At 58.1% G+C, this 57,671-nt stretch carries 50 protein-coding genes, 2 pseudogenes and 2 riboswitches (2 of these 54 only partly in view); of the genes and pseudogenes, 11 read left to right on the top strand and 41 right to left on the bottom strand.

Annotated features, from left to right (window positions below):
- From GF1_RS12780 to GF1_RS12795, 4 genes are all read left to right on the top strand, one after another.
- Nucleotides 1-499, top strand: the 3' portion of a protein-coding gene (locus tag GF1_RS12780; protein WP_267926937.1) for a YkgJ family cysteine cluster protein. It extends 230 nt beyond the left edge of the window; the window shows 499 of its 729 coding nt (coding positions 231-729); the start codon falls outside the window, past its left edge; the stop codon is at nucleotides 497-499.
- Nucleotides 500-1,171: an HD domain-containing protein gene (locus GF1_RS12785; protein ID WP_267926938.1), complete on the top strand. Its 672-nt coding sequence runs from the start codon at nucleotides 500-502 to the stop codon at nucleotides 1,169-1,171.
- Nucleotides 1,172-1,248: 77 nt separating this feature from the next.
- Nucleotides 1,249-1,899, top strand: a complete 651-nt coding sequence (locus GF1_RS12790) for an HAD family hydrolase (RefSeq protein WP_267926939.1) — start codon at nucleotides 1,249-1,251, stop codon at nucleotides 1,897-1,899.
- 309 nt (nucleotides 1,900-2,208) lie between these two features.
- Entirely contained in the window at nucleotides 2,209-3,735 is a 1,527-nt protein-coding gene (locus tag GF1_RS12795; protein ID WP_267926940.1) for a sensor domain-containing diguanylate cyclase, read from the top strand.
- A 19-nt stretch (nucleotides 3,736-3,754) separates the two neighbouring features.
- Here the strand turns inward: GF1_RS12795 and GF1_RS12800 are convergent, their stop codons facing one another.
- Complete coding sequence (locus GF1_RS12800) at nucleotides 3,755-4,378, bottom strand: DUF4388 domain-containing protein (RefSeq protein WP_267926941.1); 624 nt, start codon at nucleotides 4,376-4,378, stop codon at nucleotides 3,755-3,757.
- Nucleotides 4,379-4,614: 236 nt separating this feature from the next.
- Between GF1_RS12800 and GF1_RS12805 the strand changes: the two genes are divergently transcribed.
- Entirely contained in the window at nucleotides 4,615-6,981 is a 2,367-nt protein-coding gene (locus GF1_RS12805; RefSeq protein WP_267926942.1) for a ubiquitin-conjugating enzyme E2, read from the top strand.
- Here the strand turns inward: GF1_RS12805 and GF1_RS12810 are convergent.
- The 14 genes from GF1_RS12810 to dnaG all read right to left on the bottom strand — a co-directional run bounded on the left by GF1_RS12810 (nucleotide 6,975) and on the right by dnaG (nucleotide 21,170).
- Entirely contained in the window at nucleotides 6,975-7,220 is a 246-nt protein-coding gene (locus GF1_RS12810) for a DUF8180 domain-containing protein (RefSeq protein ID WP_267926943.1), read from the bottom strand. The genes GF1_RS12805 and GF1_RS12810 overlap by 7 nt on opposite strands.
- Nucleotide 7,221: 1 nt before the next feature.
- Nucleotides 7,222-7,431, bottom strand: a complete 210-nt coding sequence (locus tag GF1_RS12815; RefSeq protein WP_267926944.1) for a CooT family nickel-binding protein — start codon at nucleotides 7,429-7,431, stop codon at nucleotides 7,222-7,224.
- Nucleotides 7,432-7,506: 75 nt separating this feature from the next.
- Nucleotides 7,507-8,478: a KpsF/GutQ family sugar-phosphate isomerase gene (locus tag GF1_RS12820; protein ID WP_267926945.1), complete on the bottom strand. Its 972-nt coding sequence runs from the start codon at nucleotides 8,476-8,478 to the stop codon at nucleotides 7,507-7,509.
- A gap of 232 nt (nucleotides 8,479-8,710) precedes the next feature.
- Complete coding sequence (locus GF1_RS12825) at nucleotides 8,711-9,715, bottom strand: YhdH/YhfP family quinone oxidoreductase (RefSeq protein WP_267926946.1); 1,005 nt, start codon at nucleotides 9,713-9,715, stop codon at nucleotides 8,711-8,713.
- A gap of 44 nt (nucleotides 9,716-9,759) precedes the next feature.
- Nucleotides 9,760-10,527, bottom strand: coding sequence for a biotin--[acetyl-CoA-carboxylase] ligase (locus GF1_RS12830; protein WP_267926947.1), 768 nt, complete (start codon nucleotides 10,525-10,527; stop codon nucleotides 9,760-9,762).
- Nucleotides 10,528-10,599: 72 nt separating this feature from the next.
- Nucleotides 10,600-10,845, bottom strand: a complete 246-nt coding sequence (locus GF1_RS12835; protein WP_267926948.1) for a dissimilatory sulfite reductase D family protein — start codon at nucleotides 10,843-10,845, stop codon at nucleotides 10,600-10,602.
- 76 nt (nucleotides 10,846-10,921) lie between these two features.
- Nucleotides 10,922-12,061 carry a dissimilatory-type sulfite reductase subunit beta gene (gene dsrB, locus GF1_RS12840; RefSeq protein WP_267926949.1) on the bottom strand — a complete coding sequence of 380 codons (1,140 nt, stop codon included), beginning with the start codon at nucleotides 12,059-12,061 and terminating at the stop codon, nucleotides 10,922-10,924.
- 61 nt (nucleotides 12,062-12,122) lie between these two features.
- On the bottom strand, nucleotides 12,123-13,403 hold the full coding sequence (dsrA, locus tag GF1_RS12845) for a dissimilatory-type sulfite reductase subunit alpha (protein ID WP_267926950.1): 1,281 nt from the start codon (nucleotides 13,401-13,403) through the stop codon (nucleotides 12,123-12,125).
- A 319-nt stretch (nucleotides 13,404-13,722) separates the two neighbouring features.
- Nucleotides 13,723-15,318 (bottom strand): glucose-6-phosphate isomerase, encoded by a 1,596-nt coding sequence (locus GF1_RS12850; RefSeq protein WP_267926951.1) that lies wholly within the window; start codon nucleotides 15,316-15,318, stop codon nucleotides 13,723-13,725.
- A gap of 11 nt (nucleotides 15,319-15,329) precedes the next feature.
- Nucleotides 15,330-15,992 (bottom strand): ribulose-phosphate 3-epimerase, encoded by a 663-nt coding sequence (gene rpe / locus GF1_RS12855; RefSeq protein ID WP_267926952.1) that lies wholly within the window; start codon nucleotides 15,990-15,992, stop codon nucleotides 15,330-15,332.
- Nucleotides 15,993-16,245: 253 nt separating this feature from the next.
- Nucleotides 16,246-17,397: a DNA-processing protein DprA gene (gene dprA / locus GF1_RS12860; protein WP_267926953.1), complete on the bottom strand. Its 1,152-nt coding sequence runs from the start codon at nucleotides 17,395-17,397 to the stop codon at nucleotides 16,246-16,248.
- 115 nt (nucleotides 17,398-17,512) lie between these two features.
- Nucleotides 17,513-19,033 carry a sigma-70 family RNA polymerase sigma factor gene (locus tag GF1_RS12865; protein WP_267926954.1) on the bottom strand — a complete coding sequence of 507 codons (1,521 nt, stop codon included), beginning with the start codon at nucleotides 19,031-19,033 and terminating at the stop codon, nucleotides 17,513-17,515.
- Nucleotides 19,034-19,035: 2 nt separating this feature from the next.
- The gene (locus tag GF1_RS12870; protein WP_267926955.1) at nucleotides 19,036-19,158 is read right to left on the bottom strand and encodes a hypothetical protein; all 123 of its coding nucleotides are present in this window, start codon (nucleotides 19,156-19,158) and stop codon (nucleotides 19,036-19,038) included.
- A gap of 206 nt (nucleotides 19,159-19,364) precedes the next feature.
- Complete coding sequence (gene dnaG / locus GF1_RS12875) at nucleotides 19,365-21,170, bottom strand: DNA primase (RefSeq protein ID WP_267926956.1); 1,806 nt, start codon at nucleotides 21,168-21,170, stop codon at nucleotides 19,365-19,367.
- Between the two features lie 98 nt (nucleotides 21,171-21,268).
- Between dnaG and GF1_RS12880 the strand changes: the two genes are divergently transcribed.
- From GF1_RS12880 to htpX, 4 genes are all read left to right on the top strand, one after another.
- Nucleotides 21,269-22,009 (top strand): hypothetical protein, encoded by a 741-nt coding sequence (locus tag GF1_RS12880; RefSeq protein WP_267926957.1) that lies wholly within the window; start codon nucleotides 21,269-21,271, stop codon nucleotides 22,007-22,009.
- A 328-nt stretch (nucleotides 22,010-22,337) separates the two neighbouring features.
- Nucleotides 22,338-22,985: a hypothetical protein gene (locus GF1_RS12885; RefSeq protein ID WP_267926958.1), complete on the top strand. Its 648-nt coding sequence runs from the start codon at nucleotides 22,338-22,340 to the stop codon at nucleotides 22,983-22,985.
- A 289-nt stretch (nucleotides 22,986-23,274) separates the two neighbouring features.
- The gene (locus GF1_RS12890) at nucleotides 23,275-24,246 is read left to right on the top strand and encodes a calcium/sodium antiporter (RefSeq protein ID WP_267926959.1); all 972 of its coding nucleotides are present in this window, start codon (nucleotides 23,275-23,277) and stop codon (nucleotides 24,244-24,246) included.
- An 89-nt stretch (nucleotides 24,247-24,335) separates the two neighbouring features.
- Nucleotides 24,336-25,172 (top strand): zinc metalloprotease HtpX, encoded by an 837-nt coding sequence (gene htpX, locus GF1_RS12895; protein WP_267926960.1) that lies wholly within the window; start codon nucleotides 24,336-24,338, stop codon nucleotides 25,170-25,172.
- Between the two features lie 76 nt (nucleotides 25,173-25,248).
- Here the strand turns inward: htpX and GF1_RS12900 are convergent.
- Both GF1_RS12900 and GF1_RS12905 read right to left on the bottom strand, forming a co-directional pair.
- Nucleotides 25,249-25,632, bottom strand: a pseudogene (locus tag GF1_RS12900) (triose-phosphate isomerase); the annotation flags it as partial.
- Nucleotides 25,633-26,006: 374 nt separating this feature from the next.
- Complete coding sequence (locus tag GF1_RS12905) at nucleotides 26,007-26,216, bottom strand: hypothetical protein (protein ID WP_267926961.1); 210 nt, start codon at nucleotides 26,214-26,216, stop codon at nucleotides 26,007-26,009.
- Nucleotides 26,217-26,784: 568 nt separating this feature from the next.
- Between GF1_RS12905 and GF1_RS12910 the strand changes: the two genes are divergently transcribed.
- A complete protein-coding gene (locus GF1_RS12910; protein ID WP_267926962.1) occupies nucleotides 26,785-29,403 on the top strand; it encodes an EAL domain-containing protein in 2,619 nt (872 codons plus the stop codon).
- Between the two features lie 524 nt (nucleotides 29,404-29,927).
- On the opposite strand, the gene GF1_RS12915 is transcribed toward GF1_RS12910, so the two are convergent.
- The 15 genes from GF1_RS12915 to GF1_RS12985 form a co-directional block, all read right to left on the bottom strand.
- Entirely contained in the window at nucleotides 29,928-30,620 is a 693-nt protein-coding gene (locus tag GF1_RS12915; RefSeq protein WP_267926963.1) for a triose-phosphate isomerase, read from the bottom strand.
- A gap of 152 nt (nucleotides 30,621-30,772) precedes the next feature.
- Complete coding sequence (locus GF1_RS12920) at nucleotides 30,773-31,729, bottom strand: PAS domain-containing protein (RefSeq protein ID WP_267926964.1); 957 nt, start codon at nucleotides 31,727-31,729, stop codon at nucleotides 30,773-30,775.
- Nucleotides 31,730-32,351: 622 nt separating this feature from the next.
- Nucleotides 32,352-33,341: a cobalt-precorrin 5A hydrolase gene (locus GF1_RS12925; RefSeq protein ID WP_267926965.1), complete on the bottom strand. Its 990-nt coding sequence runs from the start codon at nucleotides 33,339-33,341 to the stop codon at nucleotides 32,352-32,354.
- Nucleotides 33,341-34,105, bottom strand: coding sequence for a precorrin-4 C(11)-methyltransferase (gene cobM, locus GF1_RS12930; RefSeq protein ID WP_267926966.1), 765 nt, complete (start codon nucleotides 34,103-34,105; stop codon nucleotides 33,341-33,343). Before cobM ends, GF1_RS12925 begins: the two co-directional genes overlap by 1 nt.
- Complete coding sequence (gene cobI / locus GF1_RS12935; protein ID WP_267926967.1) at nucleotides 34,087-34,899, bottom strand: precorrin-2 C(20)-methyltransferase; 813 nt, start codon at nucleotides 34,897-34,899, stop codon at nucleotides 34,087-34,089. The genes cobM and cobI overlap by 19 nt, the downstream gene beginning before the upstream one ends.
- Nucleotides 34,896-36,194 (bottom strand): precorrin-6y C5,15-methyltransferase (decarboxylating) subunit CbiE, encoded by a 1,299-nt coding sequence (gene cbiE / locus GF1_RS12940; RefSeq protein WP_267926968.1) that lies wholly within the window; start codon nucleotides 36,192-36,194, stop codon nucleotides 34,896-34,898. The genes cobI and cbiE overlap by 4 nt, the downstream gene beginning before the upstream one ends.
- 16 nt (nucleotides 36,195-36,210) lie before the next feature.
- Nucleotides 36,211-37,365 (bottom strand): cobalt-precorrin-5B (C(1))-methyltransferase, encoded by a 1,155-nt coding sequence (locus tag GF1_RS12945; protein ID WP_267926969.1) that lies wholly within the window; start codon nucleotides 37,363-37,365, stop codon nucleotides 36,211-36,213.
- An 11-nt stretch (nucleotides 37,366-37,376) separates the two neighbouring features.
- On the bottom strand, nucleotides 37,377-38,033 hold the full coding sequence (locus GF1_RS12950; RefSeq protein ID WP_267926970.1) for a precorrin-8X methylmutase: 657 nt from the start codon (nucleotides 38,031-38,033) through the stop codon (nucleotides 37,377-37,379).
- An 18-nt stretch (nucleotides 38,034-38,051) separates the two neighbouring features.
- The gene (locus tag GF1_RS12955; protein ID WP_267926971.1) at nucleotides 38,052-39,230 is read right to left on the bottom strand and encodes a cobyrinic acid a,c-diamide synthase CobB; all 1,179 of its coding nucleotides are present in this window, start codon (nucleotides 39,228-39,230) and stop codon (nucleotides 38,052-38,054) included.
- Nucleotides 39,161-39,427 (bottom strand): nucleotide-binding protein, encoded by a 267-nt coding sequence (locus tag GF1_RS12960; protein WP_267926972.1) that lies wholly within the window; start codon nucleotides 39,425-39,427, stop codon nucleotides 39,161-39,163. The genes GF1_RS12955 and GF1_RS12960 overlap by 70 nt, the downstream gene beginning before the upstream one ends.
- Nucleotides 39,427-40,332, bottom strand: coding sequence for an ABC transporter substrate-binding protein (locus tag GF1_RS12965; RefSeq protein ID WP_267926973.1), 906 nt, complete (start codon nucleotides 40,330-40,332; stop codon nucleotides 39,427-39,429). The genes GF1_RS12960 and GF1_RS12965 overlap by 1 nt, the downstream gene beginning before the upstream one ends.
- Nucleotides 40,329-41,123: an ABC transporter ATP-binding protein gene (locus tag GF1_RS12970; RefSeq protein WP_267926974.1), complete on the bottom strand. Its 795-nt coding sequence runs from the start codon at nucleotides 41,121-41,123 to the stop codon at nucleotides 40,329-40,331. Before GF1_RS12970 ends, GF1_RS12965 begins: the two co-directional genes overlap by 4 nt.
- Nucleotides 41,123-42,151 carry a FecCD family ABC transporter permease gene (locus tag GF1_RS12975; RefSeq protein ID WP_267926975.1) on the bottom strand — a complete coding sequence of 343 codons (1,029 nt, stop codon included), beginning with the start codon at nucleotides 42,149-42,151 and terminating at the stop codon, nucleotides 41,123-41,125. Before GF1_RS12975 ends, GF1_RS12970 begins: the two co-directional genes overlap by 1 nt.
- Nucleotides 42,152-43,141: a sirohydrochlorin cobaltochelatase gene (locus GF1_RS12980; RefSeq protein WP_267926976.1), complete on the bottom strand. Its 990-nt coding sequence runs from the start codon at nucleotides 43,139-43,141 to the stop codon at nucleotides 42,152-42,154.
- A gap of 122 nt (nucleotides 43,142-43,263) precedes the next feature.
- Nucleotides 43,264-43,487, bottom strand: a riboswitch (cobalamin riboswitch).
- A 73-nt stretch (nucleotides 43,488-43,560) separates the two neighbouring features.
- Nucleotides 43,561-45,375, bottom strand: a complete 1,815-nt coding sequence (locus tag GF1_RS12985; protein ID WP_267926977.1) for a methyl-accepting chemotaxis protein — start codon at nucleotides 45,373-45,375, stop codon at nucleotides 43,561-43,563.
- A gap of 288 nt (nucleotides 45,376-45,663) precedes the next feature.
- Here GF1_RS12985 and GF1_RS12990 point away from each other — a divergent pair, with 288 nt between their 5' ends.
- Complete coding sequence (locus GF1_RS12990) at nucleotides 45,664-45,909, top strand: hypothetical protein (protein WP_267926978.1); 246 nt, start codon at nucleotides 45,664-45,666, stop codon at nucleotides 45,907-45,909.
- Nucleotides 45,910-46,035: 126 nt separating this feature from the next.
- Here GF1_RS12990 and GF1_RS12995 read toward each other — a convergent pair whose 3' ends face one another.
- The 9 genes and pseudogenes from GF1_RS12995 to GF1_RS13035 form a co-directional block, all read right to left on the bottom strand.
- Nucleotides 46,036-48,771: a PAS domain S-box protein gene (locus tag GF1_RS12995; protein WP_267926979.1), complete on the bottom strand. Its 2,736-nt coding sequence runs from the start codon at nucleotides 48,769-48,771 to the stop codon at nucleotides 46,036-46,038.
- Nucleotides 48,772-48,785: 14 nt separating this feature from the next.
- A complete protein-coding gene (locus GF1_RS13000; RefSeq protein WP_267926980.1) occupies nucleotides 48,786-49,778 on the bottom strand; it encodes an ABC transporter substrate-binding protein in 993 nt (330 codons plus the stop codon).
- A 174-nt stretch (nucleotides 49,779-49,952) separates the two neighbouring features.
- Nucleotides 49,953-50,933, bottom strand: a complete 981-nt coding sequence (locus tag GF1_RS13005) for an arsenic resistance protein (protein ID WP_267926981.1) — start codon at nucleotides 50,931-50,933, stop codon at nucleotides 49,953-49,955.
- A gap of 23 nt (nucleotides 50,934-50,956) precedes the next feature.
- Nucleotides 50,957-51,868 carry a radical SAM protein gene (locus GF1_RS13010; RefSeq protein ID WP_267926982.1) on the bottom strand — a complete coding sequence of 304 codons (912 nt, stop codon included), beginning with the start codon at nucleotides 51,866-51,868 and terminating at the stop codon, nucleotides 50,957-50,959.
- Nucleotides 51,869-51,999: 131 nt separating this feature from the next.
- On the bottom strand, nucleotides 52,000-53,655 hold the full coding sequence (locus GF1_RS13015) for a B12-binding domain-containing radical SAM protein (protein ID WP_267926983.1): 1,656 nt from the start codon (nucleotides 53,653-53,655) through the stop codon (nucleotides 52,000-52,002).
- 246 nt (nucleotides 53,656-53,901) lie between these two features.
- On the bottom strand, nucleotides 53,902-54,453 hold the full coding sequence (locus GF1_RS13020) for a PepSY-associated TM helix domain-containing protein (protein WP_267926984.1): 552 nt from the start codon (nucleotides 54,451-54,453) through the stop codon (nucleotides 53,902-53,904).
- Between the two features lie 33 nt (nucleotides 54,454-54,486).
- On the bottom strand, nucleotides 54,487-55,116 hold the full coding sequence (locus tag GF1_RS13025; RefSeq protein WP_326491556.1) for an anaerobic ribonucleoside-triphosphate reductase activating protein: 630 nt from the start codon (nucleotides 55,114-55,116) through the stop codon (nucleotides 54,487-54,489).
- A 50-nt stretch (nucleotides 55,117-55,166) separates the two neighbouring features.
- A pseudogene (locus GF1_RS13030) lies at nucleotides 55,167-57,266 on the bottom strand (ribonucleoside triphosphate reductase); the annotation flags it as partial.
- A gap of 27 nt (nucleotides 57,267-57,293) precedes the next feature.
- Nucleotides 57,294-57,531: riboswitch (cobalamin riboswitch) on the bottom strand.
- A gap of 71 nt (nucleotides 57,532-57,602) precedes the next feature.
- On the bottom strand, nucleotides 57,603-57,671 hold the end of the coding sequence (locus tag GF1_RS13035) for a M48 family metallopeptidase (protein WP_267926986.1). Its footprint extends 1,746 nt past the window's final position; only the last 69 of its 1,815 coding nucleotides appear in the window; its start codon lies off the right edge, out of view; the stop codon is at nucleotides 57,603-57,605.

The following is a 57,671-nucleotide window of genomic DNA, read 5'->3' on the forward strand; positions in this document are numbered from 1 at the left end:
GACCATGGTGGATGATGGGCGGGCCAGCTGTGTCTTTGTCACCAGAGAGGGCTGCTCGGTCTATCCCGACCGGCCCGGGGCCTGCCGGGCCTATCCGGTGGGACGCGGGGTCTCCCGCGGACAGGACGGCACCATCCGGGAGCAGTTTGTCCTGGTGCGCGAAGGCCATTGCCAGGGCTTTGCCGAAGACACGGAGCAGACCCCGTCGGAGTATTTCAAAGACCAGGGCCTCGAGCTCTACAACCTCTATAACGACGAGGTGGCCGGCCTGCTGCAGCACGAGCAGGTCCAGCTGGGATTCCGGCCGGACAGGGCCCAGCTCGATCTCTTTATCCTTGCCCTCTACAATCTGGACATGTTCCGCCAGGAACTGGCCGACGGACGGATCGCCATGAAAAGGCCCCTGTCTCCTGGTGAACTCCAGGGCCTGGCCGGTGACGACGAACAGTTGCTGCTTTTAGGTATCCGCTGGCTCAAACAGGAATTTTTCGGCGAATAGATGAGCTCGATCCTTGATGCCGACCGGCTGAAAATCCTTCGGGAAATAAGTGCCGGCTACTGCATGGAAGAAGGCGGCCCCCACGGCCCGGACCACAGCGAACGGGTCTATCGCATGGCCATGAACCTTGGGCGGGAACTCTCGGCCCGGCTGGATATTCTCGGGGCCGCTGCCCTGCTGCATGACATCGGCCGGCGCAGGGAATCAGAGAGCCGGGGAATCATCTGTCATGCGGAAATCGGCGCCGACATGGCGGTCCCGGTCCTCCAGGGACTGGATTTTCCCGAGGCCGATATCAAAGAAATCGTTCACTGCATCCGAGCCCATCGCTACCGGGGCCGCGAAAAACCCGCTTCGCTGGAAGCCGCCATTCTTTTTGACGCCGACAAGCTCGATTCCATCGGTGCCATCGGCATCGGTCGCGCCTTTCTCTTTGCCGGCCAGATTGGCGCCAGACTGCACAATCCCGAGCTGGCTCCTGAAGAAACAGAGTCCTATACCACCGAAGACACGGCCTACCGGGAGTTCCAGGTCAAAATGTCCCGGGTGCGCGACCAGATGCTTACTGAGCCGGGCCGCCGTCTTGCCCGCCGCCGGCACGAATTCATGGAGATATTCTTCGATGAACTGAACCGGGAAATCTATGGCAATGAAACCGATCCCGGCAAATAATCCATCTCGTTGCATCACGGCCCTCCGCACCCTCTCCGTGATCCGCAAAAACAATACCATACCGAGGCGACCAGTCCATGCTGAAACTGATTATCTTTGACTGTGACGGGGTTCTCTTTGAATCCCGGGAGGCCAACCGCCACTATTACAACCACCTGCTGGCCCATTTCGGCTGCCCGCCCATGAGCGAGGAGGAGGTGGATTATGTCCATATCCACAACGTGTTTGAATCGGTCGTCCATATCTTCCGCAACCATCCCCAGGTTGACATGAAGGAGGTTGACCGCTATCGGGCACAGCTGAGCTATGATCCCTTTTTGCAGTACATGATCATGGAACCGGACCTGATGGATTTTCTCCAGATCATCAAACCACGCTACCACACCGCCATCTCCACCAACCGGACCACCACCATGGATCTGATTCTCGATATCTTCAGACTCAGGCCCTGGTTCGACATGGTGGTCACGGCCCTGACTGCCGGTCGTCCCAAGCCGGCTCCGGACGGTTTGCACATGATCCTCGACCGGTTTGGCGTCCGGGTGGACGAGGCGATCTATATCGGTGACTCAACCGTGGACCGGGATCACTGCCAAAGTGTGGGCATGGAGCTGATCGCCTTCAAGAATCCCGACCTGGAGGCAAGCTATCATGTGGACCGGTTCATGGATATCCTCAGCCTGCCTCCCCTGCAGGCCGATCCTGACTCTGCGGCTGCAGGATCATAAGCTTCATGGATGGGGAAAAAATTATCTGCAAAAATCATGGTCTTTGTCAGATCAGACGCTATAATGACTGAAAGGACCACGTCGTAGCAGGACCGCAAATCCAGAATGAATGCCCGTTTGATCTGCAGCTGAGTAGTTTTGGCAGAATCACCATTTACAGGGGCAGCAGAACCTGCTATCCTGCAACAGGTTGTTTTGTAATTGTTATTGAAAAGGAGTCTGACAGACCAGGGTAACGAGATTTAAGAAATAACGCCTGCGCCTGCCGCTTCCCTGAACAGCAATCTTTTACCATCCTCCCTCTATGCCATGACAACCCTGCAGGATTTTTTTGCGCAGAAGATCAAGCTGCCCTCTCCTCCGGCCATTGCCCTGAAAATCCTGGAGGCTGTACGCAAGGATGAAAATTCCTTTGAAGAGCTGGCCCAGATCATCTCGGCCGATCCCGCCCTCACAGCCCGTATTCTCAAAATTGCCAACTCCGCTCTGTACGGCTTCCCGAGCCCGGTCAAATCCCTGAGCCAGGCCACAGCCCTGGTCGGCTTCAATACCCTGAAAAATATCGCTCTCTCCTTTATCATTGTCCAGGACATGCAGCGCGCCACCGTGGGAGGCTTTGATCTGAACCTGTTCTGGCGCCGGGCCATCACCGCGGCCGTGGCGGCGGAGACCCTGGCTGAAGAGATAGGCTACCAGGACCGGGACCTGTTCATCTCCGCCCTGCTCCAGGATATTGGTGTTCTCATTCTCTACCTGTCCGACCCGGTGACCTACGCCGCCATGCAGGATGAAAAACGGGTCAGCGGCCTGACCACCTGCGAGGCGGAACGGCGCCAGTTCGGCTTTGACCACACCGAGGTGGGCAGCCACCTGCTCTCGACCTGGAAACTGCCCGAATCGATCTGGCGACCGATCCGCTTCCATCACTCGGATATCAGGGAAGACAAGTACGGGGACTGCGCCCTGGTCCTCTACCTCTCGGACAAGGTTGCCGCCATCTACCATGGCCTGCACAGCAACCGCAAATCCATGGAGGTACACGAGCTGCTGGCCGAGGCATACCAGTTTTCCGATGAACAGAGCGCTGCGCTGATCGACAAGGTAGGAGAAAAGGCCCAGGAGGTCATGGAGATGTTTTCCATTGATCCAGGCAACATGAAACCCTTTTCCCTGATCATGCAGGAGGCCAACGAGGAACTCGGACGACTCAACCTCTCCTATGCCCAGCTGGTCCTTGAACTCAAGCAGGCCAAGCAGAACGCGGAGCAACTGGCCATGGAGCTGAAGCTTGCCAATGACAGCCTGCGCAAACTCGCCTTCAGGGACGGGTTGACCGGACTGTACAACCACCGATATTTTCAGGAAATTCTCGAAGCGGAACTGGAACGGTCCAGCCGCTACAACCACCCGCTCTCCATGATCCTGGCCGACATCGATCATTTCAAGAAGGTCAATGACCACTTCGGTCATCCGGCCGGAGACCATGTCCTCAAGATGGTGGCCGAGATGCTGGTATCACTGGTGCGCCGGTGCGACATCGTGTCCCGTTATGGCGGGGAGGAGTTCACCATTATCCTGCCGGAAACAGGAATCAACAGTGCCAGAATACTGGCCCAGCGAATCCGCCGGGGTATCGAACAGATGCATATCACCTACAATGACCAGAAAATCCCGGTGACCATCAGCTGCGGCATCGCCAGTACCGAGGTGGTTAATGGCAATATCACCCGGACCGAACTCATCGAACGCAGCGACCAGGCCCTGTACCGGGCCAAAAAGAGCGGCCGCAACCGGGTGGAGGTGGACGAGCTGGCCACCTGTGTCTGCAACGACTGACCCTGTCCCTGCCCCGGCCTCAGCCATCCTGACTCTTCTCGTCCAGTCGCTTCAATCCTTCCATGAGAATCATCATGAAATCCCCGATCTCCCGGGCCTGCATCAACGAGGACGGCAATCCTGGAATGAAGCGAAAACTGCCCTCACGCTCCTGGAGCAAGGCGTAAATAGCCTCCTGATTGTCCAACTCGCCAAAACGGGCCGCGATGAGAGCCCCTTCCCGAAAGGTTACTCTGGCAGCCCCGCCAGGGGTTTCCAGCAGCAGTTTGCCGGTTTTCTGGTGCATATGAAAAATCTGCAGCAACTCGGCCGGTGAGACCGCTTCGATCAATCCGCTCATGACCGAGCCGTCCTGCTCCACATCCTCAGCCCGGGTATCGGGCATCTCCACGAGCCGGTACTTGATCAGGCCGGTGCAGCCACCACAGGTAAAAAGGCTTTCCTTCTGCGCCGCAAAACCGTCGGCCGCATAGGGCAGAAGCTCAAAAAGCAGACCGGTGAGCTCACGGATCAAAATCATGCAGGCAGGTTTCCCCATGGGCAGGGAAACAGCCTTGTCGGTCAGGACAAGGTTCTCCCCCCGCCTATATATAGGGCAATTACGTTCTTCGACAATGGTAAAGGCGGCCGCAAAGGTCATCATAGAAAGTCCGGGCAGAAAAAAATTGTCTCGGTTCTTTTCATTGTACACATATTTCCTCCCCGGCTCAATTGGTTGTTGTCTTGGCGCCTATTCCACGTGGCTATCATTCCACCCACCTGGCGGTAAAGCTCCTTGTTTCTGTTTTCTGATTACCATACAATACGTTATACTGTCTAAAGGGTCAGCTGGTCCTGCCACTGATCATCATCGCAACCTAAACGAATCCAGGTCGACAAATGCCATCCGGTGCCTCGCAATTATCTTCTGATTTCGAACAGGTCCAGCAGACCCTGGAGCTGTATCCCAGCATCACCATTGTCAAGACCAGCGGTGAACCACCGGATCATTATGAAATCGAATACCGGGTTCGTGGCTATGTCACCTCTCCGGACGGGTCCGTGGCGGTGGGAGAGCACCACCTGATCCGTATCGACCTGCCCTTTGGCTACCCCCATTTTGCCCCCACGGTCAAACCCCTGACCCCGCTGTTCCATCCAGACATTGATCCGGATGCCATCCGGATAGCCGATTTCTGGGAAAAGAATCCCGCCCTGGCCGAGCTGATCATCCATATCGGGGAGATGATAACCGGCAGCTGCTACAACACCCGTGAGCCATTTAATCCGGAGGCAGCAAAATGGTACGCCAGCCATCGGGATGAACTGCCCCTGGACTCCCTGCAGATAGCCGACATCATCGATTCGGAAGAACCCGACGATCTGCTGCCCGAAGAGGATTCCTTTGCCGAACTTGGCCTGATGGACGAGGATCCCGAAGAAGAGGAAATCACGGTCGAAGACCTGATCGATCTGATCCGGTTCCGCTTTGAACAGGGTGAACTGGCCGGGGCGGCCGAAAAACTGGCCCAGCTTCCCGCCGGCACGGAATTTCCCGGACGCGAGGAAATTGAACAGGCCCTTGACGAGGCAATGCAGCGGGCCCAGGCTTTGTTCAACGAGAGCAAGGCCCTGGAGCAGCAGGGAAAACTTCAGGAAGCCCTGAACCTGCTTGGCAGGCTTGACGAGATCGTGGCCGATTATCCAGGGCTTGACGAGCTACGCCAGCGGATTCAGGAATCCCTGCGTCTGACCAGAGGGGTAGACCCGGAGCAGGAGAAATCGAAACCCCGGGCCGCTGAGGAATCCGCCACTCCGCCTCCTCCACCGAAAGGCCGCAAGGCTGGAAAAGGTCGCTCGGGTATCGGTCGCGCCGGGCTACGGATCGCGATCCTCGGACTTGTCATCTGCCTTGCCGGCGGAGCCGGGTACTTGTATTTCCAGGACAAATCGAACCTTGAAGAGGCAAGGACCTGCTGGCAGCAGGTCCGTAAGCTTGCCAAGGCTGGAGAGTATACAAAGGCAGAAAAAATCGCCAGGGAGTTGGAGAAAACCCTGGGGGCCATCCTGGTGCTGCGTTCGGACAAGGCTGCCCTGGAAGAAAAGCTGACCCGGCTGCGCAGTACCAGGGATTACAAGGAAGGGTTGCGGGGGCGGGTCCTCTACCAGGGAAAATATATCGACGCCGCCCTGGCAAAAATACTTTTGGAGTATGACAGGCTCGTGGCAGAGGCTCAGGGCCTGCGGGAGAAGGGCGAAATATCCGCGGCCATGGATGCGCTGAAAAAAGCGCAGAGCCTGGCCAGCAGTAAGGGGCTGAAAGACCAGGCCAGAGACGCCGGGCAGGAGCTGATACAGTTGCGACTTGCGGTGACCCTCAGGGAGGCGCGAGATAACGTCGCCGCAGGAGAATGGGAACACGCGGTAGAGAAGTATCAGCAGGTGCTGGAACTGGCCGGCGGGCTGGACTCCCCACCGCCACTTGAGCCTGTCCGGCAGGGGCTGGCCAGAGCCTCCTTCAAGCTGGCCCTGACCCGGGCCAGAAAGAGTTTTGGAGACAAACAGTGGACCGGGACCCTCGCAGCCCTGGGCCGGGCCAAGAGCCTGCTCCAGGCCGAACCAGCCATCGCCTCTCCCGAAGAGCAGCAGGAAATAGAACGGCTCGCTCTCGATGCCCGTCTCTATCAGATGCTTGGCATAGCCCGCCGGGCGTACGAAGAGGGCAACTGGGATCTGGCCATAGGCGAATACGAAAAGGTTCTGAACTTTCTCCGGGAAAAGAAACAGGCCAGCGACGAGCTGGACGATTCCGTTGCCAGGGTCGAACGTACCCTGCTCATGGTTCGGATCGCCCGGGAACAGCGGGAAGCGGCCCAGGCCACGGAAGCCGGAGATCTGGACCAGGCCCTGGCCCATTACCGGAAGATCCTTGAAACTATCAGCCAGAGCCCTTTTGCGGGGGAGCCATCTCTTGGCTCCATTGCCGCAAGCGTCCAGGAGCGGATCGCGGCCACCCGGGAGCAGCTTGATATCCAGGAAAAGACCGGTTGGCTCGAGGAACATTTCAGGGAAATATTCCAGGAACATTACCCTTCGTCCCGAACCTCGCAGCTGCTCAACCCCAAGGTCACGTTCCTCCGTCGCGAAGGGAACAAAATGGTATTCAAGCTGGCCTGTGCGGAAAAAAACCAGGGCCGTCTCTTTCGTCTGGAACTGGACTATCAGTACGACCCGGCCACTGGCTGGTCCATGTACTCCGGTCAGTGATGATGGTGGTGATGCCCGCCCGCCTGTCCTTCCATGGGCCCGCCCGCCTTGTCCAGGGCCTGTTCCAGGGCATGGTGGGCCTCATGGAGAGCCTTCACCGCCTCCCGCAGAAGCTCAGCGATCTCTTCTTCACCAGCCCCGGCCAGGGTATCGGCCCAGCGAAAGAATTCTTCCCCATGGCCCTTGTTATGCTCTATCCAGTGCGGCAGCATGATCCGCAATTTATCCAGGTCGTTCATCTCACTCTCCTTGGGCTTGTTCCCTTGGCACCAGGACCACAGCCCCGCCAAGAAAATCGATACGCGCAATGGTCACATCGGGAACCAGTTTCGGGTCCTCAAAGAAGGTGGTCAGGGAAACCCCTTCATCGGTGACCTCCAGTCCGGTCACGCCTTCCATAATTGTCTCCCGGCTGTCATCACGCTCAAGCACTGCACTTATCTGACACATATAAAAAAAACTCCTCGTTACATATTGGTATCGGCCACGCAGTCGTAAACAGCCTGCATCACACGGTCATTCAGGTTAGATCAAAAAGCGAAACTCTCCCTTGCCCAGCAGGTCATGCAGATGGAGAATGCCCTCCAGGACCAGATCCTCTCCCACCACCGGCAACACGGTAATCTCCCGGCTCTGCATGATACTCAGCGCATCCGCTGCCATCAGGTCCCTGGTGATGGTTACCGGTTCTTCGGTCATTACCTCACTGATCCGCGAATCCTCCAGGGAGCGATGTGCCAGGATAAGCCGACGGACATCCCCGTCGGTTATGATGCCCCGCAGCCGTTTCCTGTCATCCACCACCACCACGGCACCGAAATTTTTTTCATTAAGCTCGGCCACCGCATCGGTGAACCTGGCCTGGTCCGAGACCAGCGGTATCCGGGAGCCGGTGAGCATGACCTCGCGAACAGCAACCTTGAGCCGCTCACCCAGACTGCCGCCGGGATGATTGCGGCGAAAATCTTCGGCCCGAAACTGCTTGCGTTTCAATAGGGCCACGGCCAGGGCATCACCCAGGGCCAGGGTTGCGGTGGTGGAAGTGGTGGGAGCCAGTCCCAGCGGACAGGCCTCCCGGGGGACATGGACATTGAGGGTTACATCGGCGCAACCGGCCAGAGTCGAGTCAGGGTTACCGGTCATGGCGATGACCCGCACCGAGCGTTCCCGCAGGCTCCCGAGCAACCCATTGAGTTCCATTGTCTCACCGGAATAGGAGATGGCCAGGACCACGTCCGAGGACGAGACCATGCCCAGGTCACCGTGCATGGCCTCCACCGGGTGGAGGAAAAAGGAGGGTGTGCCGGTGGAGTTGAGGGTGGCAGAAATCTTCTGCCCGACAATACCCGACTTGCCGATACCGGTGATCACCAGCCGGGTCGGACACTCCATGATCAGATCCACCGCCCGGACAAATTCCTCCCCGAGATGGTCGCGGACAGCCAGGATCCCCTCGGCCTCGATGGTCAATACTTCTTTTGCCTGTTCTACACTCATTGTTCCTCCTAAATTGAGCGTTTCACCCATCTGCGATGGGTAAAAAGATAACTAACTAATTATAATTAGTATTCTTTTTAAAGTGTTGCAGATGGGTGAAACCCTCCGGGATTTCCATTTTACCCCAACCTGCTTCGCCTTGCTGTGTTCCATGTAGACGAACTACAATGAAACAGCGCAAGACTCGCATCTTAGGGCAAAATGAAAATCGCTCAATTTTGGTTCCTGTATCCTATTGTTCCAGCAGTGAAACAACAATTCGTCCCCTGGATCCTCCCTGAAGCATCAGATCGATGGCCTCCGGCAGCTGGTTAAGGGTAATAGTCTGACTCAGCTCACCAAGACAGTCAAGACGCCAGGGACCGGCCAGCAGCCCCCACAATTTTTCTCTCCGCTCCATAGCGCACTGGGCCGAGTCGACACCAATCAGCCGGACACCACGGAGTATAAAGGGGTAGACATTGATGGGCAGCTCCCCGGAGGCAGCATTGCCGCAGCAGGTGACCACGGCCCCATACTGGCACTGTTTGATGGTGGTGGCCAGGATATCACCGCCCACCGTATCGACCACCCCGGCCCAGCGCTCGCGAAGCAACATCCTCCTGGCCCCGCCGGATACCTTGCCACGGTCGACGACCGAATGGGCCCCAAGCCGCAGAAGAAATTCATGTTCACTGGCCTTTCCGGTGACCGCGGTCACCTGGAACCCCAGTTTTGCCAGCAGGGCCACAGCCACGCTGCCCACCCCGCCGGTGGCACCGGCGACGAGGATCGGTCCGCCGTCAACACGGCAACCGGAGTCGAGCAGCTCAAAAACGCAACCGGCAGCGGTGAACCCGGCCGTACCGAGTTCCATGGTTTCCTTCAGCTCCAGTCCCTGGGGGACCGCCATGACCCAGTCAGCCGGTACCCGGATATAACGGCCAAAGCCGCCCCAGGTATTCATGCCCAGATCATAGCCACAGCAGAGAACCCGGTCCCCTGGCGCGAACCTCTGGCTCCTGCTCTCGACCACCACCCCGGCCGCGTCAATACCCGGTACATGGGGATATCTCTTGGTCACCCCACGGTTGCCGCTGGCAGAAAGGGCATCCTTATAGTTCAGGGATGAATAATGGACCTGAATGAGCACGTCGCCTTCGGGCAGATCGTCAAACGATACCCGGGTCACCTGCAACACATGGGTCTTGTCATCAGCAGCACTGACAAGCAGCGCTGGAAAGGTTTCAGACAGCATAATACAACCAGTTGGAAACCTGCGCTCAAGACAGGCAGAAGTTATCAGTCTCGGTCAGTCCGGTTCAGCACCACCAGGTCACCACCCACCACCCGGATGGTGGTCCCATCGGTAAGACGTACCCGGTAACTTCCATCACTGGAAAGCCCGGCCCCGGTTCCCTGGACCACTGGTCCGGTGACGGGGTGGTACATGACCGTCCTGCCGGCAAGATAATCATGGGCGGCAAACTTTGCCAGTAAAGAATCCCACCTGGTCTCCAGCTTCTCAACCACCGCTGTCACTTCCAGGGCCACAGTTCGGGCCACCTGCTCCAGATCGAAACAGCGGCCGGTAATGTGAAAAAGGGAGGTCACTTGCGGACGCAGAGAGGCCGGAAAGGCAGTAAGCTCGGTGTTGATATTGATACCGATCCCAAGCACGACAAAAAAATCATCGGCGCCCGGAAAACCATGGGACTGGCTCAGGATCCCGGCCAGCTTACGCCCGCCAAGGTAAAGATCATTGGGCCACTTGATCCCGGGCCGGACAGAGGCCAGCCTTTCCAGGCTCTGGCAGCAGGCCAGGCCTGTGGCCAGCGTGATGCAGGGCAGACGGCCGGGAGAGAGGTTCGGCCTCAGGATGAGCGAACAGTAGAGTCCCCCTGCAGGGGAGCTGAACGACCTTCCCCGCTGTCCCTGGCCGCAACGCTGGCGCTCGGCCAGAATCACAGTCCGGTGGGGTGCGCCCCTGGCACCCATCTCCAGGGCCAGGACATTGGTGGAGTCCACGCATCCGAAGCGATGGAGATGAAGGGTATCGGCAGAATCCATGGTCAATGTAAAAAAAAAAGCAGAGACTCGAGGCCTCTGCTTCAATGGAACGGGTTGGGGAAAACTGTATGACTAGTTTACACCCTTATCTCCCTCTTCATCCTTGACCCGATCTTTTGCTGCGTACATGGTGGTGGACCCGGAGGACCAGAAGGCAAGCTTGCCCTCTTTAACCAGTTCGTTGGCAGCGTTCTTGACGGCCCGTGGTTTGGAATCAGGATCACACTTGTAGAAATCCTTGACATACAGCTGGGGCTTGGGAGCCTTCAGTGCTTTTTCAAGAATGGCAGCTTTCAGTTCTTCTTTGCTCAGAGCCATGTATCGGCCTCCTTTAAAATACCAAGAATGAAAAAATCAGGCTGGCACGAAAGGTGCCAGCCTGGACAACCGAAAATTACTTGGTGTAAGCGTCGGTAGCGCTGGTGTACTTGAACTGGGTCGTGGTCCGCCACGTATCGTAGGCCAGCCGGTAATCGTCGATGGATTTCTCGGTGAACGGAATCTCGCACAGCTCGAAGAATTTCTCCCAGCCGATCCGCTCAGCCCACTCGCCAAGACGCTCATACTTGTTGGCGTTCTCGGCATAGGTCACGAGGATCTTGCGAACCGCTTCGGTAACCTCGGGCCAACGGGGCGGATTGTTGGGCAGGAACGGGATAACAAGCTTGGAGAACTTGGGTGCCGACTTGGCGTTGGACACCTTACCGCCCACCAGGATGGCCATACCGTCACCTTCCGGATCAGCCAGCGGCATGGCCGGACACATGGTGTAGCAGTTACCGCAGAACATACAGCGATCGGCATTGACCTTGACCGACTTGATCTCCTCGCCGTTGACCTCGACCTTGGTGGGCTTTACAGCACCAAGCGGACAGGCGGAGATGGCCAGCGGCAGCTCGCACACACCGGTGATACGCTCGTGGTCGATCATCGGCGGCTTACGATGCACACCGAGAAGAGCGATATCGGAAGCATGTACGGCGCCACACATGTTCAGGCAGCAGGCCAGAGCGATCTTGACCTTGGCCGGCAGCTTCATGGAACCGAAGTACTCAAACAGGTCATCCATAACGGCCTTGACCGGTCCAGAGGCGTCCGTTGCCGGAGTGTGGCAGTGAACCCAGCCCTGGGTGTGAACGATGTTGGTCACACAGCAGCCGGTACCACCTACGGGGAACTTGTTGCCACGGCTCTTGAGATCATCGAGCAGCGGCTGAACCTTGTCCTTGGAATCAACCATGAACTCGATATTGTTCCGGGTGGTGAACCGGACATAGCCATCGCAGTGCTTGTCGGCGATGTCGCAGATCTCGCGGATGTACTCGATGGAAACCAGACGCGGGGAGCCGGCACGGACGGTGTAGACCTCAGCGCCGGTCTCGGAAACATGCATCAGGACACCCGGCTCAAGGATCTCATGATACAGCCATTTGCCCTTGTTTTCCTTGATAACAGGGGGCAGAAAATCTCCGTAGTAATGCGGACCGAGATCGGTAATCCGCCCTTCCATCGGATTATTCGGATCGTAACCCATGATATAATCTCCTTATCTATAATATTCAGTAGAATCGTTAAACAGTTACCGCAGGACGGAATTACATGGCATGACGCTTGCGGAATTCCTTGATGTCACGCTCGAAGCCGCCGGGAACTTCCTCTTCCTTCCAGAAAACATACGGGTTGGAACGCGGCTCTTTAACATGCTGCGGCATAGGCTCAACTTCCATTACAGACAGGAAGGTGGGCAGACCGATACGCTGCATGGTCTCACCGACACGCTCACGGTTTTTACCAACTTCCATCCACCAGTCCCAGATCTTCTCGATAACATCAATAACGTTCTCGAACTCGTTATCCTTGGTCACCTCGATGAAGGGGATTACCATGGTGGCAAACTGGGCACCGTCCAGGATCGGAGCCTTGGCGCCGATACAGATGGTTGCGCCTCTCTCTTTGCCGGGACGCAGGGCACGCGGCATGACGTTGATGCAGTGCATGCAGCGGGTACACTCGGCATTGTCGATCTTCAGCTCATCGCCTTCCATCCACATGCAGCCGGTGGGGCACAGGTCGATGACTTCTTTCTGAATGTCGAAGGCACCCCAGTCACGACCGGCATGGGATCCACCACCGGCGGGATAGTTGCCGGCAATGTATTCTTTCACTGCGGCCTGATCGATCTGGATGTCATCTTTCCAGTTACCGATAACGGCGAAGTCAGAACGCGCGATTGCGGCAACACAGTCGTTGGGGCAACCGGAGAACTTGAACTTGAATTTATAGGGGAATGCAGGACGATGAATCTCATCCTGGTAATGCATGGTCAGATGATGGCAGACCTCCTGAGTGTCGTAGCAGGCCCACTCGCAGCGGGACTGACCGAGGCAGCAGGAAGGAGTACGCAGGTTGGAACCGGAACCACCCAGGTCCTGCCCCAGATCATGCGTCAGATCCCAGAACAGCGGCTCCAGATTCTCGGTCCGGGTACCCAGCAGAATCATGTCACCGGTGGAACCATGCATATTGGTCATACCGGAACCGTACTTCTCCCACAGGTTCATGAGATCGCGGAGGTTCTTGGTGGTGTAATACAGACCGGACGGCTGGTTGATACGAACGGTATGGAAATGCTCTACGCCCGGAAACTGATCCGGAACGTCGGAATAACGACCAACGATACCACCACCGTAACCAAAAACACCTACGATACCGCCGTGTTTCCAGTGGGTGATTCTGTCTTTGTAGGACAGCTCAAGCTGACCGAGGATATCCCAGCACTCCGGCTTGGTCTCGGCCTGCCGCTTCATGTCGGTGACGAAACTCGGCCAGGGGCCTTTCTCCAGTTCGTCCAGCAAAGGCGTATCATGCTTTGGCATCAGTGTTCCTCCTCTCAATGATATTTGGTTTTGCCCATTACCTTCTATTCCAACAGGATGCCCGACCGCCCCACTCAGCACAAAACGGTTGCGCATTACTCCCATTGAATACTCATTCAGTCAGCGACCTTATACTTCTCGCCCATTTTTGTCAACAAAAATCCGCTGGACGCAGGCACAGCTCCTCTTTGCGCCGATTCACCCTCTCCTCATTTCAGACCGGTTCCAGCCCTGTTTTTGACCTGAAAACCAGCACTGATATCGTCTCGCCCCAGGGGACTTGATCAAGGACCTGGAGATTGGTCCTCGGCACTAGCCGTTACAGCAGACCGGCAGCCTTCAAGAGCCCTCTTTCCAGGGAATGCTCCGCCCCGGCGGGAGACTCGGACAGGCAGTCCAGCAGCCGTCCGGCCAGGACCTTGCCCAACTGCACCCCTTCCTGGTCAAACGAGTTGATATTCCAGCAAAAGCCCTGGAAGGCTATCCGGTTCTCGTACAGCGCCAGCAGTGCGCCCATGGCATAGGGAGTGAGTCTCTCGCCGATGAGTATGGTGCTTGGCCGGTTACCGGGAAAACGCTTATTCGGGTTGTCATGTTCCTGTCCGGTGGCCAGGGCCATGGCCTGGGCCAGCATATTGACCACCAGTTTCTGCTGAGAACTGGTCCCCTCCACCTTCAGATCGTGACCATACTGGGAGCGACGAAAACCGATGAATTCCACCGGGACGACCTCGGTCCCCTGGTGCAGAAGCTGGTAGAAAGCATGCTGACCGTTGGTACCTGGCTCACCCCAGACAATGGGCCCGGTCTTCCACCGGACCGACTTTCCCTGCCGGGTCACGGACTTGCCGTTGCTTTCCATGTCGCATTGCTGAAGATGGGCCGGAAACCGGTGCAGCATCTGGCTGTAGGGCAGGACCGCCAAGGTCGGCAAGCCGAGAAAGTTACGGTTCCAGATACCGATCATGGCCATGAGCAGGGGGAGATTGTCAAGCAGGCCGGGTTTCTCGGCCAACACGTCCATATCATTGGCGCCGCGCAGCAGTTCAATGAAGCCCTCATACCCGAGCATGAAACCGAGCACCACCCCGCCCACCATGGAGGTGACGGAAAACCTCCCTCCGATATAGTCGAACATGTGGAAGGTGCGCCGGTAGCGTTTCGGGTCGTCCATGGGGCTGCCGGCCCCGGTAACCGCGATCAGATGGTGAACAGGGTCAAGGCCGGACTCTTCGAGCGCGGCCCGGACCAGCGCCTCGTTGGTCCGGGTTTCCAGGGTGGTTCCGCTTTTGGAGACCACGTTGAAGAGAGTCCGGGACAGATCGAGCCCGGCCAGGACCGAAGCGGCATCATCTGGATCCACGTTGGCGATGAAACGGACCCGGCGCTCGGGCAGGGCATGGCCGGCGAGTGCCTGGCACAGGGCTCGCGGCCCGAGATCCGAACCGCCAATCCCCACCTGGACCATGGTGGTGAAGCGCTCGCCCCGATGGTTGCGCAACTTTCCCCGGTCCAGCTCTTCGAGAAATTTCCGCAACCGCTCCAGCTGCTCCCTGGCCTGGGCCGTGGCCTCCGGGGCCAGGGGCGTATCGGAGAAGATATCCCGGCAGGCAGTGTGCAGCACTTGGCGCTCCTCGCTCTCGTACCCCTCGATGCGGTTCATCACCGCACCCTGCTTCATGGCCATGAACTGCTCCACCAGGCCGGCCTCGTCGGCGAGATCCTGGAGCCCGTCCAGGACTCGGTCGTCCAACCGCTGGGTGGCAAAGAGCAGGTCAAAACCGCAACCACTTGCGCGAAAGCGGTTGACCCGCTCCTCGTCGAGCCCGCCCCGTACGTTCAGCTTCCAGGGTTTTCCGGCAAGTTCCGAGAGCCTGGTCACAGCCTGAAGATTGGAGAAATCCGTACCCTGCATAATCCTTCTCCTTAGAATCCGGCCAGCTCTTTGAGCCGAGCGATCACCGCCCGGTAATCACTGTGCCCGTAAATGGCCGAGCCGGCGACAAAAATATTGGCCCCGGCCTCGGCTATGCGGCCAATGGTCTGCGGGCTGACCCCGCCGTCGATTTCGATCCCGGCCTCCGGATTGACCGCATCCAGACGGCGGCGCAGTTCCCTGGTCTTTTCCAGCGACGACTCAATAAACGACTGGCCTCCAAAGCCGGGATTGACGCTCATGAGCATGACCAGATCCACCTCTTCCAGCACATAATCCAGAGTGGAAAGCGAGGTGGCCGGATTGAGCACCGCGCCGGCCTTTTTGCCGAGATCGCGGATACAGCGCAAGGTCCGATGCAGATGGGTACAGGCCTCTACATGGACGGTGATCCAGTCGGCACCGGCATCGGCGAACTCCTTGAGATACCGGTCCGGATCACTGATCATCAGATGGACGTCCACCGGCAGATCCGTCACCGCCCGGACCGCCTTGACCACCAGCGGACCTATGGTGATATTGGGAACGAAATGGCCGTCCATTACATCCACGTGGATAACCTCGGCACCGGCATCGGCCACACCACGGATCTCGTCCCCGAGGCGGGAAAAATCAGCAGAGAGAATGGAAGGGGCAATCATCATCGATTTCATAGCAACTACCTGAAAAGTAATGTTTGTCAATCGTTGGAACGGATAAGCAGCCAACAGTTCATGGCCCTATATACCGGGACCGGGACCATTGTGCACGGAGATTCAATAGGAAAACAAAACGACACGGCCAGGGGAAGCGGCCGGTCCAAACGACCCCGGGCCGGTGTGTCGCCGTATCCGGTGAAAATCAGAAAAAAGAAACCTGAAGAGAAGAGTCGCCGGGCCTGCCGACACCAAGCTCGACATCTACCTCTCAGCCGCCCTTGGTGATGCGCTCGTACTGCTGGCCGGGCAGCTGCCGGACCCGGCCCATGATCTCCAGCTGCAGAAGGATCCCGTGCAGTCGGGCCGGCTCCATCCCGACAGCACGGGCCAGGGAATCAATGTCCCGTGGATAGGTGTCGAGCCCGGCAAGCACCCGGCTCTCTTCCGGGTTCAAACCGTCCGTGTCGACCTCTTCCGTCTCAGGCTGCAGCCCGCCGGCCCCTGATCCCTTCCCGTCCTCCATGGGATCAGTCGTTACGAATCGCAACTCTTCGAGGATATCGTCCACCGAACTGACCAGGGTCGCCCCCTGGCGCAGGAGCTCATGGGTACCGCGAGACCTGAAGGAATCCACCCGTCCCGGGACGGCAAAGACCTCCCGCCCCTGCTCCAGGGCCATTCTGGCGGTTATCAGGGCTCCGGATCGGGACCCGGCCTCCACCACCACGACCCCCAGGCTCAAGCCGGAGACGATCCGGTTCCGGGCCGGAAAACGAAACCGGGCCGGACCTATGCCCGGACCATACTCGGACACCAGCAGTCCCCGGCGGCCAACCTCGGCAAACAGCGTTTCATGCTGGCGGGGATAGATCACATCGATACCGCAACCCAGCACCCCGGTGGTCAGGCCGCTGCTGTCGAGCGCTCCACGGTGGGCGGCCCCATCAATGCCAAGCGCCATGCCCGAAAGTACGACAATCCCATGATTGGCCAGTTCCCGGCCAAGCTCACGGCCCACCCGCTCTCCATAACCGGTGGCAGCCCTGGAGCCGACCACGGCCACCGCCGGCAGGCTCAGCAGTTCAAGCCGGCCCCGGCAAAACAGCAGCAGCGGGGGATCATGGATATGCAGCAGGCGGGTAGGAAATTCAGGATCCTGACAGGTCAGAACAGTGGTCCCGGACCGGGCCAGCCATGCAAGCTGGTCCTCGGCCTGGCCACGGATTTGCGAGAGAACCGCAGGGTCTCGCAGGCGGGCAATAGTTTTGGAGCCCAGACCGGGAATGGAGCGAAGAGAGGCAGGAGGGGCGTCGAAAATACGCCTGGGTGTCTGGAACCGGTCCAGCAGCCGACCGGCCAGTGCCGGCCCGAGACCGGGCACCAGGGCCAGGCTCAGCCAGTCGAGCAGATCAGGGAGCATGGTGCAGGATCTGCTTCACGGAGACAACCGGCCAGCACTGTACCCGGGCGGGCGGCAACAACGCAGGGAGGCCACAGGATCTGGTGCGCTTCCCCGTCATCGCCAACACAGGAATTCAATCCGTGATAAAGGATTCCAGGTCCTTGCTGCGGGTCGGATGGCGCAGCTTCTTGATGGCCTGGGCCTCAATCTGACGGATCCGCTCCCGGGTGACGGAAAAACATTTCCCCACCTCCTCCAGGGTGTGATCACAGCCCACCTCGATGCCGTAGCGCATGCGCAGGACCTTCTCCTCGCGCGGGGTCAGGGACGACATCACCCGGCACAGGCAGCGTTTCAAACTTTCCACCATGGAGGCTTCCTGGGGATCGGGATGGGCATGATCCTCGATGAAATCCGAGAGCAGCGAGTCTTCCTCGTCGCCCACCGGCGCATCGAGGGAGATGGCATCCTTGGCCGTCTTCAGGGCGATGTGGACCTTTTCCACCTCGGTGCCCATCTGTTCGGCCATCTCTTCCGGAGTGGGCTCCCGGCTCTCAAGCCGCTGAAACTCCTTGGAAAACCGCAACATGCGATTGATGGTCTCGATCATGTGAACCGGCAGACGGATGGTCCGACCCTGGTCGGCAATACCGCGGGTGATGGCCTGGCGGATCCACCAGGTCGCATAGGTGGAGAACTTGTAGCCCCGCTTGTAGTCATATTTCTCCACCGCCTTCATCAGACCGATGTTGCCCTCCTGGATCAGGTCGGGCAGCTGCAGGCCACGGTTGAGAAATTTTTTGGAGACCGAAATCACCAGCCGGAGATTGGCCCGGACCAGAGCCTCCCTGGCCTGCCTGGCCGACTCCCGGCCATACTCGATCTCGGTCAGAATTTCGTCAAATATACGGCAGGTGACCCCGATCGAGTCGCCGATCTCCAGGGCAATGCGCCGCTCGATCTCCCTGACGGACAACGCCTCGTCGCCGCTCTCCAGACTCTGCTTGCGCAGGGCCAGCTGCTCCCGCTGCCGCGCCTTGACCCGGACCTTCTTGAACTTTTCACTGAGTTCCTTGACCGCATCGGCCACCGAGTTGATCCCCTTGGTGCAGAGCCGGTAGGGCTCGAACAAACCGGCGATCTCAAGCCCGATATCGAGAATTTCCCGAACCAGCGGCTCTTCCTTTTCCGGAACACCGGCAACCTTTTTGAGCTCTGCATAGAGCTCCTTGCGGCGGGCATCGAGCTCGTTGGCCTTGTCTATCAGGGCAAGAAACTCGTCCTTGACCGCGGCCAGGGACCGGTCATCGTTCTCCGACAGCCCCTTGATCACAGTGTTGATCCGCATCCGCCCGCGGCAGAGCGCATCGGCCAGGTCGTTGAGGGCGGAGATACCCAGCGAAAGACGCAACACCGAACGCTGCACCCGCATCTCTCCTTCTTCTATCATACGCGCCAGCTCGATCTCTTCCTCGTGACTGAGCAGGGTCAGATTGCCCATCTCACGCAGGTAGATGTTCATTGGATCGATACTGGTCCCCTGCTCCCGTCGGTCACCTCCCCGCCTGCGATCCCGGCCGCTGCGCCGGTCAAAGGCGGATCGGCGATCAATTTCTATCGCTGGAAGCGGTTGTGACTGCAGTTCCTCTGGCATATTCACCGGATCTCCCCCTCTTCTTCTGCAAACAGCCAGGTGAGATCACCCGAATCTGCCTGGTCATCATGTTCCAGCCCGACATCCTCAAAAGCACTGCCTGGAAAATTTTCCTTCAAGGCCATCAGCACCTCCGGACCGTACCCAGAAAAATATCTCGGTTACTTCTGGATTGTCCCTGTTTACCCGCCCGACTCAGCCTCAAGCGGGCCTACACAACAAACCGGCTGTATCTCACTGTATTTGCTTGATTCAAACTACAACCTGCTGAAACAACTCAACTTATACAGCAATACCGCTCAAGTACATTTTTGTAATGTACCATATTGCATTATTCTTTCAACAATTTATAACTAAAAGTTAAATTTTTTTTACTCATCTCCTGTTTCTTTTCCAGGAGTATCATGAGCCGTTCCCGGTCACCGGAACGCTGGGCCTCATTGATCTCGGCCAGCAGTTTGGCCGCATTCTGCCTGTAGCGGAATGATTCCAGCCAGGCCAGCAGTTCATCGCAAAACCTCCTGGCCTCCTGCTCCCGCTCCTCATCGCTGGTCCCTACACCCCGAATCAGGACCTCGGCCACGTACCTCCGCTGCCGCTCATCGGTCACGGCAGAGAGAATCCTTTCCGGGGTGACCTCGCCCTGACCGGTGAGGGAGACAATGGTGTCAATAAAATGGCGGATTCCCGGATCCTGCACCACTTCATGCAAACCATTTGCCAGCAATTCTTCAATGAATTCGGGATAGAGAATCAGGAAATCGATCAACTGCCGTTCCTGGCGGGACAACCGACGCCGGGGACGATCCTCCAGCACCGGCTCCTCCGGAGCGGCCTTGCCCGGCTGGATACCGGAGAGCAGCTGGCCCGGAGAGATCCCCAGCTTTTCACTGAAATGGGCCACCATCAGGGAACGCTGGCCCTCATCCGAGCTGCCGGCGATCACCTGCCTGAGTTCACCGATAATCCTGTTTTTGCCCTCCAGGGTCAGGCCATGCTCCCTGACCAGAGCCTCGAAGACGAATTCATCCAGGGGTTTGGCTGCCTTGACAAGTTCCAGAACCGCGTCGGCACCTTTCCTTCGTACCAGGGTGTCGGGATCATCGCCCTCTGGCAGCAGGGCCACCCGGGCATCCACCTGCTCGGCCAGAAAAAACGGAATGGAACGCATGGCGGCCTTGAGCCCGGCCCGATCCCCGTCAAAGAGCAGCACCGCCTCGTCGCAGTATCCCCGCAGGGTCCGGACATGGGCCCGGGTCAGGGCGGTGCCCAACGGAGCCACCACGTTGTCGATACTGTGCACCGCCAGGAGCAGGAGATCGAAATTACCTTCCACCACAATGGCCTGGCGCTGCCGACGGATGGCTTCCCGATGCTGATAGAGCCCAAAGAGAATCCTGCTCTTGTCAAAAATCTGACTCTCCGGCGAATTCATATATTTGGGCTTGCCATCTCCGAGGATCCGGCCGCCAAAGGCCACCACCCGGCCGGTCATGTCATAGATGGGAAAGAGCACCCGGTCCCGGAACCGGTCATACCAGGTCCCACGGTCGCTGCGCACCGCCAGGCCGGCCTGTTCGATGGCGACCACGGGCAGGTCCTTGCGCCGCAGGGTATCGGTGATGAAGTTCCAGCCCGCCACCTCGGGATCCGGCGCATAGCCCAGCCGGTAGGTCCTGATGATCGTTTCAGGCACATCCCGCTGCCGGAGATACTCCCGGGCTCCCCTGGCCGCCTCGGCATTGAGCAGGTAGCGGTGATAGAGTTCGGCCGCCTCTTCGTTCACCCGGTAGAGACGTTCGCGCTGGCGGATGCGCTTGCGGTCCGCCTCACTGAGTTTTGGTTCGGGAAGGTCGATCTGGTAACGCCGGGCCAGCTCCTTGAGGGCTTCGGGAAAGGAGAGGTGATGATACTTCATCACAAAGGAAAAGACGTCTCCCGATTCGCCGCAACCGAAACAGTGAAAAAACTGCCCCTGGGGATTAACGGAAAACGAGGGCGTCTTCTCGGCATGGAATGGACAGAGACCGGTGTAGCGGCTGCCGGCCTTTTTCAGCTCCACGCACTCACCGATCACCTGGACGATATCGGCCGCGTCCCGGACCCGGTTCTTGACTTCCTCACGCAGATCAGCCATCACTGCCCCCGGGTGGAATATCCGTATGGAAATTTCTCACACATGCATTACTGTATGGTACAGTGCTAAGGATGGATTCCAGCTCTGGAGGTGAGGCCATGGAAGATATTGACAAGATTCTCTCGCTGGAGATCAAAAAGGAAATAGCTGATCGCTACTTTGGCTTCCGCAAACTCATCGAGGACAATATACGGGATTATGACCAGCAGGTCCTCCGCTCGTTCTCGCTGCTGGAAAAGAAAATAGGTCTCGACCTGATCCGGCTCTACATCTTACTGAAAGATGAAGGTCTTATCCATGATTTTTTCAGGGAAGCCGGCCTGGAACATCTCCTGTTCTACGATCCCTATATAGTTTCCTCGCCGACCATCCGCCAGCAGGTCTTCGCCGGCCTCGACACCCATGGGCTGACCGCCCACAGTCGCTTCAAACACATGATCTTTGACCTCTACGAAGAGCTTGAGAGTCATATCAACCAGTACCGGGAACGCATGCAGAAGCTGGCCGAAGAGCATGACGTCATTGCCGAGGAGATCAAGCTCTTCTACAAGAAAAACGACCTCGGAACGATTATGGATTTCATGCGCAATATCGACGGGCTCGGCTCTTACAAGGCCGGCTCCATGGAAGGCGGCCTGACGCCCCGGACCGGCCAGAACCTGGAGAAAAAAATGCGGGTCACGCCACCGTCGCCGGTGGAAGAACTGCTGCCCATCATCCCGCCGATCAAGCCGCTGTCCGAGGTCAAGGGCCGCCTGAAACCGATCATCGAAAAGGCCTGGAAGCTGCAAAAAGGGCTGGATCTTCGCACCCTGACCAGAAAACAGCAGGACGCATAGGCCACCGGCAGCCCAGCCGGCCACCAGTCCGGACCGCACCCATCCGCCTGAGGACAAAAAAATACCCGCCCCCTGGTTCCCGGGCAGAGCCAAACGCCCGAAACGCCGGCCCCGGCAACTTTTCCGGGCCCAAATAAAGCCTGGACTTTTTCCCCCACCTCTTTTATTGATGAGCGCCCAAGATCGCCTGGTTACCAGGTATCTGCCACCACGGCCGGCCAACTCACCGACCCTGCCCACCGCCAGCTGGTCATAGCACACAGTACTACAATTTTACTTTTTATATATTTTTTTATTTTTTAACCAAGTTTATGGAGGTACACCACCCATGCAATCACTCAACCTCAAAAGACATCACGTCATCACCCTTGTTGCCGCCCTCTTTCTGCTGCTATCCACCCAGCCGGCCCGAGCGGCCCTGGACAGTGCCGCATTCACCACCGAGCTGGACTCCCTGATCCTGGAGGGCAACGACCTGCTGGTTCAGGTCAACAACACCGTGCTCAACTCGCTGACCATGGACAGCCAGCTGGCGGAGCTTGAAACCGCGGTGACCAATTACCAGGCCAACATAGTCGCCACCTACGACTCTGTCGTCGCAGCGGCAGGCACCACCCTGAGCCTGACCTCGGACATGCTGGTGGCCCTGCAGACACTGAGCACGGTGAGCCTGTCACTGGCAAATGCGTTTGCAGATCTCACCGTGCAGATCGGTGAGCTGGCCGCCTCCACATCCCTGGCGGTCCTGGACAGCTCACTTGCCGCCATGCTTAGGCTGTCCGACGACATCGGCCTGATGGCGGACCGGATCCTGGAGATGGCTGACAAGATTCTGATCATGGCCGATAATATCGGTCTGATGGCCGACCGGATCATCGCCACCCAGATTATCCAGAGCGACAACCTGAAACTGATCCTGGATGCGACCCTGACCACCCAGAACAACACCATCAAGCTGATCAGCCTGTTTCTCTAGGCCCTCATAAACCACGGTCAGGGAAAGATACGGACCTACGGGTTTTTCCCCGCCATTTCCGACAAAAACAGATCCGGATCCGGCCAGCCCCACCGGCTGGTGTGCAAACAGATCAGTTTATGGTAGATATGGTCTCCTCAGACCATATTCAACCTAAATTGAGCGTTTCACCCATCTGCAAATGGTAAAAAGATAACTGATTATAATTGTTTTTCTTTTTAAAGTGTTGCAGATGGGTAAAATGAAAATCGCTCAATTTAGCTTCAACTCAGAACACACACCAGGCATCATGTCTATGGACTACTCTCCGAACTTTTCCTCGATATGGCTCGCTTTTGGTGCGGTTGTAGTCGGCCTTGTCATGCTGGTCAGCGGCGGCGAATCCCTGGTCTCCGGGGCGGTCAGGCTGGCCCGGCGCTGGGGCGTCTCTCCCCTGGTCATCGGTCTGACCGTAGTGGCCTTCGGCACCTCGGTCCCGGAACTCTTTGTCAGCCTCACCGCCGCCCTCCAGGGCCACCCCGATATCATGATCGGCAACGTGGTTGGCTCCAATATCGCCAACATAGGACTCATACTGGGCTTCTGTGCTCTCATCGTTCCACTCCACCTGACCCTGCGCGAAGTCTGGAACGAACTGCTCCTGGTCCTGGGAGGCTCCATTCTGCTGATGCTCTGCAGCGCCTATGGCTTCTTTCCCCGCTCCGTCGGCCTGATCTTCATCGTCACCCTGCTTGGTTACACCACCCTGACCTATTACCGCAAGTCCGGTCGGATCCCGGAAGAACTCCTGTCCGAAAGCGACAGCAGGGCCGCAGCGCAACCCGTGCTGGTGCCCATCCTCCTGGTGATCGGCGGCCTGATCCTGCTGGGTTCGGGCTCGTCGCTGTTCATCAACGGCGCCGTGGACGTTGCCCGTTATTTCCGCGTCAGCGAGTTGATCATCGGCCTGACCCTGGCGGCCATCGGCACCTCCCTGCCTGAACTGGCATCCAGCCTTTCCGCCTTGCGGCGCAAGGAATCGGGCATGCTGATCGGCAATGTGATCGGCTCCAACATGTTCAACCTTTTCATGGTTCTCGGCCTGACCGCGGTGATCAAGCCCTTTGCCCTGTCCAGGGATCTCCTCCACCGGGACCTGCCGATCATGCTGTCCTTCACCCTGATCCTGATCCCCATTCTGCAGCGCAACGGCGGCACCAACCGGTGGCACGGCCTGCTCTTTCTCCTGGGCTACGCCGGCTACTGCCTGGCTCTCCTGTAAGAAGCAGGGAGCCAGCTTGACTTTGCCCCCAGCGGTCTTATGTTTTGCCTGAACAGACATAACCAGGCAAACTCAAGGAGAAGACGACCATGATCAATACCGTCAAGACATTCATCCTCATGGCGGCCCTCACCGCCCTGTTCATGGTGGCCGGTCGGGCCATGGGTGGCCAGCAGGGCATGATGATCGCCCTGTTCATGGCTGTGGGACTGAACTTTTTTGCTTACTGGAACTCGGACAAGATGGCCCTGGCCATGAACCATGCCCGGGAGATCAGCGAGGTGGAGGCCCCGGAACTGCACCTGATTGTTGCCAACCTGGCCAGGCGGGCCGGAATCCCCAAGCCCAGGGTCTACATCATCGAAAGCCCGACACCCAACGCCTTTGCCACCGGCCGCAACCCGCAGCACGCCGCGGTGGCGGTCACCAGAGGCATCCTCCAGATTCTCAACCGGGAGGAACTGGAAGGAGTCCTGGCCCATGAACTCGGACACATCAAAAACCGGGATATCCTGATCAGCTCCATTGCCGCGGTCATGGCCGGTGCCATTTCCTATCTGGCAACCATGGCGCAATGGGCCATGATATTTGGCGGAACAAGAGATGACGACGAGGGTGGCAGTCCGCTGGCAACCATCGTCATGATGATTGTGGCCCCGCTGGCGGCAACTCTGATTCAGATGGCCATCTCCCGGAGCCGGGAATACCTGGCCGACCGGGCCGGGGCGGAAATCTGCGGCCACCCCAAAGCACTGGCATCGGCGCTCAACAAACTGGCCAATTACAACAAACAGATCCCCATGGATGTCAATCCGGCCACCGCCCAGATGTATATCGTCAACCCTCTCGCCGGCGGCTCGCTGGCCAACCTTTTTTCAACCCATCCTCCCATCGAGGAACGGATCCGGCGACTGCTGTCCATGTAGAGCGCAACAAAAAAGCCCGCAGAAACCTCTTAGCCTGGGTTTCTGCGGGCTTTTCTTTTGTTTCCCCAGCGTCTTCTCAGCGCAAAATCACGAGAAGATCGAGAAATTCCGCCACATCCAGGCAGATCCGGCCCACCATCACCCCGGCCAGCTCAGGCACACCCATGAGCCCCTGAATATTTTCACGGTTCACACCGCCACCGTACAGCACTGGCCGGCCGCCGGAGAGCGCCGAGAAGAATGCAGCCGCATCCCGGACCTCCCGGGCACCGTGCGCCACCTCCAGCTGCACCGCATCAGAGGGTGTATAAGAAAGCACGGTCCGTTCCAGGTCACCACTGTCAATGGCTGCAATCTGCGCGGTGGCAACCGCGCGTTCCATACAGAGAATCGGCACCAGGCCCGCGGTCACCGCTTCCCGTACCTGCCCGGCCACCTCCTGCGGGGTTTCATGAAAATACTTGTAACGTTCCGGTGTGTTATTATCCCTGGAAGATGCGCGGGAAGTTGTTGCAGGTTTTAATGAGCATTACAACACAAAACGTCCACATAGCCCCATTGGATGTGTTGTTACCCTGGAGGATAATCCTAGAAGTTGCTATCAGCAAATTTTCAAAGATCGAGAAGCCAAACTGGAGTCCGCCGGGGCGGCCAGAAAAGCATTGAGATACCAATGTGGTTGCCCGCCCTTAGCAAAGGATGTTATTGTCTTGTAATAACCCAGTTACAACCAACTGGACGACCTAGAAGATCCAATTTCAACTTAATCATTACACCACAAGTACCATAAAACGGTACTTCGGCACAAAAATTATATGTGATTACCACCAAAGCTCAGCTGTCACCATATAAGGGACAACATCGCTTCTTCTCTCTACCTGTGGAAAACTCGTGATCACCGCTCTGCGGTGTCACGCAGGTGACCAGGTAGCCGACGAAGTACCAGCAGACAATGCCCCGCTCTGCGGGGTGATGCCGGAAACAGGTGTCGGAGCTTCTGGTCTCTGCAATGGTTGTCTGCGGGCCTTGCGAACTATGGGCCATCCCTGCCAGGTACATCAGGGTACCGCGGGAGCGGTACCTGGGGTGATGGAACGTTCACCGCAGGAGCGGAGGAACGAGAAGTCCAGGCGGTTTTTATTGCTGCCCGGCTCCGTGGCGCCAGGCGTTGGTATCTTCTCTTCAAGCTGAGCTTTGGTGGTAATCACAAAATTATATGATACTGGCAGTGCCATATCGTTTGTGAAAACTTGCGAAAACAACCCATTGCTTATTCCTTTTGCTACGTTGTGAGGACAACTCAGACTCGGTTATAGCAATGAGTCGTTCACGCCGAAAATGCTATAAACTCTGACCATATCCAAAGGCATATGGTTTGCATATTAAAACAAACAATATAATTAAAAAATTAATACGAATAATGAACCACATAACAATACGCAAACGCATTACGCTTGTCATATCATTTATTATAATCCCATTCCTAATTCCATCTTATTTCACTTTTGAATCCCAATACAATGAACTCGTACTTATTCATAATGAAAAAAGTGCCCTTAAATACCTTGACCACATAAATAGATTGCAAGTATTAATTGCAGAGCATAGGGGAATGATGCAGGCATTTCTCAACGGTGACAATTCATTCAATTCATCATTAGATACGCTTGAACGTAAAATAAATAGTACATTTAGCACATTCGAACAAGTTGACTGGTCTGAAAAAAAATTTCTGCATGACGATGCCAACTACAAAAATGCAAAAGCACTATGGCATACTGCAACAATGAAACATTTTCTAGATACTTCTGACAAAAACTTCAATCTGCATACAACAATTATTGAAGAACTGATCTACTTGATAAAAAATATCTCCAACAGACTGGGTATTCCTAAAGACAGGAATATCCAGAACCATTATCTCTCCGTAGCTCTTTTTGACACACTTCCAAAACTTAAAAACCATATTGGCATGATTCGTGGATTTACCACAGGAATACTGACCAAACAACAAATAAGCAAAGAGGACAAAAAGCTCTTCCTCAAGATTTACCTGCTTGCCAATGCAGAACTCAATACCCTACAGCTGAGCATGCATCACTACCTGAAACAAACGAATATTCCAAAACTTGAGCGAAGTATTCTACAGTCATCAAAGACAATTGAACTTTTTATGCAAAGAACAGAATCCTTGGTGCTACATACAGATTCACTCGCGCAGCCGGTTAAGAGTTTCTTCAAAGAAGCCACCCAGACGATCGGTGAAATATCCAAACTCCATGATGATATCCTCAACCATTTCCAAAACGACCTGAAAAACCGAATGGATGCAGCAGAATCAAAAATCATTCTGGTGGCATTGGGCTTGACAAGCATGGTTTTGTTCGCCGGCCTGCTCGGCCTGGCATTTTACCAATCCGTTTCAAGACCGCTCCAAGAGCTTCAAAATGGTGTCTATGCGATAACGCACGGCAACTATTCTCCGCTAAAGGTGGACACCAAAGACGAACTGGCGACAATTGCACTGGCATTCAACACAATGGCCGCCGAAATCAGAAAACAGCTAAGTTTTCTCCAGTGGTACAAAACAGCCCTTGACAGTTCATCGCTTGTCAGCAAAACCGACCCTGAAGGCAACATCACCTATGTCAACGAACTATTGTTGCACGCAACCGGTTATTCAGAGAAAGAGCTAATCGGCAAGCGGTACAAAACACTCCTTCATCCGGAAATGCCAGAAGAACTGTTTAGGCAGATGCGGGAGGCAATCAGGGACAAAAAAATATGGAATGGGGAATTGAAAACCCGTACAAAAAACGGCACGGAACTGATAACAGAGACGACGATCATTCCGATACTTGACGACAAAAACCAGATCAAAGAGTATGTGGCCGTGCACAGCGACATCACAGAACTGATCAAGTCGAAAGAAAAAATCCAGAACATGCTCTATTTCGATACATTGACCGGGCTTCCAAACCGTGCCAGGCTACTTGAAGATCTGAAAAAAGAAAAAGGATACGCTATTATCATTGTCAACATCGACGATTTCAGACTGGTGAACGATTTTTACGGCTACGAAGCCGGAAACAAGATGCTGCAGGACATGGCCCTATGGATCAGTAATTTTGCGCAGGGGCACTACGCTGTTTATCGACTGCCTTCCGATGAGTTCGCCCTTGTCTCGTTTGAGAGCAGAGAGGCGAGGAAGGTTATCGATTTTGCCAGAGCGATGACTGAATATATCGAAAAACATACGATTTCATACAATGGCAGCGATATTCCGATACTGATAAAAGCTGGAGTAGCACTACTTCGCGATGATAAAGATGTAGGAAGAATACTGATCAATGCCGATACCGCGATCAAAGAAGCCAAGCAGCATCTGGAAAAAATTATCTTTTACAACGAAAGCAGGTTCGCAAAAGAGGCGTACAAACGCAACATGGAATGGATCAAAAAGATCAAGACAGCGATTGCGGAAGATCGCATCGTTCCTTTTTTTCAGCCCATTTACAACAACAGGACAAATAAAATTGACAAGTATGAAGCCCTTGTGCGTCTCATCGATACAGATGGCAGTGTCATTTCGCCGTTTCACTTTCTCGATATCGCAAAAAAGGCAAAACTCTATACCGACATCACCCGGATCATGATCGAAAAATCGTTTCAGGTTTTTGCCCGGCGAAATGAAGAACTCTCCGTCAACATCTCGACACAGGACATTCTTGATGCCGACCTCGTTGCATTTTTAATTGAAAAAATCAAAGGTTACAAAATGCAAAATCGCATAAACTGCGAATGCTCAGACACGGATCAGGCCACGCTCAACAACCGCATCGTATTCGAACTCACCGAAAGCGAAGAAGTGGAAAACTATGATGAAACAATCAGGTTCATAAAGAAGATCAAAGAATGCGGCGGAAAAATGGCCATCGACGATTTTGGAACCGGTTACTCCAATTTCGTCTATATCCTCAATATGGGAATAAATTATCTGAAAATCGACGGGAGCCTTATCAAAACCATTTTAACTGACGACAAATCGCTGACGCTCGTCAAGGCCATCGTCGGCTTTACCCGTGAACTGGGAATTAAAACGATTGCGGAATTTGTCAGCGACGCCGAGTTGCAAAAGAAGGTCGAAGAGATCGGAATTGACTATTCACAAGGCTACTATATCGATAAACCGCTCCCACAAGAGAAACTTCCACCTCCTATAGGATCCTGACGCTGCGTAACATGCCGTTCTTCGATGTAATCAAGCTGATTTTTCAAAGAGTTCGGAATTTATTTTCCGCCATTGTTTCAATGGTCTGAGCAGATATTATGTACCCGAGATTTTTCAGTGGAATGTGATTATCGGATATCCTCCAGCAGTCATCCAATATTCCCTTGAGATGGCCGGCAGATTGAAATCTTGTCTGGGCAACGACTTCCGCTATTCCGGAGTTGAACTTCTCGACTTTTCCATTGGTTTACGGTCGTTTCGGTCTGGTAAGGCAATGTCCTATGTGATTACCACCTTAGCTCAGCTTTCATCGATCTGAGGGGTAACATCGCTTCTTCTCTCTGCTGGTAGAAAAAACTTAATTGCTCTAATATACTATATATATACGCTTTTACGAATAACTCTTTCCAATGCTCAGCGATGCCAACCCCTGTTCAGGCTGAGTTTCAGAGGTCATCAGAGTGAAAAAAAAAGCCCGCAGAAACCTTATGCAAACGGTTTCTGCGGGCTTTTCCTTTCTTTTCTCATCGCAGGGTCTCGAGAAGATCGAGAAATTCCGATACATCCAGACAGCTCCGGCCCACCATCACCCCGGCCAGCTCAGGCACACCCATGAGTTCCTGAATGTTTTCACGGTTCACACCGCCACCGTACAGCACTGGCCGGCCGCCGGAGAGCGCCGAGAAGAATGCAGCCGCATCCCGGACCTCCCGGGCACCGTGCGCCACCTCCAGCTGCACCGCATCAGAGGGTGTATAAGAAAGCACGGTCCGTTCCAGATCACCACTGTCAATGGCTGCAATCTGCGCGGTGGCAACCGCGCGTTCCATACAGAGAATCGGAACCAGACCCGCGCTGACCGCTTCCCGTACCTGCCCGGCCACCTCCTGCAGGGTTTCATGAAAATACTTCCGGGTCTCTCGGTGCCCGGCAAGGGTGTATCCGGCCATTCCCGCAAGCCAGACCGCCGGCAGTGCCCCGGTATACGCCCCCGGAGGATAGGGAGAGACATGCTGGGCTGCCACGGCCACACCATCGAGCGACGCCACCTCCCGGTATACCTGGCGCAGATACAGGGAAGGCACAGCCAGCACCACCTCTATCCCGGAAACCGGTCGATACCGCTGCCGAAAGACATCCAGCCACTGCTTCACCTTTACCGGTGACAGGGCCGCCTTCCAGTTAGCCACCACCATCTTTCCCTGTTCAGACACCATATGTTGAATCCTCCCTGGAAAGGTCTTGTTTTCTATCCTTCTGACCTCATCCCGCCAATACATAGAGATGAATGGTCGACAATGCGTTTTTGGCCTGGGGGCAAGGCTGCGGCTGCGAGACCTTCGCGAAAGTCCTCGTTTGTGGACGGACCCTAGTCCAGCAGTCTTTTCTCGCCTGTGATTTTCTGAATGTCACCGATGGCCTGGGTGACCTCGAGGACCCCAAGGTATTCGCCCTGTTCGTTTCGCACCGGAAAGTAACGGATGAGTACCTTGTCACCGCGAAAATCGATCCAGAATTCCGCCTTGTCCCGGGTGCCGTTCTTGAAGCCCTCGACGATCTCACTGACCATGTCGACACTTTTTTCCGGATGACATTTGGTGACCTTGCGGCCGATGACCGAACGGGTTCTGGGAAACAGTTTCTCCTTGTCAAGCCGGTTGAAATAGGCAACCGTGTCTTCGGCGTCCACAAAAGTCACCTCGAAGGGCAAGGTCTCCATGATCCCCTCTATCTGTTCGTAGGAGAGATTGTGGATGAGACCTTTTTTCTCTTTCAACACCTTCTCGACCTCAGTGACCATCTCCTCGAAATGTCTGTCAGCCTGGTCTCCGTAGGTTTCTCTGTTGATGCCGACAAATGCATCCAGCAGCTTCTGGTTGTCCTCGTCCAGCAGAACCTGTCGACCCATGGGATACAACACATCGTTTTCCTTCCAGATGTGTTCGGCGCGGACGCGGAGATAATCATATCCTTCCTGGCGGTAGCGCGCCACCTCTTCGGCCGGCAGCTCCGCCAGGGACGGAGCCTTGGTGATCATGTTCTGCAGCAGGTTGCGCTCCATCTCATGTTCCTGAAGCATGACACCGAGCGGTCCCCCCTGCACCGGGATACCCCGTTCCTGCATGAGAGGAAAAAGATACTCCTCCTCCTTGCGGTTGTGGACTTTGTCCCCGAACTCGAGCAGAAAATCCAGAGCCCGGACCATCTGCACCGGTTTGGCCATGGTCTCGTCCATGTTATCGAGGCAGCTTTTCAGAACGGCCATGGCCCGTTCGATCATCTCGTGCTCAGCGATCAGGAAATCGTCCCATCGTTGGTACTGCATGGCAATCCTCCTAGATTTGTATCGGATCGTGGATTGATAATTTTATCTTACAACTACCACAAGTTTGCATAATTCCATAGTGATTTTCACATGTTGCCATGTCCGGGCCGAGCCAGAGTCTGGTCCAGCCATGCTGGTTTAACTGAAAACCAGTGACAAGTGACGAGTTACTGGTGGCAAGTCTGTGGAAGAGATTCTATCCAAGCCAGCTATTCCCATTTTAGACATCAAAGGCTCAGAAAAACAAATTTTACGACGTATTTTTCAATAAACCAGCATGGCTGGACCACATTTCAGAACTGTCCAGCCACAACAGATAGCGAAGACTTCGAACCATGAAAATCATCCTGGCAACACCTTGCCTTGGGGCAATTTTCGGATAAAAGAGCACGCTCTTGCCGTTGATTCTGATGTTTTTGATCATGAGGCCCTGTTCGCAGTGATTTCTGGCGTTTTTTCCTTATGTTTTGGACGTGCCGGTTCATCTCTCGGCAAAAGTCTCAAGCCTACTCTTGACTTTTTTCGACCTATAAAAGCCAAAGGCAGACTTGACCTCACCATACGGGATATCATGCTGAGGTTCAGGCATCAGGCTGCCCGTAAAAATTTCAGGCAGATTCTTTTACGGAATAAAAGGCATGGCAATGGCCACGGTGACATTGGGCCATTTCATTTTCCGGACAAGGAGTCGGCCGTTTCCCGCGGCGAGGATGGCGGCGGGTTCGGCCACGCCTTTGGCGCCGGTGGCTTTGAGGACAGCGGCAGACGAGGAGACATTGTCGACGCAGTTGAGTTGATCGCGGTTAAAAAAGACCAGCGGATAATCAGAAGTTCTGGCAAATTCGAGCAGTCCTGCTTCATCCTGCTTGAGATCAATGGAGGCCAGGCGGGCTATGGATGGGAGGGCCAGGTTGTTGGCTGCGCAGGCCTCGGCCAGGGCCTGTTCTATTTCCCGGGCCGGGGTGTCGCGGTTGCAGCCGATACCGGCCACCAGTATTTTCGGATGCAGGAGTAAGCCCCGGGCTGTCACGTCGGTGCGGCAGGTCACCAGGAGGTCTGCCTGGCCGGGGTCATCAATTTTTTCCATATCCGGCGGCAGGTCAGGCAGCGGGATTTCACTCCATATCCGGATGGTTGCACCGTTCACCAGCCTGCCCATGATCCGGGTCAGCCCCTTCCGGTCAGGCACCACAAATCCCTGCTCCCTGATCCAGAGGTCCAGCGGTGTCTTGCCGAGCACATCCGAGGCCGTGGTGATCACGGCCTGTCCCCCGAGGATATCCGCCACCTGTTCGGCCAGGCTATTGGCACCCCCGAGATGGCCGGAGACCAGGGAAATGGCAAAACGGCCCGCCTCATCGCAGACCACCACCGCGGGATCAGTCTGTTTATCATGCAGCAGCGGGCCAATGGTTCGAACCACGATGCCTGTGGCCATGATACAGATCAGGGCGTCATATCGTCTGTCTTCGACACTCTCTTTCCACACCCTGGCAAAGGTCTCCCGCAGCCTGCCCCGGCAGAAGAAAAAATCAGCCTGCTCCAGCGACCGGGCCAGCTGCTCACCCTTTTCCCTGCCGCCTTGGGTTATGGCCAGAACTGCTGTCCGCATTATTTCCTGTATTCGTGGCTGAATCCGGCGTCATAGAGTCTGGACGCTGCGGACGGACCATCTGCCAGGGCCCGGCCCACCAAGATCATGGCGGTCTTGCGGATCCCGGAGGTTCTGACCGCGTCACCAATATCAGCAAGCGTGCCCCGGACAATGCGCTCGTCAGGCCAGGACGCCTTTTCCACCACCGCCACCGGAGTATCTTCCGGATAGCCGCCACCGGTGAGCTCCTCCACCACCTTGTCTATCATGGAGACGGAAAGAAAGATACACATGGAGGCCTGGATCCGGGCCAGGTTCCGCAGGGATTCCCGCTCAGGCACCGGGGTTCTGCCGGCCTGCCGGGTAAAGATGACGGTCTGGGTCACCTCGGGCACGGTCAGCTCCACCTTGAGCGCGGCTGCAGAGGCCAGGGCCGAGCTGACCCCGGGGACCACCTCGTACTCGATATCTTCCGCATCAAGACGCCGCATCTGCTCCCGAATGGCACCAAAGATGGCCGGGTCCCCGGTGTGGAGCCGGACCACTTTTTTACCTTCCCGATGGGCCTTGATCATAATCTCCATGATCTGGTCAAGGTCCATTCCCGCCGAATCATGAACCGTGGCCCGCACCCCGGCAAGCAGCTCAGGATTGACCAGGCTGCCGGCATAGATGATCACGTCGGCCTCATCCAGGAGCCGCCTGCCCTTGAGGGTCAGGAGCTCCGGGTCTCCGGCACCGGCACCGACAAAACAGACCGGCGTCATACCACTTCCCCGCATACCGCCCGTCTCCCTTCGGCACACTCCTCGTGTATGGCCAGCCCGCTGCCCACCGGCCTCCGGCGGATCAGCATGGTGGTGAAATAATGCAGCTCCCGACCCAGGGCCTCGCGGACATCGGTGTAGATCCTCTGGTCCGCCATGCCGCACCGCTCGATAAGCACGGCATGATCGGTGAGACCCAGTTCATCGAGCAGGGCCACCACCGGAGCCAGCCGCCGGTGCACCTTCATCAGGACCACGGCATCGACACGGGTGAGAATATCCCGGAGCCGCTCATCATCAAAGACAGCCGGGACAATGGAGACCACGTCGTCACCCAGCCCCAGCGGGGCACCAACATTGGCCGAACAGGCAGCCATGGCCGTGATCCCGGGAATGATGGTCACCTGGACCTCGGGATGTCGCTGCTGGAGAGTGGCGAGAAGATAAAAGGCCGTGGAATAGAGGGCCGGATCACCGAGGGTGGGAAAAGCCACATCCCGACCGCTGACAAGATGACCGAGCACGGCCTCGGCAGCCGCTTCCCAGCCTGCCTGCAATTCCGGATCAGGTACCTGGCCCAGCCGGACTTTTTTCATGGGAAAATGGAGCTCGACAATGGTCTTGTCCGTGGTGGCCACCTGAGCCGCGGCGATCTGCAGAGCGCTGCTGCTGCCGTTCTTTCTGCCCTTGGGCGCCAGCCAGACCGGCGCTTCCTGTAAAATACGCACGGCCCGCAGGGTCATAAGTTCCGGATCTCCCGGACCCACTCCCACCAGAAACAGCTGGCCTTGTTGTTGTATACTCGTCATTTTGTTCCGCAGATTATGGTTATGGGATTGATGGTCGTCTGCCGGGGCTGTCGTCTGTCTACGACACACTGTCTGTCTTCGACACACTCCTGTTCTTCCCCGGTCTCCTGCCAGCGGCTCACGCCGATCCGGGTGACCTGAACCGACAGGCCATGACGCAGCATGTACTTCGGCGCCTGTTCAGCGGTTCTGGCAAGCACTGCATTGACCACCAGTCTGCCACCCGGCTTCAGACGCCGGGCACAGATATCGATAATCTCTTTCAGCCGCCCCCGGGATCCGCCGACAAAAATCCGCTCCGGATCCGGCAGCCCGCTCAGTATGGCCGGGGCCAATCCGCTGACCAGCCGGACATTCCAGGCCTGATGGCCGCGGATATTGGCCCGGATGTTTTCCTGCTGTTCTCCCTTGGCCTCCACACAAAAAACAGCCAGGGCCGGACACATACGCGCCGCCTCGATACTGACCGAGCCCGAACCGCCCCCCACGTCCCAAAACACCCCGGAAGGTGGGAGCCGCAGGGTATGCAGGGTCACGGCCCGGACCTCGTTCTTGGTGATCAATCCCCGGGAATGAACCAATTCCTCTTCATTCAGGCCCAGGACCGGCCCGAACACCGCTTCGCTTTCGCGACTGATCAGCATCATGTTCAGGGGTGCAAAGGTAAGACCGGCTATCCGGGCCAGGTCACCCTCCACCAGACGCTCGTCTTTCAGGCCGAGGTTTTCCCCCACCTGGACCCGAATGGTCCGGGCCAGCTCCATGGCTCCGTATTCCTCCAGGGTCTGGAGCAGCAGGGCTGCGATCCTGTCCGGGCTGTTATGCTGGTCCGTGAAGAGCATGACCTTGCCATGGGCAGTGTGTCGAAGACAGACGAGGACCCGGCCGGCAAGGGTGTCCATCTCCCGGCCATGGAGACTGAGAAAGGCCATGTCGTCCCAGGGGGTCTTGAACCGGGCGCAGGCCAGCTGCATGGCCGACAGGGCTGGACGGATATGCAGCCGGTCAGGCCCGAAACGACCCAGCAGGGTCCGACCGATACCAAAGAACAACGGATCACCCGAGGCCAGAACCGTTACCGGCCCCAGGGCCAGCTCCCCTGCCAGCCGCTCGAGCATGGTTTGCACCGGCGCAATGGGGATGATCCGCTCGCAAAGATCCTCCACCAGTGGAACATGCCGACCGGAAGCAACCACAGCGTGACACCTGGCAATGGTTTCCCGGACGCCATCATCCAGGACATTGCCACTGACGCCGATCAGTTCAATCATGGACATGTCGTCTGTCTTCAACACACTGTCTCCCTTCGGCTCACCGTCTGTCTTTGACACACTCCACCACCCCGGCCTCCGAGGTTACCAGGTAGAGTTCCACTTTGAGGCCCGAACGTTTCCGGGCATACCCCGCAGCCTCCTCGCAGACGGCCCGGATCAGGTCGGTCCGTCCGGCTGAGCTGAGCCGTTCATAGATTTCCCGGGCAGTATTGGCACCGGCAAGTTCTCTGGCCATGGTCCGGTCCAGGCCCAGACGCTCCAGCAGGTCGGCAGCCTGACGCACCTCCAGGGCCCCGTGCCGGACGTGGGTCTGGGGTATCCTGAGGGCGCATTTGAGGACCTTGGCCCACATGCCGGCCAGGTGGATCTTTGCAAAACCGTGCCGCCGGGCCGCCTTGAGTCCATAGGCCAGGTAGTCACCCATCATCACCTGGGCCTCCTCGGGCAGGGACGCGCTCCGTCGGGCCTCGAGATAGCGCTGGACTGCAGCCTCGGAGGTACGACCGGTGGAAAGGAGTACCTCGTCAAGCCCGGCGGCCCGGGCCACCTTCATGGAGGCGTCGATGGTGTCGGTCCAGGCCCTGGCGGAGATCGGCCGGACAATGCCGGTAGTACCGAGGATGGAGAGACCGCCGACAATACCAAGCCTGGCGTTGAGGGTCTTTTCCGCCAGCAGTTCTCCGTCCCGGACGCAGATGGTCACCTTGAGGGGCAAGGGCTGCCCGTCTGTCTTCGACACACCGTCTGTCTTTGACACACTGTTCGCCTCGGCCAGAGCCTCCAACAGGGCCTCGCGGATCATGCGCTGCGGTACCGGGTTGATGGCAGGTTCACCGGGCGCAATCGGCAACCCGGGTTTGGTCACCGTCCCCACTCCGGGGCCGCCGCGAAGCGTCAACCAGTCCTCGCCGTCCACCTCGCCGGGCTCGACCACGGCTATGATCTCGGCCCCGTTGGTCACATCGGGATCATCACCGGCGTCCTTAATCACCGAGGCCGTGGCCTGGTCATCCTGCAGGCAGCAGGAGTGGAGCGTAAAACCATACCGGTCACCGGTGGGGAAAGGTATCTCCACTGAGTCCGGCCGGCTTCCCCGCAGCAGAAGCAGGGCCGCCCCCTTGGCCGCGGCGGCGGCGCAGGCACCGGTGGTAAAGCCGGAACGCAGTCTCTTTGTCTTTTTTGCAGCTGTCAACGTTCTCTTGGTCACGCCAGCCGAAGCAGGGCATTGACACTGGCCACCGCCACCGGAGTTCCCCCCTTTCTACCCAGGGCCGTGATGTGGGGATAGGGCTTATCGGCCAGGATATCCTTGGATTCTACCGCATTGACAAAACCGACCGGCACCCCGATGACCAGGTCCGGATTGAAAAGCCCGGTCCGGATCATCTCCATGGCCTGAAGCAGGGCCGTGGGCGCGTTGCCGATGGCGACAATTCCGATATTGTCCTGGCTCGCCCGGAGGAAGGCAGCCTCGGAACGGGTCAGATTCTCGGCCCGGGCCAGGTCAGCGGTTTCCGGCTCGCCGATGCGGCAGATGACCCGGCCGCCGAACCGCTCCAGCAGCCCCCTGGAAATGCCGGCCGCTGCCATGTTGACATCGACCAGAATATTTTTTCCGGCCCGGATGGCCGTGAGACCGGCAGTGACCGCCCGGGGATGAAAACGCATGGTATCGGCAAAGGCAAAATCACCAGTGGCATGGATGCAGCGCCGAACCACGGCAAATTCTTCCTGGGTAAGGGTGGTCAGGACCGGATGGTCCTGGGCGGTAAGTTCCCGTTCGATGATGCGGAAACTTTCGGCCTCGATATCGCGGGGCGCGATTTTCAGTATGTCAATGACAGACGAAATCTTGTGCACAACAGTATCCTTGATGTTTTATCTTGCCAGATCTCTGCAGGCCTGGATAAAAGACCGGGCCGCCTCCGGGGTCCGGCCCCAGTGCAGGTGCAGGTAGCCGGCCAGGGTATTATGGATCCGGTAGCCTTCATACCGGCCGTCCTCCAGGCGGTAGACCCGTTCCACATCTTCGGGCATGGGGTCTATGGCCGAGTAATGGAACTCGTGCCCGAACAGTTTCTGGCCGGCCGGGCCAAAAAAACCGGGGCGCTCCTGAACCACCTGCCGGTAGCCGAGCCGGCGCAGCCGGGGCTGCATGCGGGCTGTCACCGGAAAGACCCCGACCATGGGATACTCCCCGCCCTCCTGGTCCGTAGTGTGTTGAAGACAGACGATGGACCGGGTGAGGTACATGAAGCCGCCACATTCGGCATACACGGGACGCCCGGACCTGGCAAACACTTTTATGGCTGTCCGCATTGTTTTATTGGCGCTGAGTTGCCTGGCAAAGAGCTCCGGATAGCCACCGCCAAGATAGAGTCCATGGAGTTCTTCCGGCAGGGTCGCATCATGGATGGGGCTGAACTCCACCAGCTGCCCACCTCCACTGCGGAGCATATCCAGATTATCCTGGTAATAGAAACAAAAGGCTTCATCCCTGGCAACGCCGATCCGCACCGTTTCACCAGTCGGCACCGACGTACCGGAAGGAGCCTGTGGCCGGGAAACCTCTCGTCCCGGTGTCAGCCGGCATGCCAGTTCCAGGAGCAGGTCCAGGTCCAGGTGTTCTTCCATGAACCGGGCCAGCTGCTCCAGGGCCAGCTCGTGTTCCGAGCCCATGTGCAACCCCAGGTGACGGGACGGAATGGTCAGCTCCTGGTTACGGGGCAGAAAACCGATAATCGGCAGATCACAGTACCGGGCCAGGGCCTCCTCGATCAGCTGGCGGTGCCTGGCGCTGCCCACCCGGTTCAATACCACCCCGGCCAGGTGCACTCCGGAATCCAGGGTGGCGAACCCATGCACCACCGCAGCCACGGACTGGGCGGCTGATCGAACATCCACCACCAGGAGAACCGGCAGGCCGAGAAGCCGGGCCAGGTGGGCGGCCGACCCGTCCTCCCCGTCAAAGAGCCCCATCACGCCTTCTATGACCGAGATCCCCCTGGCGCGGTCCGGTTGGCGGCGAAACAGGTGCGGACAAAGTCCTCTCCGCACATCCGCAGATCCAGATTCCGGGACACGCGGCCGGTCACCACCTGGTGGAGGGTGGGATCGATGAAGTCCGGGCCGCACTTGAAGGGCTGCACATCCTGGCCCCGGGCCCGCAGAGCCGCCATGATACCGAGGCTTACCGTGGTCTTGCCGCAGCCGGAATGGGTCCCGGCAATGAGTATAGCTGGCCCGTGGTCCATCACTGCACCGGATAGAGAATCTCAAACACGGTCCTGATCCCGGTAAGCAGCCCCAGGGTGGGCCGGGAGACCAGTTTTTCGTCCACCAGGTAGATCTGGTCGTTGCGAACCGCCTTGATCACCTGAAAGCCGGGTTCGCTGCGGATCATCTCCACGGTCACCGGGTTCATCCGTCCCTTCTGGGCCAGAAAGACATCGATCTCCGAAGCCCGGGCCAGGATCCGTTCCTTGCCATAGGCGGCAATATTGGTGTTGCGCACCTGAAGCGCGTCGGCGGCCACATTGATCCCGCCGGCGGATTCAAGAACAAAAATGGCCATGGAGCGGGGGGCAAAGGTCTTCATCCGCCTGTGGATGGCCTCGAAGTAGACCTTTTTGCGCTGCCCAGCCGGGATCAAATCCACCTGGCGCCGGATGGTCGCCAGTTCGCGGCCGAAACGACCGATCATGGCCCGAACCCCATCCTCCTTTCCGGTCAGCCGGCCCAGGGTCTCCCAGTACCAGAACAGCCGGTCCATGGAGGCGGGCTGCAGGGAGACCACCGTGACCCCGCTCTGCTCGAGGCGCTTGACAAGCTGGGGATAGGCGCGGCTGATCATGGGCCGGATCAGGACCAGGTCTGGTTCCAGGGCCAGCAGCCGTTCGGGATCGTCCCGGAAACTGACCCGGGGTCGATCAAGCTGGCGGTCACTGCGGCCCACGGCGACGATCTTCTCCGGTTCAAGGCCCATGTCCAGGAGGTTCCGGGTATGGGCGGGATAGAGGGAGATAATCCGGGAAAAAGGGTGGTCAAAGACAATCACCCGGTTGTCACTGTCGCGCAGGGTGGCGGCCCGAACCGTCCCGCCTACTGCCAGGAGAAGGAACAGCGCCAGGAAGCAGAGCATCATGCGCCACTGTTTCATACCATATCCTCGCTTCTTCTTTTAAAGCTGACCTGGAGCCCGCCGGTGAACCCATCCTGCCGCACCCGGGAGCAGACCCCGTAGACCTCATCGATGATTTCCGGCACCAGGACCTGATCCACCCGTCCCCGGCGGACCACGCGTCCCTCTTTCAGAAAGACCAACTCGTCACAGAACCAGGCCGCCAGATTCAGGTCGTGCAGGGCCGCGACCACGGTCAGGCCCCTGTCGCGGATCCGGCACCGTATCACGTCCAGGATGGCCAGCGTATGGTAGATGTCCAGGTTGGAGGTGGCCTCATCGAGCAGCAGCACCCGGGGTTCCTGGACCAGGGCCCTGGCCACGGCCACCCGTTGTTTTTCCCCGCCGGATAACCGGGTGACCGGCCGGTCGGCCAGGTGAGCGATCCCGAGCTCCTCCATGGTCCGTTCCACCAGACGGTGATCGCCGGGATCGAGGCTGGCGAACCGGTGCAGGTGCGGATGGCGGCCCATGGCCACCACCTCGCGGACCGTGAACCCGAAGCGGATGACGAATTCCTGCGGTACCAGGGCCAGCCGGCGGGCCAGGTCCCGGACCGGCCACCTCCGCAGCTCCCGGCCCATGAAGGTCAACTGTCCCTCCCGGGGATGCAGCAGGCCGCAGAAAAGATCGAGCAGGGTGGTCTTGCCGCTGCCGTTGGGACCCAGGATACCGTAGCAGCATCCGCCCTTGCAGGCCAGGTCGATACCGGCGAGTACCGGCTGGTTACCGTAGGCAAACGAAACCTGCTCCGCCACCAGAACCGTCATTATTCCGCCCTCAGTTTTCTCTTGAATATCACGCAGAAAAACGGTCCGCCGATCAGGGCGGTGAGGACACCGATGGGCACCTCGGCCGGCAGCACGGCCCGGGTCAGGGTGTCGGCAAAAAGCAGCAGCAGACCGCCACCGAAAAAGGACAGGGCCAGGAGCCAGCGGTTATCCGGGCCGATCACCGAGCGGAGCAGGTGGGGCACGATCAGGCCGACGAAACCGATGATCCCGGCCACGGCCACGCAGACCGAAGCCATCAGGGTACAGGTGACAAGGAGGGTGCGCCGCAGGCGGACCGTATCCACGCCCATGGTCACCGCGGTCCGCTCGCCAATCGCCATAACGTTGAGGTCCCGGCCATGGAGCAGCACCACCAGCAGGCCGATGACGGCCACCGGCACCAGGACCAGAATGTCCTGCCAGGAGGCCCCGGACAGGCTCCCCATGAGCCAGAAGATGATCACCCCCACCTGTTCGTCGGCCAGGAATTTGAGAAACCCGATGGCCGCTGACAGAATCGCCGCGACAATGACCCCGGAGAGGATCAGGCTGGTGGAGGAGAGACGCCGGTCACCCGCAGCGAGCGACAGAACCACCGCCAGGGTGGCCACCCCCCCGCCAAAGGCGAACAGAGGTACGGATATGAACTGGGGCAGTGAGAGTCCGAAGACCTGGAGGACGATGACCAGGGAGGCGCCAAAAGCGGCCCCGGAAGAGATGCCAAGTGTGTAGGGATCGGCCAGCGGATTGAGCAGGATGGCCTGGAAGACCCCGCCGCACACGGCCAGCATCCCGCCCACCAGCACCGACTCGATGATACGCGGCAGCCGGACGTCCAGGACCACGGCGGCAGACACCGGATCCACGGAACTGTCCAGCCCCAGGATCCGGTCGCGGATCAGCTGCAGAACATCGGCGGCAGGGATCCTCATGTAGCCCATGGTGGCGGCCAGGACCATGCCCGCGACCAGCAGACCGGCCAGGACGACCAGGAGCAGTGGAGAGGATCCCCGCCAGGCACGCATCTACTTCAGATGGATGCCGGCATCACTCGCGGCATCGACCAGGTGCTGGACAAAGATGTCAGCAAACTTATCGTTTTCGCCCAGCCCCTTCTTGACCGCAATCACCTGGATATTGTTCTTCTCCAGCACACTCTTCCAGGAATCCTCTTCATCACCAGCCATATCGTTCATGGCATGGTCACCGGCCACCACCATGAAGGGCTTGAGCACGACCTTCTTCACCCCGGCATGCCTGAGCGAATCGAGCACGTCTTCCAGGGCCGGGAACCCCTCCACGTTGCCGATCAGGGTCAGGACGTCGGGATAGAGCTGACGCATGCGGTCGGCCAGCTCCAGATAGGAACCGCCCGAGGGAAAGTACTCGTTACCATGGCCCATGTAGACCAGGGCGGCCTTTTCCCTGCGGGCCAGCTCGGCATCGCCGGCCAGGGCCCGGGCCGCGGTCATCACGTCCTCGTCATAGGGATGGGCGGTGCCGTAGGTGCCAAGCGCCGGACGTCCCAGGGCGATCTTGTGGAACGGCTTGTACTTGGCTTTCTTTACCGTGCCCATGCTCATCAGCCCGTCCACATAGGTGGCCAGGTCAAGAAACTCCTCGCCCATGGCGATATGGGTCGGCTGGAGGACGATGGTGTCGTATCCCTGGTCCTGGAGATCGGCGATGGTGGCCAGCGGGGTCTTGACATGGAGAATATCGGCGGGAATCTCGGGATGGGCCTTGATATATTCGGGATCCTGGGCCCGGTGCTGCCATTTCTTGCGGATGATATTGGAGGTGAAGGCAACCCGGACCGGGGTTTCCGGATACATGGCCACGACTTTTTCCCGGATGTTCAAAAGTCCCTGCAGGGCAGGCTCCACCGTGGTTCCGAACATGGCCAGGACTATGGCGTTTTTATGTTCCACCTTGTACGCTCCGCTGGAATAACAGGTTGCCACCGACAGAAAGAACAGGGTCAGTGCCGCAAGAAAAACCGATTTCCATTTCATACGAAACCTCCTTCTCTACGGCCCGGAAATAAAAAAATCCCGGACCAATTGTTACATTGATCCAGGATGTCCCGTCTTTATCCCAGAGTCTCTCTATGTCTCCCCGCGCCTTTGCCGTCGGCCACGGAGTCATTTTTCAGGCAGGTCTTCTGACTTCCGGATCATCCTCCTCCCGCGCCTTCCCAGCCCTGAAGCGGCCAGTGGCATCGTCTGTCTACGACACACCGTCTGTCTACGACACACTATTGCAGGATTTGTCCCCGGTTACAGCGGCGGGCCCGTCCCGGAATTACACCGGGTTCCCTTTTCATCCGCATCTGCGGACACCTGAAAACTGTCATCATATGGTACAGAATCCCACTCCCGAAGTCAAGATAAAGGGTACGAGCCAGCTGCCCAGCCTGAAGGAAGCGGCGCTGTCACGAAGACATGGCGGCGAGCTCGCCCTCTTCCCCCCGGCCGAGCTGCTGCAGTTTGGTGGTCGTTTCCCTGAGCAGGGTGGTCAACTGCCCTGCTATCTCGTCGGAATACTCATGCACCTGGTGTGACAGTTCCCGGGCCCGGACCGCGGCCTCGTTGACCATGACGATGTTGGCCGAGACCATCCTGGTATTTTCCGATGTCTGGGAACTCAGCCCGGCGATGGTGGTTACCACTTCCTGCTGCTCACCCACCGCCCCGGTGATGTGGGCAGTGACCTGATTGAGATCCTGGACCCTTTGCTCTATATCCTGGAGATTGGCGACAAAGGTCAGGCTGGCCTTCTCGATGGCGCTCACCTTTTCCATCACATCCTGGGTTGCCCGTTCGGTTTCCAGGGAGAGATCCTTGACCTCACTGGCCACCACGGCAAAACCCTTGCCGGCGGAGCCTGCCCGGGCCGCCTCGATGGTGGCATTGAGGGCCAGCAGCTTGGTCTGGTCGGTGATCTCCCGTACCAGACCGATTATCCCGCCGATATCGGCGATGGCCCGCTTGAGCTGACGGATGTTGCCGTGGGAGACGGTCACCCCGTGGACTATGCCGGCCACCAGCTCGTTCTGACTGACGATCTGGGCGTTGATGCCCTCCACTGTCCGGCGCAGCTGATCGGTGGCCTGGGAGACATTTTGCGTATGTTCTGCCGTATCCCGGGCCCGGACGGTGGCGCTCTCCGACTGGCTGCCCGTGGTGGCCGCCAGTTCCTGCAGGGTTTCCGACATGTCGACCAGCTGCCGGGCCCGCTGTTCCAGACCGTGCACCACAGTGGCGATGGAGTCTATCAGTTCGTCTATAATGTTTTTTTCCTTTGCCTTGCGCCGGTCTTCCAGCTGCAGCTCGGCCAGGGCCTCGCGGAAATTCTTGATCGCCCCGGACAGGACCCCGATCTGGTCACCCCGCTGCTGACAGGGAATATCGGGAAAACGCCCGGCCCGAATCTCGTCGATGATGCGTGTCAGCCGGTACAGTGGCCGTTCGACGATGATCCGGATGAGAAAGAACAGCACCACCATGTTGGCAAAGATGGCCAGCAAACCCATCCCCAGGGTAAAGCGCTGCTGCTGGTCGCGGACCGCAGCCAGTTTCTTTTCCATCGCGTTTATCTCTTCCACATGATCAAGAATCTCGTTACGGGTTTTTTCCGCCTTGAGGCTTTCATCGGCAACCTTGACCCCGAGCTCACGGATCTTCTGCTGCAGGGCCTCCGCCTCGCCGGACTGGTCGTCCAGCCGGCCGATCAGCTCCCGCAGCCTGGCCGCGTCCCCGGCCGGATCCGGACTCCGCAGGGTCAAGCGCTCCACAGTCTGGGTGAAGTTATTTTCCTCGTCCAGCAACCCATAGGAAAGCACCACCTTGCCGTCTCTTTCCTGGACCACCATCCGGTTCCTGGCCAGATCGCGGCGCTCGGTCCTGGAGTAAAGCGGCCTGTAGGCCTGGCGGCCGGTGAGTGTTTCCCGGCTGGCCACCTGGAAATCTCGGTCCACGGCCGAAAGTATCTCCGCCCTCCGGTCCACCTTGAAGAACTCCGGTAGAGATATGAACTCCTTCTGAAGCTGGAAGATGGTGGACCGGAGGTTGGAACTGAGCTGTTCCCGTATCTGCAGAACGTCGTCAACGGTCTGCTGTACGGTCCGGCTGGACTGATAGTTGACATAGAGCAGCGCCCCTATGAACAGGTTGGAAACCAGGGCTACCCCGAAAAGAATCTTGGTCCCGACGGTGATCCATTTCCTGCCTTTCAGCCATTGCAACATCCTCAATTTATCACTCCTGTATAATCTTTGATCTTGTGCCACACAGTCGTACCTGCACGGCAACAAACCTGCATTCAAACGGGACAGTAGCCGGGAAAGATTATTTTTCTGTTAGGATTTGTTTTTGAAATGGATTGGATCTGCGTCCGGGCATGGAACCGCAGGACAGAAAGGAGAGGAAAACAGAAGCAGGTTGTGACTGCTTCTTGATCTTTTTCTAACCAAGACCAAACAGGGAGACGGTATTATCTGAGGCGATGGTATGCATATGCCAAAAGGAGGACCACCATGAGCCATACATATGATCTCACCGAAAAGGCCCTTGAAAAAGCGGCAAAACTTATCTGTTCACTCAAATGCGGGCTCTGTCCCATCCGCGAACCCGATTTTTCCGGTTGTCCCTTTGCCTGCACCGAGGATATCCGTCCCTGGCAATGCTGGGTACGCCATCTCAAGGACCGTTCCGCCACCCCACATCCGCCGGAGAAAACCCGGCCCGGTGACCATTCCCGGCCGGCAGCCCTGGCCAGATAGGTGACGGAACATGCCCGGTGGCGGGGCTGCCCTCATTGCGGGCGCCAGGACCAATGGGATCCTGGTCCGCTTCATGGCCAGTGAACCGGGCGGACCGGAGCAGGGGAAGCGAAGCGCACCGGCGCCCTAAAAGCCAAAGGAGTGGAGAACGCGCTTCATCTCTTCCAGGTTATAGGGCTTGGAAATAGCTGCCTGAAAGCCGTATCGCCGGTACTCGGCCATCACCGGATCGTTGGAATAACCGCTGGAAACAATGATCCGGGCCTCAGGATCGAGTTCCAGCAACCTGGCCGCCGCCTCCTTTCCACCCATTCCGCCCGGAATGGTCAGATCAAGTATCACCAGATCATAGGGCATACCACTCTCCCGGGCATCTCCAAAGCGGTCAACGGCCTCCTGGCCATCACTGACCGCTTGGACCCGGTGTCCGAGAAAGGTGAGCATCTGGCCCACCAGTTCGCGGATCATGGGATCATCGTCCATGAGCAGGATACTGGCCTGCCTCCTGGGCCCGGGACGTTCCGCGTCGATCCTCTGCCGCAGAACGGGCCCGGCGCCCACCGGCAGGAGGATGGTGAAGGTAGTGCCTTTTCCGGGGATGGAGACCACGCTGATTCGGCCGTCATGCTTGTCAATGATGGAGTGGCAGATGGCAAGTCCCAGGCCGCTGCCCCCCTCCCGGTGGGAAAAATAGGGATCAAAAATCTTTTCCACCACTTCAGGGGGCATACCGGGCCCGTTGTCACTGATGACGATCTGCACGCATCGTTCAGGCGACGCGTTCTTCTTGGCAATACAGGCCTCGTAGTTCTCCGCCCGGACCTGGATGCGACCGCCCTCGCTCATGACCTGGCGTGCATTGAGGATAATATTCTGGATCACCTGGCTGATCTGGCCCGGATCGATCTCTGCCGGCCACAGATCCGGAGCGAAGTCGAACTGGCACTGAACCGAGCTTCCCCGGAGGATGAAGCCGGCCGCCTCGCGGATGATCTCCGGAATCAGGGCTGTCTGCTTCACCGGCTCTCCGCCACGGGAAAAGGTCAGCAGCTGGGTGGCCAGGTTGCGGGCCTGTTCGGCCGCCTTTTCCGCCTGGATCAGCAGCTCACCCACCGAGCTGGCTCCCCCATCTCCGGTGTCAAGCTGCGCCCTGGCCAGGCTGATATTGCCCAGGATCGCCGCAAGGATATTGTTGAAGTCGTGGGCGATCCCGCCGGCCAACACGCCCACCGACTCGAGCTTCTTCACCTTGAGCAGTTCCTGCTCCATGCGGTACTTCTCGGTCACGTCACGAAAAACCACCACCACGCCGACGAGATTATGCTCCGGGTCATGGATCGGGGCCGCGCTGTCGGCTATCGAACGCCTGGTCCCGTCTCTGGCCACCAGGACCACATGGTTGCCCAGCTCGATCATTTTTCCGCTCTTCAGGACCTCTGTCGCCGGGTCGGGACGCGGATCGCCGCTCCGCTCGTCGACAATGGCTAAAACCTCGGACAGCGGCCAGCCCCGGGCCTCCTCCTCGGTCCAGCCTGTGAGTTCCTCGGCCACCCGGTTCAAAAGCACTACCTGACCCTCAAGGTCGGTGGTGATCACCCCGTCGCCGATGCTGCGCAGGGTCACGGCCAGCTGTTCCTTTTCCCGGGCGAGCTCGAGTTCGGCCCGCTTCCTGGCATCCACATCCCGGGCCACGGAAATGATGTAGTCCCGTTCGCCAAACCGGGTCGAGTGCAGGGCCACCTCAAGCCAGAACAGGGTGCCGTCCTTTTTCTTGCCCATCCACTCAAAACGCACTGATCCGCAGCGGACTGCCTGATCGATCCAGTATCTGGCCTCGTCCATCCCGTAAGGGGAAGACCCCTGGCTGATTTCGGCAAAGGTCATCTCCTTCAGCTCATCCGGACTGTAACCAAACATCTCCACCGCGCCCCGGTTGACATCCAATAAAGCAGCGGTTTCCGGATCATGGATAACAATGGCATCACTGGGCGCATTATAAATCGTACGATACCGCTGTTCTTTCTCCTGCAGTACCTCCAGGGTCTGCGAAAGCTCTTCCTCCCGCTCCCGTATCCGACGCAACTGGAGCTCTCTCTCTTTCATCCTGGCCCGAAGAGTCGCCACCATTGCAATGATATCGTTTTTGAGCATACCGAGCTCGTAAACATATGAACCAACCGGTCTGGCCTGATAATCGCCGGTCCTGACCCGGGAAACGAACTCTGCCAGGTTGATCAGCGGCGTGACCAGATAGAGCTGCAACCCCTGAGTGAACAGCAGGGCGACCGCCACCACCAGGACCAGCACCGCCAGGTTGATCTGAATGAAGAGATCCCGGTGGGCCAGGAGTTCGGCGGCTTCCATACTCAGCCCCACATAACTGTCCCAGGGTTTGTAATACTGAAACACCGCCCGTTTCTCCACCCCGTCCACCCGGTAGACGATCGGTGAGTCACTCTCCGTGAGGAGAGCAAAGAATTTCTTGAAATCAGTGGATTGAGGGTCGCGGAAATCAGAGGACAGAAGAATCCCGCCGTCGGCCCGGATGACGAACAGGGTCCCGGTTTTCTTGTAGCGAAAGGCGTCAAAACTGCGCAGACCATCGTCCATGATCTCCTGGAGGTGAACCTGGCTGTCTTCAAGGCCGACCCGGTACAGGGTCTCGTAGCGGCGTTCCACCGGGGCGATCCTGGCCTGCAGCTCGCCGGCAAGCAGCTCCATGCCGTACTGCTCGATGAGGCTGTCCATGATCCGGATACCGGAGTACAGCAGGGGCAGGGACAGGACCAGGATCAGGATAGTCATGCCCAGGAGAAACAGGGTCCGGACCGAACGCAGTGGCGGTGGGATACGAAGAACCATCAGCTTCTTCCTCCTCAGCGGACGACCATGTCCACGGCTTCCAGGGCATCGAAGGATATGGTCAGCCCCAGTCTGGAGGCCGCGACCAGGTTGATGAACGCGGTCTGACGGGAGGGCCGGGGGATGGTCTCCTGGATGGTCTTTCCGGAGTCAAAGATATCCGCGGTCATCTCCGCCGCCTGGCTGCCGCAGTAGGCAAAGGAGTTGAACAGCCCGGCCACCACATTGCTCTGCCGAACATACCGGTCGATCTCTTCCCGTTCGATGTCCAGGGTAAAGGAGGTTATCACCGGCAAACCAGAGGCGGCCAGCTCCCGGCGGTGCTGAAAGGCCCCGACAATGCCGCCATAGGCCTGGACCCGGTTTTCCTGCAGGGCACGCAGGGCCCCGGGCACGCCCCGGGCAAGATCAACAAAGACCAGCTCGATCCCGTACCGGTTGGCCTCGGACAGGGCCTCGTAGGCGGCCTTGAACACCATGTCGGCCGGAATCCGCGAATCATAGACATAACCGTAGCGCTCAAGATCAGGCAGGATCAGGCGGGTCAGGCGGAGAATTTTTTCCGGCGGATACATGAGGTAGACCCCGGAAAGATTGGTTCCCGGCGGCCTGGTGAGCGAATCGAGCATCTTCAGGGCCACGGACCGCAGCACCGGAACAAAGAGCTGGGCCACATCGCTTGAGCGGAGCAGATCACGGGCATAGAGAGAAACCCAGCCACAGGTGATAAACATGTCCGCCGTGGCCCGGTGGGCATCCACCGTTGCCCTGACCTCCGGCACCGAGAACCTGTCGGCCGTACTGGTCAGGACATCGACGTAGACGATATTTTTACCATCCACGTAGCCGCGCGCCTGCATGGTGGACTTGAAGGAGCTGACCACGGTGGCAAAACCGTTGGGGGCAATAGGGTAGCGGATAAAGACAACCTTTTTCGGTTCTTCAGCCTGAACGGTACCGGTGAAGACAAACAGGAACAGGAGAGCGAGACGGTAGACTGGGCGCATCTGAACCTCGTTTGGCAGGGGACATGGGATCGTTATTTCAAGTATATGAAATTATCCCGGGCCAGGTCAAACGACAAAAATGCGCCCTGAATTATGAACCCGGCACAACCGACTGGCAGCCAGGCATTTGCGGGAATCCGGCCCCGGAAAGAGCCCCGGGACTTTTTTTGCAGCTTATTTCCGGGACAGGGCGGACCAGCGACTGTCCAATTTCCAGAACCAGACCGCGATCTGCTGCTGAAAGAGAAAAGCCAAGGCAACCATCATCGCGGTCTGGGAACCGAAGGCCGTGACCGCAAGTCCGATGGAAATGGCAAGATTTCGCAATACTCCGTTCAGGAACAGGGTGATGCCGTCCCTCCGGTCAAACAGACGCCGGGCCAGGAAGACGGTAAAAGCCAGAACCCCGAGGTAAAAGAGCAGCAGGCCACCCAGCCCCTGGATCAGCAGCGGCGGGCAACCAAGGATCATCGTCGCCTTCATGCTGATGCTGGTGAAGAGAATATAGACCAGGCCCCAGGAGCTCAGCCCTGGCAGCAGTGGCCTGATACGCTGCCTGAACTCCTCTTCGCTGTAGTGTCTCATCAGCCACCGGTGGGTGGATATACCCATGACCAGGGGCACAAAAACCACCAGGGAGATGGTCCGCACCAGATGGCCCACATCGACAGAAACTGTGGTCCCGGCCAGAGCGTAAAGATAGACCGGCGCCAGGAATGAGCCCAGAATCAGGTTGGTGGCCGCCAGCTTGAGCGAGGCCGGGACATTGCCCTTGAACATCATGGTGAAGGCCACCACCATGTTACCGCCGGGGATGACCGAGATGATAAGCAGACCGGCAAAGAGCTCTGGCCGGCCAGCAAGCAGAGTTCGGCCGATCAGCAGGGCCCAGGCCGGCAGGACCAGGAAGTTGAGCCCCAGGTTGCAGAGCATCAGCTTTTTTTCTTTAAAGCTGAACAGGTCCCCGGGCTGAAAACCGATCATGGCCGGGTAGATCATGAGGATGGTTACCGGGAGGATAAAGGTTTTCAGGGGCGAGGTATCAAGAAAGAGACCGGTAACCAGGCCGGCGGAGAGCACCACCGGGATAACCAGGGCAAGATGTCTTGCCGGGAATGTAAGCAGATAACGAAGTATCATGGCAGAGAGAACCATATGTTTTTCCGGAAGCGGGCCTGTCAGATCCGCGAACCGACACTGCGGTAATGTTGCCACCGTTCTTCTTCAGGCAGGGCAAGGAAAGCGTGCAACTCGGCCAGCATCTCCTCCCGGTCCTCCTGGAGCGAGCCACTGACATTGATATAGTTGTTGGCATGATCGCAGACAAAAAAGGTGTCCAGAGGCTCAAGGAGTTCGAGCAGCAGCTTGAGCTCGAGCACCGTCCCCTCCGGAGTCTGCTCGACAAAGGAGCCATCCCTGACCTGTTCCCACAGGGGACATGGGGGACCGCCGGCTTCCCGGTAGAGCCACAGGCGACGCAGGCGGACAAAATCCGGCCTGCTTGTATTGATAAGCCAGGCGGTGCGCCTGATATGTCGCTGCCAGTGATCGCGACCGCCAAGGCCGAGCAGGACATACCAGGAGACCTGGATCCCGGCGTCCCGGAGCCAGGTGGTCACCCGCTGCACCATCTCCGGCGACTGCCCCTTGCGGTGGAACCGCAGAGTTTCCGGATCGCCGGATTCAAGGCCCATGTGCACCCGGTTGAGCCCGGCCCGGGCAAGAACCTGCACCCCTTCCCGGCCAAGCCTGTGCAGGGTCGAGGCCCTGGCATAACAGGTAAGCCGCTCCACCGGCAACCGGGAACGCAGGTAGCGGGCAACCTCGACAAAAACTTCCAGCCCGGCCTCCAGCGGATCACCATCGCCGAAAAACGCGGTCCGGGCCCGGGGATGGCGGGCCAGGAGCAGATCGATATCCTCCTTGATCTCCGCCGCACTCCGGCGGGAAAATCCGGGTTCACCCAGAGCCGGATAAATACCGCAGAAACGGCACCGGTTCCAGCGACATCCCCTGGTCACCCGGACCAGCAGGCTACGCCACTCACTGGGTGGACGGATAAGAGGAGTTTCGGGTTTCTTCTGTACCATGATTCCAGTCAATGACCACTTCCCGGCCCGCAAAAAAATTGCGGTGTGACAGCATGCACACTGGCCAATATCTTATACCACTCCCCGGACATATGCATGGAAATTCCAGCCGGGATCCAGGGGCAAAAACCTCAGCCGGGCAGCACCAGCACCCGGCAATGGTTGAATACCCCGCCACTTTCTTCGGGCAGGAACGCGACCACGCCGCCGGAACCATCATCCTGCAGGCCGAGCTCAGCCAGGGCCGGGCCGGAAAAATATTCGAACTGGCATTTCTTCAGAAATTCATCCCGTTCCCGGTGACTGTAGATCCCTTCCAGGTTCTGCGGCAACCGGAGACGCAGCTCCCGGCGCAGGGTTGTAAAAGAAGGACTCCGGAGGTGGGACGGCAGGTAGCGGAAACCGCAACGCAGCCAGTCGTAGCGAAGCAGCTCCCTGAGTAACGGCCCGTCCTCCCTGGCCGAAACCAGCTCGAAGAGCAGCCGGCTCATGGCCTTCTGGGTCCGGGCCCGGCTGAAAAAATCCCGTTTCCGGGCCAGGGCGAGCAGGGAAGTGAAAAAGCGGGCCGCGTCCTCGCCGGTCCGGGCCAGGTAGTTCCACAGGGAGGGAAAATAGCGGTTGTTGTGGAAGGCCTCCACCAGTTCACAGAAAAAATAGAGCTCCCGGAGGGTTTCATGGTCCAGCCAGCGGGTGGCCAGGATCTCGTAGGGCGGTTCCTGGCAGAACACCAGGCCAAACTCCGGCGCCCGGGCGGCCATCTCCGTGCCCGGCAGTACCTTGAGCAAGCCCATCTGGATATGATGGGGGCGAACCCGGAAGAGACGGTTGAACCCCTGGTAAAAGGTCGCCTGGTCCTCGTGGGGCAGGCCGAGGATCAGATCCACATGGATGTGGATGGTGTTGAGCGCCACCAGTTCCCTGATGTTGTCCAGGGCCGCTTCCTGGTCCATCCGGCGGTTGACTGCAGCCAGGGTCGGTGGATGGAGACTCTGGATCCCGATTTCGAACTGGAAACGGTTCGGGGGCACGGTGCGGAGAAAGGTATGCATCTCGCCGGTGAACCGGTCCGGGGCGATCTCGAAATGACACCTGGTGGAGCCAGGCCGGGAGACCAGATGCGCCCAGATGGCCAGGGCACGGCCGGGGTCGTCATTGAAGGTCCGGTCGACAAACTTGATGATCGGGGGTTCGTGTTCCAGGATCGAATCCAATTCGGACTTAACCTGGTCCAGTGGTTTATGGCGCACCCCCCTGGAGATGGAGGACAGACAGTAGGAACAGAAAAAAGGGCAGCCCCTGGACGACTCATAGTAGATCTGGCGGTGACGGAGCTCGCCTTGAAAATCGTTCGCCTCGTACGGGGACGCAAAACGCTGGCTGACCCCGGCCCGGTATTCGGCCTTGAGCCGGCGGGCCTGGAGATCCCTGAAAAATTGCCCGCCCACCCCCTCTATCTCGCCCCGGACCAGGGTGCAGGTGGGCGGCAGCCCGGTGAGCACAGGCGCCTGGGGACCACCGATGACCACCGGCAGCTCGGGCCGTATACGGGCCAGGTCATGGATAAGCCGCCGGACATAGCCATGGTTCCAGACATAGACGGAAAAAAAGATGGCGTCCGCTCCGGAACCGGCCAAAGTGAGCAGGGTCTGGTAATAGGGGTCACCCAGGGAAAACTGGCTGATCCGTACCCGGCATCCGGGAAGAAAGGTTGCAAGCTCGTTGCGGATATAAAAAAGCGCCAGGCAGGAATGGGAATAGCGGCAGTTGATGGCGACAAGATGGTACATGGAAAACAGGTCGATCCCGGCTGGACCCGGCGCAGGATGGGGGCTGCCGGGCCTGATGGACAGAGGTTCCTTGATTTATTCCCTGCCTGCGGGACCACGCGACCAGCCACACACACTCTTTCCAGAGTGGTTCGCCCCGGCCAGGCCCCAACGGGCAGGGATGTGTGGACATGATACCAGCAAACACCGCCGGGGCGCCACGTTCTTTCTCAGGTTCCGTCAGCCGGCACCACCGGCACCGGTCGCTCAGGCCAGAAAAACACCCGCGGCCAGCAGCAGCGCGCCCCCGATCACCAGCAGCCAGTCCAGGGGACGATAGCGCAGGATAAAGAGCCCGGTCAGGGTCACCAGGAGAATGGTGACACAGGCGAAATCGGCCACCACCAGCCAGGCGGTGGAGGTCTTGAAGACTTTGTGCAATCTGTTGAGATAATTCCAGGGTTGGCGCGGAGTTTTGTCGATTTGCTCCATCGTCCCCCGGGCCGGATCAATGATATAGGTGGTCCTGCCATGGGAACCGTAGAGAAATTCGATGGTGGAGGCGCCGCGGATGCGGATGACCGTGGGATCATCGCTCCGCCCGATCTGGTTCTTGTAGAAGTCGATAAACTCGCGCATCATGGCGGTATCCGACTTTTCCACCCGGGTTACGCTGCGGTGCCTGTCGATAAAATAGCCAAAACTTTTCCGGTGGTTCAGGAGCAGGCCGGTGAGGCAGTAAAAAACAACCAGTCCGGCCAGAAACAGGCCGAACCAGCGATGCAGGTTACGGAGCAGATGTCTTGTCTTGGGGTCCATGACTGTGGATTCTGGAAAGAGAGTACTGGTGGTTCAACTGTTGGTGGAAAAGGAGCCACAGAGATCCGGGCGCAGGGCATTTTCCGGCCGGAACGGCTGGAAGACATGCTGCATGGACGGAGGCAGCATGGCCGGGATCAGTTCCCGCTCCTCGGGCCGATGGAGCCCGTCCACCCAGGTGGTTCGGAACATGGCCGGGATACCGGCCCGGGAGATGATGCCGATGGAGCTCATGATACGGGCCGGCTCCACCGGAACTCCGGCCAGGATATGGTACCGCTCCGGTGTGGCCTTGACATCCATGGCAATGAAATCCACCAGGTTATCCGCCAGCAGATACTCGAGGGCCCTGGGCCTGGAACCGTTGGTGTCGAGCTTGACCAGGAAACCCATATCCCGCACCGTACGACAGAAATCGGCCAGATCCGGGTGCAGGGTGGGCTCGCCGCCGGTGATAACCACCCCTTCAAGCAGCCCGCGCCGCTTGTGGAGAAAGGCAAGGATATCCGCCTCGCCGATCTCCTGCTCCGGGTTCCTTGACGGCAACAGAGCACCGTTGTGACAGAAGGGGCAGCGGAAGTTGCAACCCTGGGTAAAGACCACAGCCGCCATCTTGCCCGGATAATCGCAGAGGGAAAACCGCTGCAGGCCGCCAAAACGCATGCCGGGCTACCTCCGGCCGGCCCCGGCCACCCGGTAGCGGCTGCGCAGGGGAACTCGTCACGCTTGCCACTGTTCCACTGGTCCACCGGCCGCAGGTAGCCGACCACCCGGGAATAGATCTCGGTACGGGCACCGCACCGGGGGCACTTCTGCTGTTCGCCCCGCAGATAACCGTGGTCCGGACAGATGGAAAACGACGGGGTGATAGTAAAATAAGGCAACCGGTAGGAGCTGCAGACCTTTTTGACGAAGGCCTTTACCGCCCCGGGATCGACCTCCGATTCCCCGAGGAAGACATGCTGAACCGTGCCGCCGGTATAGCGGGACTGGAGCGGATCCTGCAGGTCGAGGATTTCGAAGATATCGTCACTGAAGTTGACCGGCAGCTGGGTGGAATTGGAATAGATGGGCACCTGGCCGTCACTGCTGGTGCGCAGGGTACAGCGCATCTCCGGAAACCGGTGCGCATCGAGCCGGGCCAGCCGGAAACCGGTCCCCTCGGCCGGAGTGGCCTCCAGGTTGTAGTGGTTCCCGGTTTCCTCCTGGAACTGCTGCAGCCTGGCCCGCATGTGATCCAGCACGCGGATGGCGAACCGCTGGCCCGCCCTTTCTCCGATGGTCTGGCCGAGAAAGTTGAGGCAGGCCTCGTTCATACCGATGAGACCGATGGTGGAAAAATGGTTGTTCCAGAAGGAACCGAACCGTTCCCGCACGTGGCGCAGATAGTAACGGGTATAGGGATAGAGCCCTTTATCGGTGAACTGCTCAAGAACCTTGCGTTTGGTCTCAAGGCTGGTACGGGCTGTCTCCATGAGCTGGTCGAGACGGGAGAAGAAATCAGCCTCGTCCGTGGCCTGGTACCCCAGGGCCCCCATATTGATGGTGACCACGCCGATGGAACCCGTGAGGGGATTGGCACCGAAAAGTCCACCGCCCCGTTTCTCCAGCTGCCGGGTATCAAGCCGCAGGCGGCAGCACATGGACCGGGCGTCGTCCGGGGAGAGATCCGAGTTGACGAAATTGGCGAAATAGGGGATCCCATAGCGGGCTGTCACCTCCCACAGGGGTTCCAGGTCCGGGTCATCCCAGTTGAAATCATCGGTGATGTTGTAGGTGGGAATGGGAAAAGTGAACACCCGGCCCCGGGCATCGCCTTCGGAGAGCACCTCGAGAAAGGCCCGGTTGAAAAGCCCCATCTCTGCCTGGTAGTCGCCATAAACCGTGTCCTGCTGCTCACCGCCGATGATCACCGGCTGGGAGGCCAGGGCATGCGGCACCTGCAGATCCAGGGTCAGGTTGGTAAAGGGGGTCTGGAATCCGACCCGGGTCGGGACGTTCAGGTTGAAGATAAACTCCTGCAGTGCCTGCTTCACCTCCCGGTACTCGAGTCGGTCGTGGCGGATAAAGGGCGCCAGCAGGGTATCAAAGGAGGAAAAGGCCTGGGCCCCGGCGGCCTCGCCCTGGAGAGTATAGAAAAAGTTGACGATCTGGCCAAGCGCGGTGCGCAGGTGACGGGCCGGAGCTGATTCGGCCTTGCCCGAGGCGCCGCGGAATCCCACCCGGAGCAGGTCCTGGAGGTCCCAGCCCACGCAGTATACCGAAAGCTGGCCCAGGTCATGGATGTGCAGGTCTCCCTGCTGGTGGGCCCGGCGGACCTCGGGGGTGTATATCTTGCTGAGCCAGTAGACCTTGCTTACTTCGCTGGCGATATAGTTGTTGAGGCCCTGGAGGGAATAGGCCATGTTGGAGTTTTCCTCCACCTGCCAGTCGAGCCGTTCCAGGTAGCTCTCGATCAGCTCCACGTCCGCCTTCTGGACCATCTCCCGTATCCGGGCGTGCTGATCCCGGTAGAGAATATAGGCCTTGGCTGTTTTCTTGTACGGCGAGGCCAGCAGCACCTCTTCCACCAGGTCCTGAATGGTCTCCACCTCAAGGGTCTCATCGGACAGCATGGCCTGGGCCAGGCTGAGGACCCGGATGGTCAGCCGCCGGGCCTCCACCCGGCCAAATTCACCGGTGGCGCGGCCCGCCTTCAGGATCGCATCGGTGATCTTGTCCACCACAAAGGGGACCAACCGGCCATCACGTTTACGAATGGTGGTGAAAAGAGCAGACTCTGCCGCGGACGCGGCCTGAACAGACACGGACATACCTCTCTCCTTTCCTCGAAGGGTCAAGTGCGGGACATGTTGCCGGCAGGTCTTCGGACTTGTGGACAGGGGAACATGGTTCTCTTCCTACTGACCGTCGCTTCCCATCCCCGGAGGGGACAGTGCTTTTCCCGTTGCCGGGAGACGGTGGTCGTTTCCACTTACCGCTGCGGGACAGTTCCGGATTTGCACCGGATTCCCTGTCGTCCGGCTCGTAGCCAGACTGCCACGCTTCCCTTGAAGCGTACCGGCAATGTTGCGTTTCGCCACTATATATTGTGGCTCACATTTAGTCAAACACCAAATGAGGGATTTTCCCTCTCGAAAAAAAGGGGGTCAGAAATCCTGCCGATCCCAGGTCGATTCCTTGAATTTGCGTATCTGGGCCAGGTAATAACGCCGGTT

It is taken from the genome of Desulfolithobacter dissulfuricans, from assembly GCF_025998535.1.
GTDB classification, from domain to species: domain Bacteria; phylum Desulfobacterota; class Desulfobulbia; order Desulfobulbales; family Desulfobulbaceae; genus Desulfolithobacter; species Desulfolithobacter dissulfuricans.

Bases quoted from the DNA above. Each gene is read 5' to 3' on its own strand.
- GF1_RS12785 (WP_267926938.1), top strand. From the start codon at position 500: ATGAGCTCGATCCTTGATGCCGACCGGCTGAAAATCCTTCGGGAAATA.
- GF1_RS12790 (WP_267926939.1), top strand. From the start codon at position 1,249: ATGCTGAAACTGATTATCTTTGACTGTGACGGGGTTCTCTTTGAATCC.
- GF1_RS12795 (WP_267926940.1), top strand. From the start codon at position 2,209: ATGACAACCCTGCAGGATTTTTTTGCGCAGAAGATCAAGCTGCCCTCT.
- GF1_RS12800 (WP_267926941.1), bottom strand. From the start codon at position 4,378: ATGATGACCTTTGCGGCCGCCTTTACCATTGTCGAAGAACGTAATTGC.
- GF1_RS12805 (WP_267926942.1), top strand. From the start codon at position 4,615: ATGCCATCCGGTGCCTCGCAATTATCTTCTGATTTCGAACAGGTCCAG.
- GF1_RS12810 (WP_267926943.1), bottom strand. From the start codon at position 7,220: ATGAACGACCTGGATAAATTGCGGATCATGCTGCCGCACTGGATAGAG.
- GF1_RS12815 (WP_267926944.1), bottom strand. From the start codon at position 7,431: ATGTGTCAGATAAGTGCAGTGCTTGAGCGTGATGACAGCCGGGAGACA.
- GF1_RS12820 (WP_267926945.1), bottom strand. From the start codon at position 8,478: ATGAGTGTAGAACAGGCAAAAGAAGTATTGACCATCGAGGCCGAGGGG.
- GF1_RS12825 (WP_267926946.1), bottom strand. From the start codon at position 9,715: ATGCTGTCTGAAACCTTTCCAGCGCTGCTTGTCAGTGCTGCTGATGAC.
- GF1_RS12830 (WP_267926947.1), bottom strand. From the start codon at position 10,527: ATGGATTCTGCCGATACCCTTCATCTCCATCGCTTCGGATGCGTGGAC.
- GF1_RS12835 (WP_267926948.1), bottom strand. From the start codon at position 10,845: ATGGCTCTGAGCAAAGAAGAACTGAAAGCTGCCATTCTTGAAAAAGCA.
- dsrB (WP_267926949.1), bottom strand. From the start codon at position 12,061: ATGGGTTACGATCCGAATAATCCGATGGAAGGGCGGATTACCGATCTC.
- dsrA (WP_267926950.1), bottom strand. From the start codon at position 13,403: ATGCCAAAGCATGATACGCCTTTGCTGGACGAACTGGAGAAAGGCCCC.
- GF1_RS12850 (WP_267926951.1), bottom strand. From the start codon at position 15,318: ATGCAGGGTACGGATTTCTCCAATCTTCAGGCTGTGACCAGGCTCTCG.
- rpe (WP_267926952.1), bottom strand. From the start codon at position 15,992: ATGAAATCGATGATGATTGCCCCTTCCATTCTCTCTGCTGATTTTTCC.
- dprA (WP_267926953.1), bottom strand. From the start codon at position 17,397: ATGCTCCCTGATCTGCTCGACTGGCTGAGCCTGGCCCTGGTGCCCGGT.
- GF1_RS12865 (WP_267926954.1), bottom strand. From the start codon at position 19,033: ATGCCAGAGGAACTGCAGTCACAACCGCTTCCAGCGATAGAAATTGAT.
- GF1_RS12870 (WP_267926955.1), bottom strand. From the start codon at position 19,158: ATGGCCTTGAAGGAAAATTTTCCAGGCAGTGCTTTTGAGGATGTCGGG.
- dnaG (WP_267926956.1), bottom strand. From the start codon at position 21,170: ATGGCTGATCTGCGTGAGGAAGTCAAGAACCGGGTCCGGGACGCGGCC.
- GF1_RS12880 (WP_267926957.1), top strand. From the start codon at position 21,269: ATGGAAGATATTGACAAGATTCTCTCGCTGGAGATCAAAAAGGAAATA.
- GF1_RS12885 (WP_267926958.1), top strand. From the start codon at position 22,338: ATGCAATCACTCAACCTCAAAAGACATCACGTCATCACCCTTGTTGCC.
- GF1_RS12890 (WP_267926959.1), top strand. From the start codon at position 23,275: ATGTCTATGGACTACTCTCCGAACTTTTCCTCGATATGGCTCGCTTTT.
- htpX (WP_267926960.1), top strand. From the start codon at position 24,336: ATGATCAATACCGTCAAGACATTCATCCTCATGGCGGCCCTCACCGCC.
- GF1_RS12905 (WP_267926961.1), bottom strand. From the start codon at position 26,216: ATGGCCCATAGTTCGCAAGGCCCGCAGACAACCATTGCAGAGACCAGA.
- GF1_RS12910 (WP_267926962.1), top strand. From the start codon at position 26,785: ATGATGCAGGCATTTCTCAACGGTGACAATTCATTCAATTCATCATTA.
- GF1_RS12915 (WP_267926963.1), bottom strand. From the start codon at position 30,620: ATGGTGTCTGAACAGGGAAAGATGGTGGTGGCTAACTGGAAGGCGGCC.
- GF1_RS12920 (WP_267926964.1), bottom strand. From the start codon at position 31,729: ATGCAGTACCAACGATGGGACGATTTCCTGATCGCTGAGCACGAGATG.
- GF1_RS12925 (WP_267926965.1), bottom strand. From the start codon at position 33,341: ATGCGGACAGCAGTTCTGGCCATAACCCAAGGCGGCAGGGAAAAGGGT.
- cobM (WP_267926966.1), bottom strand. From the start codon at position 34,105: ATGCGGGGAAGTGGTATGACGCCGGTCTGTTTTGTCGGTGCCGGTGCC.
- cobI (WP_267926967.1), bottom strand. From the start codon at position 34,899: ATGACGAGTATACAACAACAAGGCCAGCTGTTTCTGGTGGGAGTGGGT.
- GF1_RS12960 (WP_267926972.1), bottom strand. From the start codon at position 39,427: ATGGACCACGGGCCAGCTATACTCATTGCCGGGACCCATTCCGGCTGC.
- GF1_RS12965 (WP_267926973.1), bottom strand. From the start codon at position 40,332: ATGAAACAGTGGCGCATGATGCTCTGCTTCCTGGCGCTGTTCCTTCTC.
- GF1_RS12970 (WP_267926974.1), bottom strand. From the start codon at position 41,123: ATGACGGTTCTGGTGGCGGAGCAGGTTTCGTTTGCCTACGGTAACCAG.
- GF1_RS12975 (WP_267926975.1), bottom strand. From the start codon at position 42,151: ATGCGTGCCTGGCGGGGATCCTCTCCACTGCTCCTGGTCGTCCTGGCC.
- GF1_RS12980 (WP_267926976.1), bottom strand. From the start codon at position 43,141: ATGAAATGGAAATCGGTTTTTCTTGCGGCACTGACCCTGTTCTTTCTG.
- GF1_RS12985 (WP_267926977.1), bottom strand. From the start codon at position 45,375: ATGTTGCAATGGCTGAAAGGCAGGAAATGGATCACCGTCGGGACCAAG.
- GF1_RS12990 (WP_267926978.1), top strand. From the start codon at position 45,664: ATGAGCCATACATATGATCTCACCGAAAAGGCCCTTGAAAAAGCGGCA.
- GF1_RS12995 (WP_267926979.1), bottom strand. From the start codon at position 48,771: ATGGTTCTTCGTATCCCACCGCCACTGCGTTCGGTCCGGACCCTGTTT.
- GF1_RS13000 (WP_267926980.1), bottom strand. From the start codon at position 49,778: ATGCGCCCAGTCTACCGTCTCGCTCTCCTGTTCCTGTTTGTCTTCACC.
- GF1_RS13005 (WP_267926981.1), bottom strand. From the start codon at position 50,933: ATGGTTCTCTCTGCCATGATACTTCGTTATCTGCTTACATTCCCGGCA.
- GF1_RS13010 (WP_267926982.1), bottom strand. From the start codon at position 51,868: ATGGTACAGAAGAAACCCGAAACTCCTCTTATCCGTCCACCCAGTGAG.
- GF1_RS13015 (WP_267926983.1), bottom strand. From the start codon at position 53,655: ATGTACCATCTTGTCGCCATCAACTGCCGCTATTCCCATTCCTGCCTG.
- GF1_RS13020 (WP_267926984.1), bottom strand. From the start codon at position 54,453: ATGGACCCCAAGACAAGACATCTGCTCCGTAACCTGCATCGCTGGTTC.
- GF1_RS13025 (WP_326491556.1), bottom strand. From the start codon at position 55,116: ATGCGTTTTGGCGGCCTGCAGCGGTTTTCCCTCTGCGATTATCCGGGC.